The 56905-nt window shown below is 45.6% G+C and carries 61 protein-coding genes, 4 tRNA genes, 1 other RNA gene, 2 pseudogenes and 2 riboswitches (1 of these 70 cut by a window edge); of the genes and pseudogenes, 48 read left to right on the top strand and 20 right to left on the bottom strand.

Annotated features, from left to right (window positions below):
• Window positions 1-74: pseudogene (locus H525_RS26770) on the bottom strand (IS200/IS605 family transposase); the annotation flags it as partial.
• Between the two features lie 678 nt (window positions 75-752).
• Between H525_RS26770 and H525_RS0120930 the strand changes: the two are divergent.
• From H525_RS0120930 to H525_RS0120945, 5 genes and pseudogenes are all read left to right on the top strand, one after another.
• A tRNA-Val gene (locus H525_RS0120930) sits at window positions 753-828 on the top strand.
• A gap of 17 nt (window positions 829-845) precedes the next feature.
• A tRNA-Met gene (locus H525_RS0120935) sits at window positions 846-921 on the top strand.
• 91 nt (window positions 922-1012) lie between these two features.
• Window positions 1013-1089: transfer RNA gene (locus tag H525_RS0120940), tRNA-Asp, on the top strand.
• Window positions 1090-1102: 13 nt separating this feature from the next.
• Window positions 1103-1286: non-coding RNA, 6S RNA (gene ssrS / locus H525_RS26775), on the top strand.
• Window positions 1287-1533: 247 nt separating this feature from the next.
• A pseudogene (locus H525_RS0120945) lies at window positions 1534-1716 on the top strand (SDR family NAD(P)-dependent oxidoreductase); the annotation flags it as partial.
• A gap of 96 nt (window positions 1717-1812) precedes the next feature.
• Here H525_RS0120945 and H525_RS27690 read toward each other — a convergent pair.
• From H525_RS27690 to H525_RS25050, 3 genes are all read right to left on the bottom strand, one after another.
• Complete coding sequence (locus H525_RS27690) at window positions 1813-1947, bottom strand: YqzM family protein (RefSeq protein WP_162142523.1); 135 nt, start codon at window positions 1945-1947, stop codon at window positions 1813-1815.
• A gap of 85 nt (window positions 1948-2032) precedes the next feature.
• Entirely contained in the window at window positions 2033-2587 is a 555-nt protein-coding gene (locus H525_RS0120955; protein WP_027417798.1) for a TlpA family protein disulfide reductase, read from the bottom strand.
• 93 nt (window positions 2588-2680) lie between these two features.
• The gene (locus tag H525_RS25050) at window positions 2681-3442 is read right to left on the bottom strand and encodes a glycerophosphodiester phosphodiesterase family protein (protein ID WP_051331210.1); all 762 of its coding nucleotides are present in this window, start codon (window positions 3440-3442) and stop codon (window positions 2681-2683) included.
• 74 nt (window positions 3443-3516) lie between these two features.
• Between H525_RS25050 and H525_RS0120965 the strand changes: the two genes are divergently transcribed.
• The 10 genes from H525_RS0120965 (at window position 3517) to H525_RS25060 (ending at window position 13228) form a co-directional block, all read left to right on the top strand.
• A tRNA-Gln gene (locus H525_RS0120965) sits at window positions 3517-3591 on the top strand.
• Window positions 3592-3800: 209 nt separating this feature from the next.
• Window positions 3801-4532 carry a class I SAM-dependent methyltransferase gene (locus H525_RS0120970; protein ID WP_027417799.1) on the top strand — a complete coding sequence of 244 codons (732 nt, stop codon included), beginning with the start codon at window positions 3801-3803 and terminating at the stop codon, window positions 4530-4532.
• A 119-nt stretch (window positions 4533-4651) separates the two neighbouring features.
• Window positions 4652-5065: a hypothetical protein gene (locus H525_RS25865; RefSeq protein WP_051331211.1), complete on the top strand. Its 414-nt coding sequence runs from the start codon at window positions 4652-4654 to the stop codon at window positions 5063-5065.
• Window positions 5058-6287 (top strand): ammonium transporter, encoded by a 1230-nt coding sequence (locus tag H525_RS0120980; protein ID WP_027417800.1) that lies wholly within the window; start codon window positions 5058-5060, stop codon window positions 6285-6287. Before H525_RS25865 ends, H525_RS0120980 begins: the two co-directional genes overlap by 8 nt.
• A 491-nt stretch (window positions 6288-6778) precedes the next feature.
• Window positions 6779-7087 carry a winged helix-turn-helix transcriptional regulator gene (locus H525_RS0120990; RefSeq protein WP_027417801.1) on the top strand — a complete coding sequence of 103 codons (309 nt, stop codon included), beginning with the start codon at window positions 6779-6781 and terminating at the stop codon, window positions 7085-7087.
• A 58-nt stretch (window positions 7088-7145) separates the two neighbouring features.
• The gene (locus tag H525_RS0120995; RefSeq protein ID WP_027417802.1) at window positions 7146-7400 is read left to right on the top strand and encodes a hypothetical protein; all 255 of its coding nucleotides are present in this window, start codon (window positions 7146-7148) and stop codon (window positions 7398-7400) included.
• Window positions 7401-7454: 54 nt separating this feature from the next.
• A complete protein-coding gene (locus H525_RS0121000; protein ID WP_027417803.1) occupies window positions 7455-7898 on the top strand; it encodes a hypothetical protein in 444 nt (147 codons plus the stop codon).
• Window positions 7899-8117: 219 nt separating this feature from the next.
• A complete protein-coding gene (locus tag H525_RS0121005) occupies window positions 8118-8843 on the top strand; it encodes a polyphosphate kinase 2 family protein (RefSeq protein ID WP_027417804.1) in 726 nt (241 codons plus the stop codon).
• Window positions 8844-8926: 83 nt separating this feature from the next.
• Window positions 8927-12718: a dynamin family protein gene (locus H525_RS0121010; RefSeq protein ID WP_051331212.1), complete on the top strand. Its 3792-nt coding sequence runs from the start codon at window positions 8927-8929 to the stop codon at window positions 12716-12718.
• Between the two features lie 87 nt (window positions 12719-12805).
• Window positions 12806-13228: a YugN family protein gene (locus tag H525_RS25060; protein ID WP_035102244.1), complete on the top strand. Its 423-nt coding sequence runs from the start codon at window positions 12806-12808 to the stop codon at window positions 13226-13228.
• A gap of 204 nt (window positions 13229-13432) precedes the next feature.
• Here H525_RS25060 and H525_RS29110 read toward each other — a convergent pair whose 3' ends face one another.
• Window positions 13433-13561: a hypothetical protein gene (locus H525_RS29110; protein WP_281172656.1), complete on the bottom strand. Its 129-nt coding sequence runs from the start codon at window positions 13559-13561 to the stop codon at window positions 13433-13435.
• Between the two features lie 165 nt (window positions 13562-13726).
• Here H525_RS29110 and H525_RS0121025 point away from each other — a divergent pair, with 165 nt between their 5' ends.
• A complete protein-coding gene (locus H525_RS0121025) occupies window positions 13727-14194 on the top strand; it encodes a FixH family protein (RefSeq protein ID WP_027417806.1) in 468 nt (155 codons plus the stop codon).
• A 23-nt stretch (window positions 14195-14217) separates the two neighbouring features.
• On the opposite strand, the gene H525_RS0121030 is transcribed toward H525_RS0121025, so the two are convergent.
• A complete protein-coding gene (locus tag H525_RS0121030; protein ID WP_027417807.1) occupies window positions 14218-14613 on the bottom strand; it encodes a hypothetical protein in 396 nt (131 codons plus the stop codon).
• A 204-nt stretch (window positions 14614-14817) separates the two neighbouring features.
• Here H525_RS0121030 and H525_RS0121035 point away from each other — a divergent pair, with 204 nt between their 5' ends.
• On the top strand, window positions 14818-15321 hold the full coding sequence (locus H525_RS0121035) for a DUF3907 family protein (protein WP_027417808.1): 504 nt from the start codon (window positions 14818-14820) through the stop codon (window positions 15319-15321).
• Window positions 15322-15630: 309 nt separating this feature from the next.
• On the opposite strand, the gene H525_RS25065 is transcribed toward H525_RS0121035, so the two are convergent.
• Window positions 15631-17064 carry a S8 family peptidase gene (locus tag H525_RS25065; protein ID WP_081413544.1) on the bottom strand — a complete coding sequence of 478 codons (1434 nt, stop codon included), beginning with the start codon at window positions 17062-17064 and terminating at the stop codon, window positions 15631-15633.
• A gap of 262 nt (window positions 17065-17326) precedes the next feature.
• On the opposite strand from H525_RS25065, the gene acsA reads away from it, so the two are divergent.
• Window positions 17327-19048: an acetate--CoA ligase gene (gene acsA, locus H525_RS0121050; RefSeq protein ID WP_027417809.1), complete on the top strand. Its 1722-nt coding sequence runs from the start codon at window positions 17327-17329 to the stop codon at window positions 19046-19048.
• Window positions 19049-19183: 135 nt separating this feature from the next.
• Complete coding sequence (gene thiD, locus H525_RS0121055; protein WP_027417810.1) at window positions 19184-20005, top strand: bifunctional hydroxymethylpyrimidine kinase/phosphomethylpyrimidine kinase; 822 nt, start codon at window positions 19184-19186, stop codon at window positions 20003-20005.
• A gap of 127 nt (window positions 20006-20132) precedes the next feature.
• Here thiD and H525_RS0121060 read toward each other — a convergent pair whose 3' ends face one another.
• Window positions 20133-20510 (bottom strand): DUF4349 domain-containing protein, encoded by a 378-nt coding sequence (locus H525_RS0121060; RefSeq protein ID WP_027417811.1) that lies wholly within the window; start codon window positions 20508-20510, stop codon window positions 20133-20135.
• Window positions 20511-20763: 253 nt separating this feature from the next.
• On the opposite strand from H525_RS0121060, the gene H525_RS0121065 reads away from it, so the two are divergent.
• The 4 genes from H525_RS0121065 to H525_RS0121080 all read left to right on the top strand — a co-directional run bounded on the left by H525_RS0121065 (window position 20764) and on the right by H525_RS0121080 (window position 24359).
• Complete coding sequence (locus H525_RS0121065; RefSeq protein WP_035102246.1) at window positions 20764-22434, top strand: methyl-accepting chemotaxis protein; 1671 nt, start codon at window positions 20764-20766, stop codon at window positions 22432-22434.
• A gap of 59 nt (window positions 22435-22493) precedes the next feature.
• Window positions 22494-23078 (top strand): class I SAM-dependent methyltransferase, encoded by a 585-nt coding sequence (locus H525_RS0121070; protein WP_027417813.1) that lies wholly within the window; start codon window positions 22494-22496, stop codon window positions 23076-23078.
• A gap of 221 nt (window positions 23079-23299) precedes the next feature.
• A complete protein-coding gene (locus H525_RS0121075) occupies window positions 23300-23809 on the top strand; it encodes an acyl-CoA thioesterase (protein ID WP_027417814.1) in 510 nt (169 codons plus the stop codon).
• Window positions 23810-23999: 190 nt separating this feature from the next.
• Window positions 24000-24359, top strand: coding sequence for a hypothetical protein (locus H525_RS0121080; protein WP_027417815.1), 360 nt, complete (start codon window positions 24000-24002; stop codon window positions 24357-24359).
• A 30-nt stretch (window positions 24360-24389) separates the two neighbouring features.
• Here H525_RS0121080 and H525_RS0121085 read toward each other — a convergent pair whose 3' ends face one another.
• The gene (locus H525_RS0121085) at window positions 24390-25148 is read right to left on the bottom strand and encodes an ABC transporter permease (protein ID WP_027417816.1); all 759 of its coding nucleotides are present in this window, start codon (window positions 25146-25148) and stop codon (window positions 24390-24392) included.
• Window positions 25145-25843: an ABC transporter ATP-binding protein gene (locus H525_RS0121090; RefSeq protein WP_081413546.1), complete on the bottom strand. Its 699-nt coding sequence runs from the start codon at window positions 25841-25843 to the stop codon at window positions 25145-25147. The genes H525_RS0121085 and H525_RS0121090 overlap by 4 nt, the downstream gene beginning before the upstream one ends.
• 189 nt (window positions 25844-26032) lie before the next feature.
• Between H525_RS0121090 and H525_RS0121095 the strand changes: the two genes are divergently transcribed.
• The 4 genes from H525_RS0121095 (at window position 26033) to H525_RS0121110 (ending at window position 30309) form a co-directional block, all read left to right on the top strand.
• The gene (locus H525_RS0121095; protein WP_027417818.1) at window positions 26033-27565 is read left to right on the top strand and encodes a fumarate hydratase; all 1533 of its coding nucleotides are present in this window, start codon (window positions 26033-26035) and stop codon (window positions 27563-27565) included.
• A gap of 174 nt (window positions 27566-27739) precedes the next feature.
• Window positions 27740-28636: an EamA family transporter gene (locus tag H525_RS0121100; RefSeq protein WP_027417819.1), complete on the top strand. Its 897-nt coding sequence runs from the start codon at window positions 27740-27742 to the stop codon at window positions 28634-28636.
• A 60-nt stretch (window positions 28637-28696) separates the two neighbouring features.
• On the top strand, window positions 28697-29764 hold the full coding sequence (locus H525_RS0121105) for a M42 family metallopeptidase (RefSeq protein WP_027417820.1): 1068 nt from the start codon (window positions 28697-28699) through the stop codon (window positions 29762-29764).
• 44 nt (window positions 29765-29808) lie between these two features.
• Window positions 29809-30309: a hypothetical protein gene (locus tag H525_RS0121110; RefSeq protein WP_027417821.1), complete on the top strand. Its 501-nt coding sequence runs from the start codon at window positions 29809-29811 to the stop codon at window positions 30307-30309.
• 517 nt (window positions 30310-30826) lie between these two features.
• On the opposite strand, the gene H525_RS0121120 is transcribed toward H525_RS0121110, so the two are convergent.
• The 4 genes from H525_RS0121120 to sleB form a co-directional block, all read right to left on the bottom strand.
• On the bottom strand, window positions 30827-32419 hold the full coding sequence (locus H525_RS0121120; protein ID WP_027417822.1) for a long-chain-fatty-acid--CoA ligase: 1593 nt from the start codon (window positions 32417-32419) through the stop codon (window positions 30827-30829).
• Between the two features lie 193 nt (window positions 32420-32612).
• Window positions 32613-33110, bottom strand: coding sequence for a molybdopterin-binding protein (locus H525_RS0121125; protein ID WP_027417823.1), 498 nt, complete (start codon window positions 33108-33110; stop codon window positions 32613-32615).
• A gap of 21 nt (window positions 33111-33131) precedes the next feature.
• On the bottom strand, window positions 33132-34190 hold the full coding sequence (gene cax / locus H525_RS0121130; RefSeq protein WP_035102248.1) for a calcium/proton exchanger: 1059 nt from the start codon (window positions 34188-34190) through the stop codon (window positions 33132-33134).
• Between the two features lie 155 nt (window positions 34191-34345).
• Window positions 34346-35152: a spore cortex-lytic enzyme gene (sleB, locus tag H525_RS0121135; protein ID WP_027417825.1), complete on the bottom strand. Its 807-nt coding sequence runs from the start codon at window positions 35150-35152 to the stop codon at window positions 34346-34348.
• Between the two features lie 64 nt (window positions 35153-35216).
• On the opposite strand from sleB, the gene H525_RS0121140 reads away from it, so the two are divergent.
• The 9 genes from H525_RS0121140 to H525_RS0121180 all read left to right on the top strand — a co-directional run bounded on the left by H525_RS0121140 (window position 35217) and on the right by H525_RS0121180 (window position 41889).
• Complete coding sequence (locus H525_RS0121140) at window positions 35217-35540, top strand: ArsR/SmtB family transcription factor (protein WP_211237054.1); 324 nt, start codon at window positions 35217-35219, stop codon at window positions 35538-35540.
• Between the two features lie 95 nt (window positions 35541-35635).
• Window positions 35636-36022, top strand: a complete 387-nt coding sequence (locus H525_RS0121145) for an Asp23/Gls24 family envelope stress response protein (protein ID WP_027417827.1) — start codon at window positions 35636-35638, stop codon at window positions 36020-36022.
• A 203-nt stretch (window positions 36023-36225) separates the two neighbouring features.
• On the top strand, window positions 36226-36429 hold the full coding sequence (locus tag H525_RS0121150; protein WP_027417828.1) for a hypothetical protein: 204 nt from the start codon (window positions 36226-36228) through the stop codon (window positions 36427-36429).
• A gap of 84 nt (window positions 36430-36513) precedes the next feature.
• Window positions 36514-36969, top strand: coding sequence for a CBS domain-containing protein (locus H525_RS25070; RefSeq protein WP_035102252.1), 456 nt, complete (start codon window positions 36514-36516; stop codon window positions 36967-36969).
• Between the two features lie 131 nt (window positions 36970-37100).
• Window positions 37101-39080, top strand: a complete 1980-nt coding sequence (locus H525_RS0121160) for a hypothetical protein (protein ID WP_027417829.1) — start codon at window positions 37101-37103, stop codon at window positions 39078-39080.
• A 52-nt stretch (window positions 39081-39132) separates the two neighbouring features.
• Window positions 39133-39606: a YlbF/YmcA family competence regulator gene (locus H525_RS0121165; RefSeq protein WP_081413548.1), complete on the top strand. Its 474-nt coding sequence runs from the start codon at window positions 39133-39135 to the stop codon at window positions 39604-39606.
• Window positions 39591-39992, top strand: a complete 402-nt coding sequence (locus H525_RS0121170) for a YlbG family protein (RefSeq protein WP_245590541.1) — start codon at window positions 39591-39593, stop codon at window positions 39990-39992. The genes H525_RS0121165 and H525_RS0121170 overlap by 16 nt, the downstream gene beginning before the upstream one ends.
• A gap of 206 nt (window positions 39993-40198) precedes the next feature.
• The gene (locus H525_RS25870) at window positions 40199-41338 is read left to right on the top strand and encodes an HD-GYP domain-containing protein (protein WP_051331214.1); all 1140 of its coding nucleotides are present in this window, start codon (window positions 40199-40201) and stop codon (window positions 41336-41338) included.
• 104 nt (window positions 41339-41442) lie between these two features.
• Window positions 41443-41889: a universal stress protein gene (locus H525_RS0121180; RefSeq protein WP_027417832.1), complete on the top strand. Its 447-nt coding sequence runs from the start codon at window positions 41443-41445 to the stop codon at window positions 41887-41889.
• 83 nt (window positions 41890-41972) lie between these two features.
• Here the strand turns inward: H525_RS0121180 and H525_RS0121185 are convergent, their stop codons facing one another.
• The 3 genes from H525_RS0121185 to H525_RS0121195 are packed head-to-tail and all read right to left on the bottom strand — an operon-like array spanning window position 41973 to window position 45166.
• On the bottom strand, window positions 41973-42728 hold the full coding sequence (locus H525_RS0121185) for an exonuclease domain-containing protein (RefSeq protein ID WP_051331215.1): 756 nt from the start codon (window positions 42726-42728) through the stop codon (window positions 41973-41975).
• Window positions 42729-42748: 20 nt separating this feature from the next.
• Window positions 42749-43831, bottom strand: coding sequence for a DUF294 nucleotidyltransferase-like domain-containing protein (locus H525_RS0121190; protein ID WP_027417834.1), 1083 nt, complete (start codon window positions 43829-43831; stop codon window positions 42749-42751).
• Between the two features lie 21 nt (window positions 43832-43852).
• Window positions 43853-45166 carry an ammonium transporter gene (locus H525_RS0121195; protein ID WP_155837505.1) on the bottom strand — a complete coding sequence of 438 codons (1314 nt, stop codon included), beginning with the start codon at window positions 45164-45166 and terminating at the stop codon, window positions 43853-43855.
• Window positions 45167-45451: 285 nt separating this feature from the next.
• On the opposite strand from H525_RS0121195, the gene H525_RS25080 reads away from it, so the two are divergent.
• From H525_RS25080 to H525_RS26785, 8 genes are all read left to right on the top strand, one after another.
• Entirely contained in the window at window positions 45452-46570 is a 1119-nt protein-coding gene (locus H525_RS25080) for a GspE/PulE family protein (protein WP_051331216.1), read from the top strand.
• Entirely contained in the window at window positions 46545-47588 is a 1044-nt protein-coding gene (locus tag H525_RS0121205) for a type II secretion system F family protein (RefSeq protein WP_081413549.1), read from the top strand. The genes H525_RS25080 and H525_RS0121205 overlap by 26 nt, the downstream gene beginning before the upstream one ends.
• A gap of 16 nt (window positions 47589-47604) precedes the next feature.
• Window positions 47605-47961, top strand: coding sequence for a competence type IV pilus major pilin ComGC (locus tag H525_RS25085; protein WP_051331217.1), 357 nt, complete (start codon window positions 47605-47607; stop codon window positions 47959-47961).
• Entirely contained in the window at window positions 47943-48410 is a 468-nt protein-coding gene (locus H525_RS0121215; protein ID WP_081413550.1) for a prepilin-type N-terminal cleavage/methylation domain-containing protein, read from the top strand. Before H525_RS25085 ends, H525_RS0121215 begins: the two co-directional genes overlap by 19 nt.
• Complete coding sequence (locus H525_RS0121220) at window positions 48379-48825, top strand: hypothetical protein (RefSeq protein WP_211237055.1); 447 nt, start codon at window positions 48379-48381, stop codon at window positions 48823-48825. The genes H525_RS0121215 and H525_RS0121220 overlap by 32 nt, the downstream gene beginning before the upstream one ends.
• Window positions 48822-49244, top strand: a complete 423-nt coding sequence (locus H525_RS0121225) for a ComGF family competence protein (protein ID WP_027417839.1) — start codon at window positions 48822-48824, stop codon at window positions 49242-49244. The genes H525_RS0121220 and H525_RS0121225 overlap by 4 nt, the downstream gene beginning before the upstream one ends.
• Window positions 49241-49636 (top strand): hypothetical protein, encoded by a 396-nt coding sequence (locus H525_RS0121230; RefSeq protein ID WP_027417840.1) that lies wholly within the window; start codon window positions 49241-49243, stop codon window positions 49634-49636. The genes H525_RS0121225 and H525_RS0121230 overlap by 4 nt, the downstream gene beginning before the upstream one ends.
• 136 nt (window positions 49637-49772) lie before the next feature.
• Entirely contained in the window at window positions 49773-49940 is a 168-nt protein-coding gene (locus tag H525_RS26785; RefSeq protein ID WP_081413551.1) for a YqzE family protein, read from the top strand.
• A 68-nt stretch (window positions 49941-50008) separates the two neighbouring features.
• Here H525_RS26785 and H525_RS0121240 read toward each other — a convergent pair whose 3' ends face one another.
• From H525_RS0121240 to H525_RS27695, 3 genes are all read right to left on the bottom strand, one after another.
• Window positions 50009-50833 (bottom strand): YqhG family protein, encoded by an 825-nt coding sequence (locus H525_RS0121240; RefSeq protein ID WP_027417841.1) that lies wholly within the window; start codon window positions 50831-50833, stop codon window positions 50009-50011.
• Window positions 50830-52545 (bottom strand): DEAD/DEAH box helicase, encoded by a 1716-nt coding sequence (locus H525_RS0121245; RefSeq protein ID WP_027417842.1) that lies wholly within the window; start codon window positions 52543-52545, stop codon window positions 50830-50832. The genes H525_RS0121240 and H525_RS0121245 overlap by 4 nt, the downstream gene beginning before the upstream one ends.
• 464 nt (window positions 52546-53009) lie before the next feature.
• A riboswitch (glycine riboswitch) is annotated at window positions 53010-53108 on the top strand.
• A 3-nt stretch (window positions 53109-53111) separates the two neighbouring features.
• A riboswitch (glycine riboswitch) is annotated at window positions 53112-53193 on the top strand.
• Between the two features lie 57 nt (window positions 53194-53250).
• A complete protein-coding gene (locus H525_RS27695) occupies window positions 53251-53490 on the bottom strand; it encodes a hypothetical protein (RefSeq protein ID WP_155837497.1) in 240 nt (79 codons plus the stop codon).
• A 51-nt stretch (window positions 53491-53541) separates the two neighbouring features.
• On the opposite strand from H525_RS27695, the gene gcvT reads away from it, so the two are divergent.
• The 4 genes in view from gcvT to gcvPB are tightly spaced (at most 16 nt apart) and all read left to right on the top strand, a layout consistent with a single transcriptional unit that may run on beyond the window.
• On the top strand, window positions 53542-54642 hold the full coding sequence (gene gcvT / locus H525_RS0121255) for a glycine cleavage system aminomethyltransferase GcvT (protein WP_027417844.1): 1101 nt from the start codon (window positions 53542-53544) through the stop codon (window positions 54640-54642).
• A 16-nt stretch (window positions 54643-54658) separates the two neighbouring features.
• Entirely contained in the window at window positions 54659-55051 is a 393-nt protein-coding gene (gene gcvH / locus H525_RS0121260) for a glycine cleavage system protein GcvH (RefSeq protein ID WP_027417845.1), read from the top strand.
• A 2-nt stretch (window positions 55052-55053) separates the two neighbouring features.
• Window positions 55054-56406: an aminomethyl-transferring glycine dehydrogenase subunit GcvPA gene (gene gcvPA / locus H525_RS0121265; protein ID WP_027417846.1), complete on the top strand. Its 1353-nt coding sequence runs from the start codon at window positions 55054-55056 to the stop codon at window positions 56404-56406.
• Window positions 56399-56905 carry the 5' end (the start) of an aminomethyl-transferring glycine dehydrogenase subunit GcvPB gene (gene gcvPB / locus H525_RS0121270; RefSeq protein WP_027417847.1) on the top strand. 954 nt of this gene lie beyond the right edge of the window, so the window shows 507 of its 1461 coding nt (coding positions 1-507); its start codon is at window positions 56399-56401; its stop codon lies beyond the right edge, outside the window. The genes gcvPA and gcvPB overlap by 8 nt, the downstream gene beginning before the upstream one ends.

The following is a 56905-nucleotide window of genomic DNA, read 5'->3' on the forward strand; positions in this document are numbered from 1 at the left end:
CGATATTTCACACACCATACAATATGGTATTGGATAGAGTACACATATCCTCTACCATGTTTGACTTCTGCCATGTTATCCACCTCAATCACAGGATAACATATGTCAAATATTTTTTAAATCATTATCGCTAAATATCAGTGTTTTTTTGTTAATAGATAAGTCAACATATGTCGAACAATTGACGTGTCAAAAGACACGCCTTGTCCGAAGCTGATTCATCTCATGACGGAAGTCACGAGTGTTCTCGGCTAATTCATAAACTCGGCGCCTATTGGGCATAAAAGGTTAAAAAAATCCACATACTCCGCCCTGCTGTGATCTGAAAGTAAACCCTCTTTAACATTTCCATTAGCTCTCCCAAATATATTTATTTTGAACGGTCAACAGTAACTGAGCCGTCAACAACAAGTTTCCATTCGCCTTGGTCTTCCTGAAGTGGAAGAGCTATATTGAATGTTTTTCCATCCTCTGAAATTTGATTTGCTTTCAACGTTGAATGGTACTCTACGGCTTTATAATAATGGCGTAGATATTACAAACCAATGCATTCATCTCTTCCCGATGATTTATTAACCGGATCAAATCGTCTCGTATATGGATGAATGTTTTCGGCAATTTTTGGAATGTATGAAGAGCAACGAGGTCGTCGTCAAAAGTTCTGTACCAGATCAGTTTCATTGACAAATCAATGAAAATCCTATAGTATAAGTATTGTTCTTAATGGACAGTGCGTTTAGTTTTTAATGACTGGAGGATTAGCTCAGCTGGGAGAGCATCTGCCTTACAAGCAGAGGGTCGGCGGTTCGAGCCCGTCATCCTCCACCAGATCTACACCCAATGATCGCGGGGTGGAGCAGTTGGCAGCTCGTCGGGCTCATAACCCGAAGGCCGCAGGTTCAAGTCCTGCCCCCGCAACCAAAACCATTTGTATTGCGTCGAATAATCACCATTGTTGGAATGAAATCAGTAGTACCCGATAGGGTGCAACCAAAATATTCATTGCAATTATGGAGCTGTGGTGAAGTTGGAGTTCACGCTGGACTGTCACTCCGGAGGTCGCGGGTTCGAGTCCCGTCAGCTCCGCCATCTATTCAAAAAACATCGCCTGCGATGTGCGATTCATTTTTTTGTTTCGAACCTTACTATTTATTCGGGAGTTCCATATTAAACAGTGGACACTATGCTCACCCTTTCGCGTGAGACAGGGGAAATTGTTTTGCGAACACCCATCTGCGAGAGCGGGTTATGAAACAATCTGATGAGTCGGCATAGGCGGGGGTATACATAACACGCCAGTCCTTTTCCATAGGAAAAGGACTTTTTTGCCGTTAAAGAAAGTATATGTTGCTTTACAGTGTTAAAGCAACATATACTTTCCTCCATGGGTCACCTGAGAAAAACTTGCGGGAGTGTGCCGAACGTTGTTATTCCGCCTATTCGTACATGAGTTTCCCTCACTTGCAGGAATACTAATGGCTGTCCACGAATTGTTTATTCATAAAGAAAAATACATACATAAGGAGGGTCCGGATGTTTCTGCCATCTTTTCAATTGACAAACAAAATTGCTTTCGTCACAGGCGCAGGCCGGGGAATTGGACGGGCGCTGGCGATTGGGTTAGCCGAGGCCGGAGCGGATGTGATGATTGTATCACGCACAGCTTCCAATTTAGAGGAAGTAGCTGGTGGAATCAACAAAACGGGAAGAAAAGCGTGAATGTTTCCGGGTAACATCGGCCAGGTTGACGAAATTTACGGATCTAGTTGGAAAAACAAAAACTCTCATCCCCCGATGAGAGTTTTGTACCTCTTACTTAAAGTACTGAATGATCGTAAACACGATAAAAATTAACATTAAAATTCCGAAAGAATAGTTAAAGCCGCGTGATGAATCCACGACATCATGCTGGTTCTTATCTAATTCAGGATTTGTCACAGTCCTCACCTCCGTCCCCCATCTTATTATAGTATAGCTTTTCGCCCATGAATAGAAGGGTACAGTAGAAGCCATGCGCGAATTTAATAAAAATTTACTGAATTATTTGCTTGACTGCATCCTCCATTTCAGCAGGGGGAAGTAATCCAGAGGTGATTTTGACAATTTCTCTAGTTTTGCTGATGAAAATATTGGTTGGATAGTACTGCAGCTGGTACAGGTTGCCCACATCTCCTTTCTTATCAAGCAGAACCGGAAATGTGAAACCAAACTTCCGGGCAAACTGTCGCGCATTTGTCTCTTTATCTTCAATCGTTGAGTTAACGGATACGATTTCAAACTTTCCGTTATATTTTTTGTACAGTTCTTCAAGGCGAGGCGACTCCATGCGGCACGGTCTGCACCATGATGCCCAGAAATTAAGCAGAATTGGCTTATGGATGTCAGACAGTTTGTATGTCTTTCCATCCATGCCTGGAAGTGAAAAATCAGGGGCAAGATATCCAACGGCCATTTTTTCTTCTTTTTTAGCTGCTCCGGCTGTGGACGCCTTAGCAGACTGGACGGTTGGAGTGCCATCCGTGTTATGGTAAATGGTATAGGCGACAAGTCCGACGGCAAGCAGCAGGATGACAATTCCTTTCTTCATATAAACAGGCCTCCTCTACTATGTGAAACGGTATGTATTTACTACAAGTATATATAATTTACAGTCATCCAAAAAATAAAAATAAGTAAAAAATTATGGACGTGGACGCTTTCTTTTTTTTATCCCGGCATTTAGCAGGCGGTGAACTAAGCGGGGATGTGGGGTAATGACACCATCTACCCCCAGATCAATCATACGTTTAATTTCTGTAAGAGAGTCAACCTGGTATGGTACAATTTTTAGCCCTTTTTCACGGGACGTAGTGACAAACGCCTCATTAACTTCATGAACCGGCGGATGGATATAGGCGCATCTATATTCCAATGCGTATTCCCACGGGTCACTCAGCAAGCCTAAGTATAAAAAAGCCCGCTGGATGTGGTCTGCCTGATTTTGCAGAATGCGAAGACTTAGCGGATTGAAGGTGGAGATGACGACCCTATCCGACATATTGTGTTCCTTTATTAATTCAATGACACGCTGTTCAAGCCCGTTTTTCATAGCTAACAGATTTTTCAATTCAATGTTTATCATAATTTTTTGTTTAGCGGCTAGGCGCAGTACTTCATGTAAGGTAGGTATTTTCGCTCCCTTGAAGCGAGCATGCTTCCATACTCCGGCATCGAATTGTTGGATCTCTTTAAGCGTATAATTGCTGATTTGTCCTGTTCTCCGGATGATTCGTTTGAGAGACAAATCATGAAAAACAACTACTTGGTTATCTTTTGTTAATTGAACGTCAAGCTCGATGCCGTTGGCTCCTTCTTTAATTGCCCTTGAGAAAGCAAGTAGCGTATTCTCAGGATATTTGATGGAAGATCCCCGGTGAGCATATGTGATAAAAACATCCTTCATGGAGTTATCCTCACTTTTTTAATATTACTTGTTGTATAAAAATATGCGGGCTCAACCATACTAATGAATGTAGTTGGGCAGTAGCCAAGAGGTAAGGCGCTGGACTTTGACTCCATTATGCGTAGGTTCGATCCCTTCCTGCCCAGCCACCTCTTTTTCTTTTCGCAGGTGCTTGTTTATCAATATATCCATAAAAAATCCAGGCTCTTGGCCTGGATTTCGTTTTTAGGGTATAAAAAGATATAGCTTTCTTTAGGATTTTATTTCTGCATTCACTGGACTGGAAACAGCATATTTAAAATGTACGCGGCCCGGAATTATCTTTATACTAGATCTAGAGAGAAACGGGGGTATAGTGATGGATGCAAACTGGTATGAAAAATCGTTTCAGGAAGATTATACAACCCTTTACCAGCATAGAGATGAACTTTCCGCTCAGCGGGAAATTTCCAGCCTTCTGCAGCATTTGCCTCTGCCGCGAAGCGGAAAAGTTCTAGACCTGTGCTGTGGGGACGGTCGGCATTCCCGTGCGCTGGCCAGTCACGGATACGATGTGACTGGAGTAGACTTATCCTCTTATTTGCTGGAACGGGCAAAACAGAAAAGCAAGGAATATCACATATCATTTTATCAATATGACATGCGGGAAATCCCGTTTGTTAATGAGTTTGATATTCTTTTTAATCTATTCACCAGCTTTGGTTATTTTATAGAAGATGAAGAACATCAGAAAGTGGCGCAGCGCATGGCGCGGGCGTTAAAACCAAGCGGATACCTTGTCATGGATTTTTTAAATCCGATTTTTGTGAAAGAAAATCTCATTCCTTATTCGGAAAGAGAGGTTGAAGGAATGAAAATTGAAGAAAGGAGAAAAATCGAAAACGAATTTGTAATTAAAGAGATTCGCATAATCGAAAATGGTGAGGAACGCAAACAATGGGAGCGGGTTCGTCTCTATTCAGAAGACCAAATGAGGCAAATCCTCAACAGTGCGGGGTTTATCATCCACAATGTGTATGGAGATTACGATTTTACACCGTATTCTTCGGAAAGCAAGCGAATGATTCTGTATGGACAACGCCAGAAATAACTCAAATTGTGTGTATGCTTTCGGACTTTGTTTCTTGCAAGGAGAAACAAAGTCTTTTTTATTTCTAAAACTATGATATAATGTTAGAAAATTTAACATATCAGGTAAGGTGATTTAACATGAGGGTGGAGGTTGAAGCAACGGACCGCGTTCTTTTCGAAGAAGGGGAGGAAGAGAAAATACTTACTTGCCTGACCAAAATGCAGAATACAAGAAAAGAAATGGTCAGAAGCTTACGGGAGAGAATCGAGCATTATGAAAAAAAACGCGCAAAGGAGCAGGCGGCATACCAAAAAATGTCCGCGCTGCGGAGATGGATTGCCGGTAAAACACCGGATCATCATCTGGCCGTTGAAAATCTAGTATATATAAAGCAGCCTATGCAGGAAATTGAACGGATCAATGCTGAATTGCAGCGCCTGCAGCGCCTGGCGGAAGCCGCCGCCAAGCGTTTCGATGAAATATCCATCCCCTTGGTATTTATTGACGAATTTCTCGAATTCTATATGGAAGGAACACAACTTTATGAATAAGATCGCTACATTAAGCGCGGGCATGGATACCGTATGGGTCGTCTTGACGGCTGCCATGATTTTGTTGATGGAAGGCGGCTTTGCTCTGCTTGAAGCGGGATTTGTCCGGCGAAAAAATGCTGTGAGTATTATTATGAAGGTTTTCGTTGACATTACGTTTGGTACGCTCTGCTATTATATAATCGGTTTTGCCCTTATGTATGGGAAAGATGCTTTTTCATTTATCGGAACGAGCGGGTTTATGTTAAAAGGCGATTTAAGCCATCTGGCTTATCCATTCAGCTACGATACTTTTTTTGTGTTTCAGGCTGCTTTTGTTATCGCAGTAATTTCGATTGTTTCCGGGGCGGTAGCGGAGCGTTTTCAATTTCGTGCGTATATTCTATATGCGATTTTTATGACTGCGTTTCTGTATCCATTATCCGGCCACTGGGTCTGGGGCGGGGGGTGGCTTGGCAAAATGGGAATGCTGGATTTTGCAGGTTCAGCTACGATCCATGCGCTCGGTGGTTTCGGTGCGTTAGCTGCTGCGATTCTGGTAGGTCCGCGTCATGACAAGTACCGGGAAAATGGCGGGATTATTATTCCAAGCAATATTCCCCTCGCGTCCGTTGGAGCGTTCCTGCTCTGGTTTGGCTGGTTCGGGTTTAACGCCGGTTCCACGTTAAGTGCATCCGATACGCGAATTGGCCATATCGCATTAACGACAATGCTTGCGGCTTCTTCAGGGGGAGCGGTAACCCTGCTGTATACGTTGTTTCGTTATAAAAAAGCCGATGCACCGTCCGTCATCAACGGATCTCTTGCCGGTCTGGTTGGTATTACTGCGGGCTGTGCGTTCGTGAGTGATAACGCGGCTATCATTATCGGTATTGTCTGTGGGATGGCGATGATGGGGGCAACGTCACTTCTTGATGTTTTTAAAGTGGATGATCCGGTTGGGGCTTTTCCTGTTCATGGGGTTTCAGGGATGATCGGTACGCTCGCCGTTGGTTTATTTGCCAGCAACGGAGGGTTATTTTCCGGCGGGGGCTGGCATTTACTTGCCGTGCAGATGCTCGGACTTGTGACCCTTTGTACATGGGGATTTGTCGGAACCTGGGTATTTTTAAAGGTGACATCGTTTTTTATGCCGCTGCGCGTGTCAACGATGGAAGAAAAAGTAGGGTTGGATATCGCTGCCCACGGCATCATGGCCGTCAGCGATGCGGACACCATCTAATGCAACACATGCATCATTTTTAAAACGTTTCTCTGCAGCAAAAAAACGGGCACAAAGGCGTGCTCGTTTTTTTATCACCTTTCAAACGTGCTAAAGTTTCTTTCTTTATGATTTTTGTCACAGAAGATTATTGAAATTAGTGGTACGTTGTTTAAAAATAGTAGGTAGGTAGGAATATGGGCTGGTTTACAAAAAATATGCCAAGCGAAACACGTGAAAATAAATGTGATTCCACCGGAGAAACCGCTAGTGAAACGAATGAACTTTCAAATAAAAGGAATGAATCACCGCTCAGTGGGCTGCAGAATTACACGAACACATGCAGGTAATTATTGCGAAGCATGAGATTGTTAACAAGCAGCATGGTGAGCTGGCCACGTGCATAATGCCAGCATTGTTGATCAAAAATTAGAGGAGAGTATCCGTAATATTTCTGATTATATACAGGTTGCCTCAAAAATTTGATACAATAGGGGTTGGAGGTGATGGGGTTGGATTACAGTAAAATGTGTCCCAAGTATGAAGCTGCGATTGAGTTGTTAGGAAAGAAATGGTCCGGCCTGATCATTCGCGTATTGCTTGGCGGCCCTCGCCGTTTTAAAGATATTAAAGCGCAAATCCCGGATATGAGTGACCGAATGTTAACCGAAAGAATCCGCGAATTTGAGGAAGCAGATATTATTGAGCGGAAGGTGTACCCGGAGACACCTGTACGCATTGAATATGAGTTAACGGAAAAAGGCAGAAACTTAGAAAACGTGATTCTTTCGATACAAAACTGGGGAGAACGGTGGATGTAAACAGCCTGCCGGATTTCTTTTGCGCACATATGAAAACGTATAAAATGGGGGAGACATTGTGGTACTTCAGCTTGCTGTATATTTCGGGGGACTTGTTACATTTGCTGTTTCTTTTGTCGCTTTTTTTGCGACAAAGCGCGCCTGGACGGTGCCTATTGTTTTAATGCCGATGTTTATTTTCGTCTCGGTTTTTGCTGCGGACGAACAGAATTCCATTCTATGGGTTGGTGCCGGGTTTTCTCTGATAGGGTATTTAATTGCACTAACTATTAAAATTCTGGTAAATAGAGAAAAAAAATTCGGGCAGCAATGACCCGCTGTTTGGCGGGGAACGTTGCCTGCATGTAAGCGGGAAAAGGAGATTTACATGAAGACCATTAACTGTCCACATTGTGGAAAAGAGCTTACCGGAAATCACAACTATGAGGTCAGATGCTACCACTGTGGCCGCTACAGCTACCTGTTAGACGGACTGCCGTTTGCCGCAGAAAAAGCCAGGCTGCATGATATGGCAGCGCAATATGCGTATGCGTACGTCCCAAAAAATGTTCGGGAATATGTCGATAAATACGGTCTGGCACAATCTGGACCCACTATATTGAAGTGGTTTAAAGATAACGAAGCCGAAGCAAAGACTAAATTAGAGCAGTTTGTCAAAGAACATGTGACAACGGAGTCTCTTCGGGAGCTTCATCGTGAGTATACAGGGAAGGAGCCCTTTCTCCTGTTTGTACTCGACCATCTTAACTTTCCGATTGAACGTGCTTCGTTAGAGTGGGACCTCGATAGTTCTGATTCGAGTGATTTTTGAACATGAATACAAATAAAAACAATGAAAGTCCTTACTTTTCTTATGAAAGATAAGGACTTTTTTGTTTAGCGTATAGGAAAGTGTAACTAAGGTTATCGCCTGCGCCTGTGGCTTGGCGCTAGTTTTCTTTAGGAAAACGTAAGAAGCATAGAGGTAGATGGAGCCTGTTTGTTTAACCTATATAAGTGGAAAAAGTTTGGAAGAGAGGAGAGACTTAGTATGGGAATTTTAAGTAACGTGGATGTAACAAAAAAATTCGAGACAAAAAAAGAGTACAAAGAGGAATTAAAGCGTTACCAGCTTCAGCTTCTATATCTGCAGCGTAAGCTTGCCCAATTAAAAATCCCGGTTATTCTTGTTTTTGAAGGCTGGGATGCCGGAGGCAAAGGTGGTGCCATCCGTCGTTTAACGGAAAAATTAGACCCGCGCGGGTTTCGGGTGCATGCCATTAGCGCTCCGAACGAAGTCGAAAAACAGTACCACTATCTCTGGCGTTTCTGGAGGGATATTCCTCCCAGAGGAACATTCGCTATCTTTGACCGTTCATGGTATGGACGCGTACTTGTTGAACGAGTGGAACAATTCGCCACAAAGGAAGAATGGCAGCGAGCCTATGAAGAAATTAATCAGTTCGAAAAACTGCATACGAATGACGGGGCTATTGTGCTTAAATTCTGGCTGCACATCAGTAAAGATGAACAGCTTCGCCGCTTTGAAGAGCGAGTAACGAATCCGTTTAAAAACTGGAAAATTACAGACGAAGACTGGCGCAACCGGGAAAAGTGGGAGGAGTATTATGAAGCGGCGGAAGAAATGCTTGCAAAAACAGATACAGATATTGCCCCGTGGGTTGTGGTAGGAGGCAATTATAAATGGTATGCGCGGGTCAAAATTCTTAAGTCAGTCGTAAAAACACTGGAGAATAAACTGAAAGAGTACGAGTAGGGGTCTTGCGCCACCCTGGCTGTGATGATAGATTAAGAAAATAAAACAAACGCACCAAAGAGTACGGTAGTGGAGTGTGAGACATGATTCATACAGAAGAACGACCGGGGCGGACAAGTGAGACAAAGCCGGAAGTACTGTGTTTTCGGCTGGAGGAGCTGATGCACCGGTTTGAAAAAGCAGGGGATCGGAGCGTTGTGAAGAAAGCCGTTCAACTGTTAGAGAAGCTTAGAAATAAAGAGATTACGGTCACATTTTGCGGGCATTTCTCAGCCGGAAAATCAAGCATGATTAACGCCCTGTTGGGAAGTGAAGTATTGCCTTCCAGCCCGATTCCGACGAGTGCCAATGTGGTACAAATTAAAACCGGAAAAAAGGGTGCGAAAATTTATTTAAAGAGCGGGAAAGAAATCCTGTTTGGCCCCGATTATGATTTGAGTGAGCTGAAAAAATATGCGGTAAACGGTGAAGAGGTAGAATCCATCGAATTGTTTCACCCTTCGAATCTGTTAAATGTACCGTTAACGATTATGGATACGCCGGGTATTGATTCAACGGATGATGCCCATAAAGTAGCGACGGAATCTTCTCTGCATCTTGCCGATATTGTGCTTTATGTCATGGATTATAACCACGTCCAATCAGAGGTTAATTTTCAGTTTACAAAAACGCTAAAGGACAGAGAAAAAACCGTTTTTCTCGTCATTAACCAGATCGATAAGCATGTCGATTTTGAATTGAGTTTTGCGGACTACCGCAAGAGCGTTATCGAAGCGTTTAAACATTGGGACATTCATCCTGACGGTATCTATTTCACATCGTTAAAAGATGCGGCACACATAGAAAATCAATGGCCGAATTTGCTGCGTAAACTTACAGACATCGCTGCCGAAAAAGATGAATGGTTGACGAAAAGCATTCTATCCTCGTCGTTATACCTTATCGAACAGCACCATAAATTTTTACAGAGTAAACATGAGCAAGAGCGTGAGAATTGCGAACAGGCCCTCGCGGGGTATCCGCCGGCAGACATTCTTTCGCGATATAATGACCTAAGCAGGCAACTGGAAGAGATCATGGGGCCTGTTACCCGCATGGAAGCAGCAGCGAAGGCCGAACTGCAAACCATCCTTGACAATGCTCCGCTAATTCCTTTTGCAACACGGGAGCTGGCCCGTCTGTTTCTCGAAAGCAGGCAGTCAGGCTTTAAGGTAGGTTTTCTTTTCTCTTCCGGAAAAACGAAAGAGGAGCAGCAGCGGCGCCTGCAGGCTCTCTTTTCGGATATTCAAGAGAAAGCCTTCGCTCATCTGGAATGGCATATTAAAGAAATGCTGCGCCAGGTACCTGAGAAATACGGGTATGATAGCCCCGCCTATCAACAACAGGTGATGGATTTTCAGGTGTCGTTTCTGCCGGAGCTGTTGATTGATGCGGTTAAACCAGGTGCGATGAATAATGGGGAATATGTCCTTAACTATTCAAAAGACGTTGCGGAAAAAATCAAGGGGCTGTATCGCCGTGCTGCGCTTGATTTGCTGAAACAAGCCGTTCTTTCCCTGCGGTCAAAGCTTTCGGATCAGTCGCGGGCGATTGAGCAGCAAATGAAAGAGATGAAGGAACTCAGGCAGGCAAGCGAACGTTTAATGAAGCTGGAGGAAAGCGAAACTCAGGCGATTGCTTCTCTGGAAAGAGTAATGATGAAAGGGGTTCCCGGGGAAGAAAATGCCCGGCCGCTTGCTCCGCAGGATCAACCGGTAGTAAAACCCGTTGAATGGAACGAAACGGCCATACCGATCACGCCAGGTCCGAATCGACCGGTTGAACTGACGAGAAGGGAAGACGGTGAAGGAAAAAGTCGACAGGCCAATGGACAATTTTCCTCGGCCATGCAAAAGGATTATAAAGGCCAATTGCTGCATACAGCCAACATTCTCCGCGAGAGTGCCGCACGAATTGACGGCATACCAGGGTTGAGCGCGGCGGGCCGGTCTATGGTCCAACGGGCTGAACGCCTTGAACAAAACCGCTTTACTGTAGCGCTATTTGGCGCATTTAGTGCAGGCAAGTCATCTTTCGCGAATGCCCTGCTGGGAGATTATATTCTTCCGGTATCACCGAATCCGACGACCGCTGCGATCAATAAAATTGTCCCGCCGGATGAGGAGAATCCTCACGGAACCGTTCGCGTCCGTTTGAAAACCCGCGAAGATATTTCATCGGATGTGGTTGCGTCTCTGGAGATTTTCGATTTGACAGCCCAAACGGTTGAAGAGGGAATGGAATTTGTTAACGACCTTGACCCGGCTGATATCCATCCGGCGGCCAAACCCCATTACAGTTTTTTACGGGCTGTAAAAAAGGGGTATGCCGACATTCAAGACCGGCTTGGCACGGATATATTGATTGGCCTCAAGGAATTTCAGGAGTTTGTCGCGCACGAGGAAAAAGCCTGTTTTGTCGAGTGGATTGAGCTCTATTATGATTGTCCGCTTACGAGGCAGGGGATTATTCTGGTTGATACACCGGGGGCTGACTCGATCAACGCGAGACATACCGGCGTTGCCTTTGAATATATCAAAAATGCGGACGCGATTCTGTTTGTGACGTATTATAATCATGCTTTTTCCCATGCCGATCGGGAATTTTTAATTCAATTAGGCCGCGTTAAAGATACGTTTGCGATGGACAAAATGTTTTTTATTGTAAATGCGGCCGATCTTGCCAGAAGCGAGGAAGAATTAGACGGGGTTGTCCGGCATGTTAAGGAGAATTTGGAATCGTGCCGTATCGTTAACCCGCGCATTTATTCGGTATCCTCTCAGACGGCGCTGCTCGCCCGCATGGCAGAGGCAGGTACCCTATCAGCGTCCTCTGAACAAATTTACCGCAAAAGGTTAGGTCTTACACCGGACCAGCCTCTGCCGGATATTGAGCAGGCACTGCGTGTTGCAGGGCTGCGGATTTTTGAAGAAGAGTTTATTGCTTTTACCCTGGAGGAACTGACACAAATTGCAATTACGTCTTCTTTAGAGGAACTTTCCCGCACCACCGATACGCTGCAGGATTTAATAATACGGGCACGGCAGGATGAAAATACGCGCAAAAGCGAATACGTTCGGGCCAAACAGGAAAGAGCGCGCTGTCTTGAAGTGATTGACCGACTTGATACACGGGTTGAGGTCGAATTATTGCAAAAGGAGATCATGGAGCTTACGTATTATGTAAAACAGCGTGTGATGCTCAGGTTTAGCGAAGCGTTCCGTTATTCATTTAACCCGGCGACCTTAAAAAGTGACAGTCAAAATTTACAAAAGCTGCTGCTTGGCAGTCTGGATGAATTATCCCGGTTTCTTTCCTTTGATTTATCCCAGGAAATGAGAGCCACCGCGCTTCGAATTGAGAACTTTATGCACAAAGCAGGAAACCATGTGCTTGAAAAACTCAACAAAAAATTAGCAGTTGAAGATTTCAAACTGCGCCAGTGGGAGAAATCAACGTACGATACACCTGAATTTCCTGGCCGCTTCCCGGAACAAACAACGAGGGAATTGGCCGGCCCGCTGCGTCTGTTTAAAAATCCGAAACAGTTTTTTGAACAGGGCGGGCAAGAAAAAATGAAAGAGCAGCTCGAACAATTGTACCAGCTTCCTGTCGACGAGTATGTTGAGCAGGGACAAACGGTGTTGTTAGCTTATTATGTTCAGGCGTTCGAACAGCAGATGTTCGGGCAAAAGGAACGTGCCGGAAAAGAAGTCGCCGAACATTTTGCCGGACAGCTTGCTGCTTTATCTGAAGATATCGACGTGGAACAATTAATGGAAGTTCGGAAAACGCTGGATAACTTGTTACAAAATGCTCAAAAAATAGATTGCTGATTCTCTTGGGAACGTTTTTTTACTATACTTTAAATGAGTAAAAAATAGAGGGAACAAATAAACTAATTTTTGGGTGGGTGAAAAACAATGAAAATCATCGAAACAAATTTGATTGGAAAAGAATTTTCCTTTGATTTGGTGGATACACTGCTCCATGATATCGGATTTAACAGAGGCGGCATGTTCGATTATGATTGGGCAGCCTATGATTACACTCTTGCCGGGTCTAAAATTGGGGAATACGTTTATCTGCGTATTTTCACTACAGCGACTTCCGGCGTTATTGAGCGCAGCCATTGCACTGTAAAAATCGAGGATGTGTGCATCACAGGTGCAAGGTACCATGAAGGATTGGATTTCAGAAAAAAAATTGAGACCCCCCTTGTAAATGAGGCGAAAGCCATTTTAAACAAAGTAGCGGAAGGACTGGACGTTCCGCTTGAGTTGAACGTTCGCGACGCGGATGAAACTGATTTTGAAAACCGCAGCGGGTTGCGCCCTGCTTTTTAGAGGGTTACCATGGAAGGTGACCAGTGAAATCGTCATTACGAAAGAACAAGCTGCGAAGATTAAAGCCGGTATAATTTATTGAAAAAGGCGGTCAAAGAGGCCGCTTAAGTAAAAAGAAATTTTCCTAATGCAGAAATGAAATAAGAACAAAAAAAAGGATGACCCAATTGTCTATTTAGACTTTTGGGTCATCCCCTTTTCACGTTAGCAAGGTGTTGCCGGCCCTACTACATGACAAGAACAAGCAATAACCACCAGAAGGATAAACAGTACCAGAATTACCCCAATCTCATTTCCAGGACCAAAAAAACTACCTAAACCGCTGTATGCCATATGAAATGCCTCCTTTCGTAACGTCTAAGGTAAAATATGCAAAAGTACGTCATTGGGTATGTGCAATCGCCTTTTTTTTTCAAAATTAGACATCCGTCCAGAGATGGACTTTTGTGTATCGTTTGTTTACTATAGGGATGAGATTGAAAGACGGGAGATAATGGGATGGGAAAAAGGATGGTTCGATTTGCTGTTTTATTATGTATTTTCTTATTCGGGTTATCCGCTTGCAGCTCGCCTGATACAAAAGAAGCGAATGTCAGCGACGGCGGGTTCCGGATAGAGTTAAGTAAGCCGGATACGATTAAAGCGGGGGAAAAAATCGAGTATACGGTTACAGTATCCAAAGACGGGGTACCGGTTACGAATGCGGAGGTCATTGTCAATTTGGAAATGGCTGATATGGACCATGGAAAGAATGGATTTCGCGCGAAAATGATCAATCATGTGTATAAAGGACAGGCTTCCCTGCCCATGGGAGGAAACTGGATTGCGTATGTCCATGTTAAATCGGGCGGCGTAAATAGCACGAAAGCGTTCCCTTTTAAGGTGACGGGAGATATGCTTTCTCCTGAAGAATTGAAAAGGGCCGGGTTGAATGAAAATGGAGCCCTGCCGCATCCTGATTTTTAATCAGAAATGTAAAGGAGAAAAAGTTACAGAAGGAAGCTGAGGAGCATGCGGTGTTTTCGGGAAAAAATCTCCAGAAAACCAAGCTTTTCTTCATTCTCAATAAGAACCGGCTGTTTGCGCCTGAAAAAAATCTCTTCGTCCGAAAATGTGTGAAACAATTCTTCGTTTTCATCATAAAAAAAGATGGAATGACTTTGCATGCAGGTGCAAAATCCGTGAAAATTTTTTTGTTCTCCCTGATGAATGGAAGACCAATTTAGGCCTTCTTTTTCCGAGATGCCTTTATGGCGATACTCTGAAAGAGACACAACCGACATGCGAATAAGGTGAGAATACTTTTTCTCTGATAACAGGATGGAGACATGGATTAATTCTTTGAGATCGCGCGTAAGATTAAAGAAACGGATGGAAGGGGGCACGTTCATTCTCCTCACAAGACATTTTCCACCATTATTCCCCAGAGAAAGACATTGTAAACCGTGTCAAACGTCAGCAGGGAGCAGCCAAAAGTAAGAATTTTAGAACATTAAGTAATCGTATAAATAATTCTAGGTTCCGTGTGACAAATTTGTTACAATTAATGAAAAGATAAATCGAAATATTAAACGGTTGGAGGTTACCTTATGCCTGAAATTCAACTGAAGGAAATTTGCGAGGAGTCCTACCACGGCTTAAAGAAAGTTTGCAGGGAAGTAGAGAAATTCCTGAATTCCAACACGCTGGCCCAACTTGTCCAATCATCTCCGGAACCGGAAGAGTATGACGAATATTACAGTAATTATTTATCTGATCTCCGCCACTTGCTTGTCAATTGCGAAAATGCTTATGAACGGCTTGGTATTTGCCTGCGTCGGGCGCAATTTAACAAGGAATTTGCAGAAGAGGCCTTGTACCATGTTTATCATTCATGTGTAAACTTATTCTTCTATCCAAAAGGCGAAGTATACGAAGAAGATGGACGCAATTCCTACACGGGACGGGATGCTATCATCTTCCGTAAAGAAGTTACGCCTCCTCTGAAAGAGTTAACGCTCGGGTTATCGAAAATATTCGAATATTTGCGCGATGAGCTCCAGTATTACGAAACGGATTATATAACCATGAAGCGAATGTCAGCTGCCCGCTAATCAGATAGGATTGATGCTTAAATAGCTCGTGTCACGTTTACGTGATCACGGGCTATTTTTTGTTCCTTCTTTCGCTTCTTCCGGTAACGTTAAGTGTGATCGAAACGTAAATTTGTCAAAGGGGATGGGTAATGAAATGGAGCATTTTTATTTTTGCAGGGTCTTCCCTTGCAGGGAAGCGTTACCATGATGTTTCGGACCGGTCCCCAAACGGAAGAGATGCACGGACATTAATCGCTTCACTGCAAGGGAAAACTTCGCAAAAATACAACGGATCTCGATGCATCTCGTACCGTTCCTTTTATTTGGCTATCTGCTTAATCGGCTTCTCAATTCCGTATACAGGATGAGAATCGGGCCGCTGTCGGCCTGGTTTATTATCTGTACCGGTGTTTGGTTCTGGTTGGCGCCGGCAAGTTGAAGAGCGTGGGAAACGTTAATAAGCCCGTATCCATAATAAGGATCCCAACCGGTGGAACCGAGTTCATCCGCTGAATTCTGAATGATGTTCATCACGTCCCGGTTGGATAATCCCGGGTTAACGGAGCGGATGAGAGCAGCGACACCGGTGACGTGCGGGCAGGCCATGGAAGTACCGGATAAAGCCGCATAGTCACTGTGGATGTAGGTGCTCGGAATGTTGACGCCGGGTGCCATAATGTCGAGATAGGAACCGTAGTTGGAAAAATCGGCCCGTTTGCCGCCGACATCCACGGCTCCGACGCTGAGAACTTCCGGATAAGCAGCCGGATAGCTTGGCTGTGACGTATTATCATTGCCCGAAGCAGCTACAAGAACCACATTTTTGCTGTAGGCATAACGGATGGCATCGTGCAGAGCCTGGGAAGGATGATAATTTCCAATGCTCATGTTAATGACGCTGGCCCCGTGGTCAGTCGCCCATACGATTCCTTTTGCAATATCAAGCGAGGAACCGCTGCCGTCCGCGCCAATTCCTTTTACAGGCATAATGTTACTGTTCCAGCTAACTCCTGCGACGCCTTCTCTGTTGTTTGTTTTTGCCCCGATAATTCCGGCTACATGCGTTCCATGCCCGTTATCATCCTGCGGCTGCGAGCTGCCATTCAATACATTGTATCCCTGAGTGATTTTTCCGTTGAATTCGGGATGGTCATAATCAATACCTGTATCAACGGTTGCAACCACAACATTGGAACTTCCTTTGCTAATGTCCCACGCGCGTTCCATATCCATCATTGGCATATTCCATTGGTACTGGTAATAAAGTGTGTCATCGGGCACGGTCGTATGAGATAGCAATAAAAAATTGGGTTCTGCATAGTCTACATCTTTGCGTTTCTTGAAATAGGTAATTAACTGCCGTGTGGAAAGAGTTTTCGATTGGAATGTGTACGTCGATTGGTGAACGTTTTTTATCTGCGCGCTTATCTCCCGGCAAATCACACGTACTTCCCGGGAGGAAAGTGACTTTTTAAATTTTACAGTCACCTCACGCTTCATGTAATGGCTTTTGCTTTTGTTGTTATGGTGAATCGTCACCACATGGGTGCTATTGTCGAGCTTCATTTTCGCTTCGTTGATTCGGTTCATATTATTGATTTTTACAAAGTTTGCTTTTACTTTTTGGGGGGGAGCAGACTGTTGTTTAACAGTTGATGGCCCATTATCCGACGGGGCATGACCCCGATCAGGGACAAACACGAGATAGGCTAATACCATAATTAACAAAGTGGCGGCACCGTACGTGATACGTTTCTTCATCTCACTTTACCTCCGTGGGCTATAAAAGGCTTTTTTATAGCATGGGGTAAGGGGGCGAGAAGTATGAAAGGTGAATTTTAACAGGGTATCCATCTCACAAATCCGCAAAATGAAAAAAGAAAAAAATAAAAAAGTCGCAATTTTTAAAAGGAATTTTTGATATCCTGTCGAAAGAAATAGATAAGTGTTGTATAACAAGAATAGACAGAGTAATACACGTTGATAAAACGGAGAGAAAAAACTTCAGATGGGGGTTGGTACCATGGCTACACAGGAAAGACTTCAGGAAGTTATGATGTTGGATGATTCAGCTAACTTAAAGAATTATGATGAAGCCGCAAATACAGCAAACTGGAAAGATGCTGAAGTTAATTTTTCGTGGCACGAAACAGGAAATGTTAACATCGTGTATGAAGCGATTGACAGGCACGTGGATAGCGGACAGGGAGATAAACTGGCCCTGCTGTATACGGACGGTGTGCGGGAAGAACAGTATACGTACCGGCAACTGAGCGAGCTTTCCTGCCGTTTTGCAAACGGGCTTCGTTCGAAAGGAATAAAGAAGGGTGACCGCGTATTTATTTTTATGCCAAGAAGCCCGGAACTGTATATTGCGCTACTGGGGATCGTCCGAATTGGCGCGATCGCCGGGCCGCTGTTTGAAGCGTTTATGGAAGATGCCGTGAAAGACCGCTTGCTTGATAGCGGTTCTCTTGCAGTTGTTACAACCCCTGCTTTATTGTATCGCATCCCGGTAAACAGCCTGCCGGATTTAAAGTATGTTATTCTGGCAGATGCTGAGGAGAAGACGGCCGACAATGAAGTGTTGTTTGAAGAACTCATGGAGGTATCCGATGAGTATGTCATAGAGTGGGTAGACAGGGAAGATGGAATGCTGCTTCATTACACCTCCGGTTCAACCGGAAAGCCAAAAGGAGTATACCAGGTACATGATGCAATGATTCATCAGTATATGTCGGGAAAATGGACATATGATTTGCGGGAAGGGGATATTTACTGGTGTACCGCCGATCCCGGATGGGTAACAGGCACGTCTGCCGGAATGTGGTCCCCATGGTTAAACGGTGTGACCGTCGTACTGCGCGGCGGACGATTTAAGCCGGCCGACTGGTATGCCACACTGGATAAGTATAAAGTAAATGTTTGGTTTAGCGCGCCAACGGCGCTTCGTATGCTGATGGGTGAAGGGGATCAACTTCCCCGGCAGTTTGATTTATCGAACCTGCGCCATATGCTGTCCGCCGGTGAGCCGCTCAATCCTGAGGTTATCCGTTGGGGGCTTGAAGTCCTTGGGCATCGCATTCATGATAACTGGTGGATGACTGAAACGGGCTCGTCTATTTGCGGCAACTACCGCTGTATGCCAATTCGCCCGGGCTCTATGGGAAAACCGCTTCCCGGCATAAAGATGGCCATCGTTGATGACGAAGGAAAAGAACTTCCTCCTAATACGATGGGGAATCTGGCTATTATGCCTCCATGGCCTGCAATGATGCGTAAAATCTGGAACAATCCTGCTAAATACGAAGAATATTTTAAAACAGGATGGTATATGTCCGGTGATTCGGCGTATATGGATCAAGACGGTTATTTCTGGTTTGAAGGACGGGTGGATGACGTCATTAATACGTCCGGCGAGCGGGTAGGGCCGTTCGAAGTTGAGAGTAAGCTTGTTGAACATCCCGCTGTTGCCGAGGCCGGTGTCATCGGCGTACCTGACCCGGTTCGCGGAGAAATAATTAAAGCATTTATCACCCTCCGCAGTGGATTTGAAGAAACAGATGAATTGAAAGATGAAATACGCCTTTTTGTAAAAGAACGTCTGGCCGCGCATGCTGCGCCGCGGCAGATTGAGTTTAGAGATAAACTGCCGAAAACCCGTTCGGGTAAAATTATGCGCCGGGTATTAAAGGCGTGGGAACTGGGACTTCCGACAGGCGATATTTCTACAATGGAAGACTAAAGGAGTAAAACCTTCTATAGTCAGAATGGTTGACGTCCGATGGAATTGCCTGTACGATAAAAATATTGAATTATGTATCTCGCCACCTCCATCAGAGGTGGCTTTCGTCATTTGGATAAATAGGAGTGAAGCTATATGGGAACGTATCGGGCACTGACTATTGCAGGATCAGACAGCGGTGGAGGAGCGGGTATTCAAGCCGATCTTAAAACGTTTCAGGAACTTGACGTGTATGGCATGTCGGTTCTGACGGCTTTAACCGCACAGAATACGCTGGGTGTACAGGATGTACTGCCAATTCCCCCGGAGTTTGTAGCCAAACAAATTGATTCCGTCCTTTCTGATATCGGGGTGGATGCAATCAAAACAGGCATGCTGTTTAATCGGCCGATCATTGAAACGGTAGTGGAAAAAATAAAACAGTATGAAATCAAAAATCTTGTTGTCGATCCGGTGATGATTGCGAAGGGGGGAGCTCCACTTCTATTGGAGGAAGCCATCGCGGCAGTCCGCGTTCATTTGCTGCCTATTGCAGAAGTCGTTACGCCCAACATTCCGGAAGCGGAAGTGTTGACCGGGCTGACGATTACAAATGTCGAACAAATGAAGGAAGCAGCCCGTATATTACACGGATGGGGAGCACAGCATGTGGTGGTAAAAGGGGGGCATGGCGGCGGAGCAGAAGTGACAGATATTCTATTTGACGGGTCGGCGTTTGTGGAATTCACAGGCACGCGGATTGAAACGCAACATACACACGGGACAGGGTGTACCTTTGCCGCTGCCATTGCCGCGGGTCTCGCGGCACGGAAAACCGTCCGGGAAGCAGTGGAGCAGGCAAAAGCTTTTATCACGGCCGCAATATCCGATACGCTGGGCATCGGTTCCGGCCACGGGCCGACTAATCATTGGGCTTACAAGCGTAGACGAAATTTGCAGGACATGGAGTCCAGATAAGCAGGTGAGTATAAATCTTAATGTGGAGTCCACATAAAACAGTAAATGCAGATGGAAGAAGACGGCTTATGATAGCCGTCTTCCGGTTTTTATTTTGTCAGCGTATTTTTCAAGTCTTCCGCGGTGTCTAGGATTTGGTTTTCGCCAGATTTTCTCCTGCTGTCGTTAATTTGTCGACCGCTGCGTGGATCGCATGCAGCTTGGGAAATAATTCGTCGTCGAGCCGGTCATCTAATTTTTCTACTTTATCTTCCAGTTGAATCACAAGTTGGGCGAGGCGCGCAATTTCATCTTTGCTGGGGAGATTGTTTTCAGCCAGGATTTGATCAACCGTTTTTTTATAGTGATCCTGAGAATAGAAAAACCATTTCTGCAATTGGCCGACCCAGGCTGCGTACTCGTCGGTCTTCACCCAGTCATCAATCGTCTTCCCCCATGTTTTTTCCACCATATCATACCAGCTCTTCCATACTTGAATCGGATCGAATGTTTGATTCACTATCATTCAAATCTCCTCCTGTTCCTCATTTTTCCTAACTCCTACTCTTATAGCAATAAGTACTCGCTAATGATACAAATATTGCTTATCTGTTGATTTCGAGTTATCTGTTAAATGATATCGTCACGAAATTTTCCATAAAATCAACAAAATATTTTTATATATTTATATTCAATCAGGAGGTGTTTATTCGTCTGCGCCGAAATTAACTAGGAAGAATGTATTACGTGCTTGCTTTATGATTGGGGGAGGACAGCTGATGTTTACAAAAATAAACGATTTATCTATTAAAGTGAAATTAACGGTTACTATCCTGCTGATAACGATTATCCCGTTAATGGTATCCGGTTTTTTAAGTTATCGGGAGGCTAATACGGCGGTATACAATATGACGGTAGAGGATTTAAAGTATATTACTTCAATTAAATCCCAGCAGTTGGAACCGCTGACACAAAGCAGTCAGGTTGATCAGGCAGTCAAGGATAAAATAGATAAAATCGTAAAAGACGTGCAGGACCATTATTATAAGCCAAACGGCCTCGGTGGATATGCCTACATCCTTAATGATAAAGGACAAATCGTTTTTCATCCTGATTCATCGATGATTGGGCAAAGTCTGGCACAGGAATCTTTTGTAAAAGATATAATGAGCCAAAAAAGCGGTTATATTACCTATCCATGGAAAGGTGAAGAAAAAGTGGCTTCCTTTGTCCAACTGCCGAATGGCTGGGAATTTGTCATCGGCAGCTATTATAAGGATATGACCCATTCTATTGCAGCGATTCAAACACAAATGTTTATCATCAGCCTGATTGCTGCTGTCCTGTCTGTTGTTGTGGGTTATTTCATTGTCTATGCGATTACAAGGCCGATTAAAGAGCTGGTGGCCGCGATGCATAAGGCGGAGGCAGGGGATGTAACGGTTTCCGTCAAGCAGGGTTCAAACGACGAAATCGGCCAATTAACGCATATATTTAACGCGATGATTTCGGAATTCCGGCGTTTGCTTACGACGGTGCACCAGGTGTCGGAGCAGGTTGCGGCTTCTTCTGAAGAACTTACAGCCAGCGCTCATGAAAGCACGCGTGCTTCTGAACAAATCGCGCAGGCTTCCCAGGAAATTGCCAGCGGAACAGAAGCCCAGATGGAAAGCGTTCGCAATACAAGCACATCTTTGCATGAAATGAGCGGTAAGATTAAAGAAATCGCCGATAAGATTCATGCGGTTAAACACGATTCCCATGTAGCGATTCAATATGCCCACGACGGGGAAAAGTCTCTAGAGAAAGTGGGCTGGGAAATGAACGATATCTCAGAGAAGGTAAGTCAGACGGAACATCAGATTCGGGACCTCGGTAACCGTTCGGAATCCATCATAGGGATTATCAGCACCATCCGGGAAATAAGCGACCAGACCAATCTTCTTGCCTTGAATGCGGCTATTGAAGCAGCCCGCGCTGGCGATCAGGGTAAAAGCTTTGCGGTTGTTGCCCAGGAGATTCGTAAACTGGCAGAACAGTCCGGCCGTTCCGCGAGTGAGATTGCGGATCTGATCTCGGATATCCACAGCAAAATCAATACGTCTGTCACTTCTATGTCAGAAAGCAGTGCGGCTGTTTCGGAAGGTCGGGAAGTCGTGGAAAAGGCGGGAGGCGCATTCACAAGTATATTAAAAGCGATTGAGGACTTAAATCTTCAGATTGAGCAGGTTACTATGTCTGCGGAAATTATTGCGGGAGGAACGGCGCGCATCGTGCAGCAGGGAGATGAGATTTCCCGGCTTGCCGCAGTCGCTTCGGCTGATACACAGGAGGTCGCAGCTGCGTCCCAGGAGCAGACCGCAACGATGCAGGAGATTAATGCCGCATCTGAAATGCTTGCCAAGATGGCCGAAGAGCTTCAGCAGCATGTGAGCCGTTTTAAAATTTAGGATGTAGAATTCCCCCTGTTTCTCCGGTAAAATGAAGGAACAGGGCGGAGGTGAAACAATTGGATTATGTAGATCGCAACCGCGCATCCTTTAATAAATTAGCAAATCAATCCTTAGCCAAATGGCGGCACAGGGATTTAACCATGCAGTTTATTTCCGCTTTCCAAATGCTGCTCGGGGGAAACAGGGTGCTCGATTTAGGATGCGGGGCAGGACACGATGCATTACGATTAAAGCGGTATGACTTACAGGTGCAGGGTTTGGATATTAGTGAAGTAATGCTCGAACAGGCGAAGCAGCAGGTCAGCGGGGTGGAATTCATTCAAGGAGACTTTCGCAGCATTCCTACAGAGGAGGGCCTGTATGACGGCGTCTGGGCCAACGCCTCCCTTATTTATTTAACAAAGGATGACCTGCAAAAGGCGCTCGATGAAGTATATCGCGTTCTTAAGACGGGTGGTGTTTTCTTTTCATCTTATCGCATAGGTCAGGGCAGCCTCGTTGTCGATAACATTTTTCATCAGTTTTATGAGCAGGAAGAAATTGAGAATATTCTCCGGCGGCATGGGTTTCGCATTTTTGACAGGACGAACACCGGACAGCAGGACGAATTATTTTTAAGTCTTTCTGCCATTAAACAATAAACGTACATAATGGGCCATGGGTTCTTTCTCCATGGCCCTTCGTTTCGTACGAGCCAGGTTTTCTTTTACATAAAAAGCATGAAAATTATTTCCAAACTGAAAATAATAACATTTTGTGTTTCATGCTACAGGCCTTGGATGACAGGAAAGATCATGATAGGATAAAAATAGCAATACGTTACATATAATTAAAATAATCTATATTATAGAGGTGTAAAACAATGGAAGCAAAAACTGTCAAACAATCCCGTACGATTAACGCCTCACTTGTTCTTCCATCGGACACCAATAACCGTGGAACGATTTTTGGAGGAAATGTGATGAGCTACATAGATGAGGTAGCAGCGATTACCGCTATGCGGCACTCACGCAGATCAGTGGTTACAGCCTCCACAGATTCCGTCGATTTCATCACACCGGCAAACGTCGGAAACTCTGTTTGCCTGGAAGCGAGTGTCGCCTCGGTGGGGAGAACCTCGATGGAGATTTTTGTTAAAGTAATTTCGGAAGATTTATTTACCGGAAAGCGCGAGCTTACTACCACCGCTTTTACAACGTTTGTTGCTCTGGATGAAAAAGGAAACCCCACGGAAGTTCCGGGAATTATCCCTGAAACGGAAGAAGAAAAGCTCCTGTTTGAGACAGCGCCCCAGCGCAAGAAAATGCGTGATGAAAGAAGAAAGCATAACAATGACTTCGTAAAAAACTTGCGGATTGACAAGATGATTTAATTGAACTTAAAAAAACCCGTGTAACGATGCTCCTGGTAAACAGGAAGAAACCTTACCGGGTTTTTTGTTTTTCTTTTGCCTTTATGGGCGAATCCCTAATTTATCGCCGCATAGGCAAACGTCGTGCCTACGGGCGTTTGACCTGAATAAGGTGTAAAAAGATTTATTTTCAATAACTGGAGGGTTGAGCATGGATCATTATTATGGACCCGATATGGGCTATATGGGCAATGAATACATCATGAAATACTATTACCATATGGAAAAAACAAAGTATTACCAACTTCAATGCCGAAAATATTGGTATCACAAAGGGTACTACAGGAAGTTCTATAGCATGTATGTCTATCATAAGAGAATGTATGAACGATTTTATAAAAAAATAATTGAAATACCGTCTTTCCAATCGTATGGGATGATGCCAACCTGGCAAATGGAAGCGGCAATGCCGATGGCAGAGTATGTCTACCCGTTGTCGGGAAATCCGAGTGAGCCGACCCATCCCGTTCCGCTCCCGGGCTATATGTGGGGCGAATCCAGCAGCAGCTAGCAATTAAACCCCGTACAGAAAACATAATGTTTACTCTTTCGGCCACCCCAAGAATTGGTGGGCCCGGGTGAACAGAGCAGGATAAATGAGAAAGCCAAGCAGGATACTGGTTAACGCGGCGGCCGCGGTGAAAGAGAACATGATAAGGAGCTGGTAGCGGACCGCCGTAACCGGGCTTGTTCCACCGATGATTAAGCCGGTCATCATGCCCGGAAGTTGGACAAGTCCCACCGTTTTCAGCGAGTCGATAGTGGGAATCATCCCCGCTTTAATGGACTCTACATTCATTCGTTCGCTTGCCTGATGTGATGTTGCACCCAGGGAAAGGGCAACCAGGATTTCCTGCTGCATCGATTCAGCCCGCTGTTTCATCTGGTTGAGCAGCAAAGAGGAAACAACCATAGCATTGCCGATAATCATGCCGCTAATCGGAATAATCGATTGAGGTTGAGGCTTCACCAGGTGCAGAACTAGCATCAATCCCATGGTAACAGCTGTCACAAAACCGATCACAAAAAAAATCCGCCAAAAAATATACGGTATCCCTTTTCCACGGGTTGCGGAATTCCTTGCCGCAACGAGTACCATGACGAGCAGCATTAGCAGGATAAACAACGCATTATGGGCGGAAAACACGAAGGACAATACATAGCCTACAGCCACTAACTGAATAGCGGCGCGCACCGTACCTATCAGTAAATCCCGCTCAAGTTGTAGATGGAGCCGGAGAGAAATAGCCATCGCAATAAAAACAAAGCCTACGGTGATAAACGTGTCTGTTACGCTCATTGGGCAACCGCCTTCCGCACGAAATCCCCGTCTTTCAGGCGCCAGACTATTTCCCCCAGCCGTTCCGCTTGTTCCGGGTGGTGTGTAATCCATAAAACCGTATGTCCTTGCGCATGGTAGGATTTGATTGTTTTTTCGATTTGAACGGTACTGTCCGGATCGAGTGAAGCTGTCGGTTCATCAAGCAGGAGAACGTTAGGGGTGAGTGAAAGGGAACGCGCGAGATTAACCCGCTGTCTTTCACCACCGGATAATTGGTCAATGGGACGTTTTAAATAAACAGGAGATAATGCACACTGTGTGAGCAGGTCCGTCATTTCCTTCTCTGTCGGCATCTCTCCTTTTAGTTTGTACGGATATGTAAGGTTGTCTTCTACCGTATGCGGAAATAAAACCGGCGTCTGAAATACATAATGGACTTCCCTGCGTAAAAGGGTGGGGGCGTAAAAAGACAGCGGGTTACCTTTATAATAGATACGTCCTTTATCCGGTTCTTCCAGACGTGTAAGCAAACGAAAAAGAGTGCTCTTTCCAGCCCCAGAGTGCCCCATAAGGATAACGAAAGCACCCGCGGGAATACTGGCGCTTATTCCTTTTAAAGGCGTAAGGGTGCCGTCGGTTGTGTCGTACGATTTATATACATTTTCCAGATATAGTACGTCTTCTTTGAAGGACAAATCATTCACCTCTCCCATGTTCTAATCCAATTATATGGATTTATTCCCTGATAGAAAAGGAAGTATCCAGGATTTACAAGTAGTTAATTGTATATGGTTCTAAATGGTACTCCCTTCAAAAGCCGATAAATTCCTTTTCCCTACGTTAAATGTTCTATATAATAAAGAGGAATAGTAGTGATTTTCCACAAAAAGGGGTAGGGGAGAATGAAACAATTTAAAGATAGTGTATATCAGTTGATTGTGGAGACATCAACGAATTTGCCTCCCGATGTTCGCCGTGCGATCGTAAGCGCTCGCCAGAAGGAAAACGCGGGGACAAGATCCGCTCTCTCGCTGGCGACGATCAGCCAGAACATAAAGATGGCGGAAGAGAACGTATCGCCAATTTGCCAGGATACAGGCATGCCAACTTTTGAAATTCACACACCTGTCGGCGCCAATCAAATCGAAATGAAGAAGGCGATTTACGAGGCGCTTGTAGAAGCGACGAAAAACGGAAAGCTTCGCCCGAACTCGGTTGATTCCTTAACCGGAGAAAACAGCGGGACAAACTTAGGGCCGGGAACTCCTGTTATTCATTTTAGCCAGTGGGAACGCGATGATATAGAAGTTAAGCTTATTTTAAAAGGCGGCGGCTGTGAGAATAAAAATATTCAGTACAGTCTGCCGGCCGAACTTGAAGGACTGGGCAAAGCAGGGCGTGACCTTGATGGCATTCGCAAATGTATTCTGCACAGCGTCTACCAGGCGCAAGGACAGGGATGCAGCGCAGGCTTTATCGGCGTAGGTATCGGGGGAGACCGCACAACCGGATACGCGCTTGCCAAAGAACAGCTGTTCCGCAAGGCGGACGATGTCAATTCCATCCCTGAATTAGCTGAACTGGAATCGTATATTATGGACAAAGCCAATGAACTTGGAATTGGCACGATGGGTTTCGGTGGGGAAACAACGCTGCTTGGCTGTAAGATCGGGGTCATGAACCGCCTGCCGGCCAGCTTTTTCGTATCTGTCGCCTATAATTGCTGGGCGTTCCGCCGTCAGGGAGTGATGATCGATGCAGCCACAGGCGCTATCCAGGAGTGGTTGTATAAAGAGGGCGAAGTCGACCTCAACGAAGGCGTGGCCGCTGCGCAGGAGCAAGCGGAAGAACGTCGTCCGGCTGTCCTGCAGTATCCGATTAGCGAGGAACAAGTACGCAGCCTGAAAGTAGGCGACGTTGTCATGATTAACGGTCTCATGCATACGGGACGCGACGCCTTCCATAAATACATGATGGAACACGATTGCCCGATCGATTTAAATGGCGGTGTCCTTTATCACTGTGGACCCGTTATGTTAAAAGACGGCACAGGTGAATGGCATGTGAAAGCGGCAGGACCGACCACAAGTATCCGTGAGGAGCCTTATCAGGCCGATATCATGAAAAAATTCGGCATCCGCGTTGTCATCGGAAAAGGCGGGATGGGTCCGAAGACGCTCAAAGGCTTACAGGAGCATGGCGGTGTATATCTGAACGCGATCGGCGGCGCGGCGCAATATTATGCGGACTGTGTGAAAAAGGTAGAAGGTGTCGACTATATGGAATTCGGAATTCCGGAAGCAATGTGGCACCTGCAGGTTGAAGGGTTTGCTGCTATTGTGACCATGGATTCGCACGGCAACAGTCTTCACGCCGATGTTGACAAAAGTTCGTTTGAGAAGCTTGCCAGGTTTGCCGAACCTGTTTTTAAATAAGGTTCAACAAACGGCAGCGAAAAAAAGAAGCCAGCACATGCCGGCTTCTTTTTTGATCACAATCTTTACTGTGAATGGTTTAGGTACTGTGGTATGTCTGGGAGTAGTTTACAGACAAAATATTCTACTTTGTAGTAGAATAAAAAGGGACGAATGAAAAGAAAGGGGGTTGCCATGGTTTATTGGCGTTCGGTTCTGCTTGTATTTTTAGGTTCATGCAGTTATGGAATTCTTTCCACGTTTGTAAAATTCGCGTACAGGGAAGGGTTTACAGCTGGTGAAATCAACGGAAGCCAGATGTTTCTTGGAGCTTGCATGATGTGGCTTCTCACGTTTTTTATGTCGCGGGGCAAAGCAGGTGCAAGACAGTGGCTGCTGTTAGTCGGAATCGGAGTTTGTGTTGGACTTACAGGGATTTTTTATTATCGCTCATTAAAATATATACCCGCATCGGTCGGGATCGTTCTTTTGTTCCAGTTTACCTGGATTGGCGTGTTGGCAGAAGCGTTGATTGAACGAAAGTGGCCTGGCGTTGAAAAGATAGCCGCACTTGTTTTTTTATTTGTAGGAACAATACTTGCGGGTGACATCTTTCATGGCGGTCTGCAGCAGTTTACTTTGGCCGGGGTGGTGTTAGGGCTGTTATCTGCTGTCACGTATGCCTTTTTTATTTTGTGCAGCGGAAGAGTTTCCACCACAATGAACCCATGGCTTCGCAGTTCCATTATGCTTACCGGCTCCGCTCTTATTACGTTTATCATTTATCCACCCGTTTTTCTAACGAATGGTTCGTTGAGCCATGGGCTGTTGAAGTGGGGGCTTTTGCTGGCATTCTTTGGTGCATTCATTCCTACTTTATTCTTTGTGTATGGGGCCCCCTACATTGGGAGCGGCCTTGCCACCATTCTCGGAGCGTCGGAACTGCCGATGGCTGTTTTTATGTCGAAATTTGTGTTAAAAGAATCCGTAAGCGTTTTGCAGTGGATCGGTGTTATTATTATTTTAGCAGGAGTAGGAATGCCGGAGTTGTTGAATCGGAAACGGAAAAAGATCCGAGAACAATCACCGTAACTATTATTTCTCGTTTGTTTTATGGAGAGAATAGGATAAAGATAGAGAAGGAGTGAAAAAATGGATTCTCAAATGGAATTGTTTAAACGCTTAACAGAGGCAAACGCAGCGCCTGGTTCTGAAAATGAAGTGCGGGAAATTATGCGGGAATACATAAGCAAGACAACAGATGAAATCGTAACTGATAATCTTGGATCATTATTCGGCGTATTGCGCGGCAATGAACCGGGGCCGACGATTATGGTGGCGGGCCATATGGACGAGGTGGCTTTTATGCTAACGCGCATTTCAGATGAAGGATTTCTTCAGTTCCAGCCGCTTGGGGGCTGGTGGAGTCAGGTACTGCTGGCTCAACGTGTACAGGTGATCACAGAGAGAGGGCCGGTTATCGGAGTAATCAGCTCGATCCCGCCGCATGTGCTGCCGGAAGGTACAAAGAATAAGCCGATGGACATCAAAAACATGTTTATCGACGTTGGGGCGGATAATAAAGAAGACGCCGAGAAAATGGGTCTTCACCCCGGGCAGCCTATTCTGCCGATTTGCCCGTTTACTGTCATGGGCAATCCGGATAAACTCATGGCTAAAGCGTGGGATAACCGGTATGGGTGTGCTCTGGCGGTTGAAATGATGAACGAAATGAAGAATGAGCAGCACCCTAACATTATATATGGAGGCGCAAATGTCCAGGAAGAAGTAGGGTTGCGTGGAGCCGGGACAGCGGCTGCGATGATTGAGCCTGATCTATTCTTCGCGCTTGATGCAAGCCCGGCCGGAGACATTCCAGGGATCAAAGAAGGAATGGGCAAGCTTGGAGACGGGGTTCTGATGCGCATCATGGACCGTACGATGGTGACAATGCCGGGGCTGCGGGATTTTATGATTGATACGGCAGAAGAGCTGCATATCCCTTACCAGTTCTTTGTCTCTCCAGGTGGAACGGACGCCGGGAAAGTCCACGTAACAGGAAAAGGGGTTCCTTCCGCAGTTGTCGGAATTCCTGCCCGCTATATTCACAGCCATGCAGCCATCATCCATAAAGCCGATTATGAGGCCGCAAAACGCCTGCTGCTGGCTCTGCTGAAAAAAATCGACCAACCAACACTGGAACGCATCAAAGCCCGCTAACGCCAGTTTTCTTTCCAGTTTTCTTTAATGACAGGAGACGACTTATGCAATATATATTTTTACAACGTGTGCACGATTCAGCCGGCACCGTGAAATATGTTTACCACTATGATGATCATACTCTGTCACCCGGGAACCTTGTTTTACGCAATCTGTTTTTTTGCATGCTCGATACCGTTGAAGATGAGGTAGATGAAATTGAGGTGGAATACAACGATGTCGAAATGGTAAAGGTGATGGGGCTGGAACGGGCGGTTGCCTGGTTAAAAAAAATGGGCGCGGATACGGTTAAGCAGACCGAGAAGTGGGAGAAGGGAATTCTCTTAAGCCGGACATTTATTGTACCGGCGACACAGGAGCGTTTGGAATATCTTCATACGGTAAAAGACCTGGATGAGGTATATTGCCTCCGGCTGCTTGGAAAGGGTCGGGAAAAAATTTGCAACTACTTTTCTACGACTCTATCATTGTCGATACCGGGTGAAAAAGAAGCGGGTTTCCTCTCTTTGCTGCAAAAAAGGAACGTTCCACACAAAATTTTATAGCGAAATGAGTAAAAAACGTCGAATTTTGGACAAAAATCGCCTTCTTTCCTTAATTTCCTATTGTACAAAGCCCGGTTTTATATTATTCTTTTAATGACAACTTAATCAAATAGGTTGAGAGTTGTCTTTCATTGCCTCGATAGAATCTATCGGGGTTTTTTTATTTTATTCACTGATTTGGTTTGAGGGGTTGGAATTATGAGTAACGATTATTGGTTGAAACCGGTCACACTCATGATACGTATAGTATACTGAGAAGAGGAATAGGAATAGGAATAGGAATAGGAATAGGAATAGGAATAGGAATAGGAAGAGGAAGATGTAGCGAATAGGAGGAAACAGGATGGAACAACGAGCACGTCGCGTGCTGGGCCTGATCATGTCAGCCTGTTGTGTAGTCGCTACATTTGTAGTGATAACAGGTATCGTTAAGATGGCTCTGTAAAGAACAAACAGGAAAATAAAAATCCACCCCTGCCCGTCGCCCGGGTGAGGGTGGATTTTTTGGCTTGTTGCATTAATTCACGCGGCGGCCGGCTTCTTTCCAGAAAGGTTCACGAAGAACCACCTTTTGGATTTTGCCGGAAGCGGTTTTTGGCAGCTCTTTTACAAACTGTACAGATTTCGGGCATTTGAAGTGAGCGATTTTTCCCCGGCAGAATGCCATTACCTCTTCTTCTGTCACCGTATGCTCTGGATGAACGACACAGACCGCATGCGGAACCTCTCCCCATTTTTCATGGGGGATCGCAACCACGGCGGCTTCGAGAATTGCGGGGTGCTCGTACAAAGCGCCTTCAATTTCAATGGACGAAATGTTCTCTCCGCCGCTGATAATGATGTCCTTTTTTCTGTCAACGACATCGATATAACCGTTCTCATCGATTGTTCCCATATCCCCTGTATAGTACCAGCCGTTTACGATCGATTTGGCTGTCTCTTCCGGTTGCTGCCAGTAGCCTTCCATTACCGAGTTAGAGCGGCAAATGATTTCCCCTGTTTCCTGTCCGTTTGGTGTTACATCTTCGCCTTCTTCGTTGACTACCCGGACTTCCATGTTGATCATGCTGATACCGGCCTTTGCTTTCAGCATGTGGATGCGTTCTTCCTCCGCTTCCTTTTGAATATGATGCTTAATATGTGACACGGTAAGGAACGGGGAAACTTCGGTCATGCCGTATACCTGAACAAACGTCCAGCCGAGTTCTTTTTCAACGGCTCTAACGAACGACGGAGGCGGGGCAGACCCTGCGATAACGACCCGGACGTCCTGTTCAATCTGTGCGGTTTTCGCTCCCGGTTCATGTAAAATCATATTCAGCACAGTAGGGGCCATACAAGCAACGGTAACGCCTTCTTGTTCGATTAACTCCAGAATGTGTGCCGGGATGATTTTGCGAATCATCACGTGCGCCGCACCCATGCCGGTAAAGGAAAAGGGTGTGCCCCAGCCGTTTACGTGAAACATCGGCAGTGTATGAAGCAGCACGTCACTGTCGTCGGCTTTTACATGAATAATCGTGTTGATTGCGTTCGTATAGAGGCTGCGATGCGTCTGGATGACACCTTTAGGGCGCCCGGTTGTTCCGCTTGTATAGAGGATGGTGGCCATATCGCTTTCATCCATCGTGGTATAAACAGGAGAGTCTGAAGCGCTTTCAAAGAATTCATCATAAGACGTCCAGCTTTCCGGGACAGGATAACCGGCGACTGGCAAAGAAATATAAGTCTCTACGTTTTTTAAGTTAGCGAGCACGGGCTTCACAAGGGCAATAAGTTCGGCGTCGACCATAAATAGCTTTGCCCCTGAATGGTTGACAATGTAGTCATAATCCCCGGGGACGAGGCGGGTATTAAGCGGTACAACAACCGCCCCTAGCTGGAAGGCCGCGTAGAACGTTTCAAACATTTCCACCCGGTTCGGTGATAGAACCGCAATGCGATCCCCTTTTTCGATTCCTCTTTCCTTTAGGGCGTTGGACAGACGATTCACGCGTTTTTCTATCTCCTTGTACGTAAAGCGGCGGTCGCCGTCAACGATAGCCGTCTTGTCCGGATAGTGATACACGGCGCGTTTTAAAAAATCCTGCAGCAAAAAAGGTACATGCATGTTTTCCTCTCCCTTTCTAATCTACCTGGATGTAACGAATGCTGCCGCATACTTGCGGTTGGCGGCTGCCTCGCTTTTATTATCTTCCTATAATCAAAATACCATAAAAATTCAAAATAGAAATACGTTTGCGTAGCCGTATTATGAAATTTATTGAAACAAAAAACGCGGGCACGTGAGTCCCGCGTTTTTATTAAGCAACAGTAAAAGATATAATTCCTGTAATCGGATGGCCCATGTTTCGTCCGTTTCCGAAAAACAGCTGAATCGGACCGCCTTCCTTGATGGGCTTGCCGTCGATCGCAAAGCAGAGAATTGCTTCCTGTGCGTCTTTAAGAGAAATGGTTGTTTCGGTACCGTTTTGCTGCTTGCAAATGACGCTCTGTGCATCTGTATGAACCTCGGCATTTTTCAGAAAAGGGGAGAAGGGGATACCGTAGTCGCCGGCGATTTTTTTCTTTTCGACAAACAATGTTTCGCTTTGTTTTGTCGGAGTAGAACCTTCTGCCAATGCTTTGTCCCACCGGCGCGCCGCGGAGATAAGCGTTTCATCCTGATTCGCTTCGACTTCCTCACCGATTCGGGCAAAAAAATCTTCCATTTTACATTTGCGGTCGTCAAAAATCCATACGCTCGGATCAAGTGTAATCGAATAATTCACTTTGCCGTTTATCGTTACAATCGCATCCATCTTATTTTCTCTCCCTTTATATTAAATAAAGTAAAAGGCAGCCCCAAGTATCGTGTAGACAACGAGGAGGAGAACCCCTTCATACCAGTTAGTGCTTCCGTCGCGGGAAATCGAGGAGGCGATAAATGCCGCTACCGCGATCGCCGCTATTTCATAGGAAGTGAATACCAAATCCATTGTTTTGCCGAAAAACAGGCTGATAAAAACAAGCGTGGGGGCCACAAATAAGGCAATCTGCAGACTGCTTCCCACCGCGATTTCAACCGAGGCGCCGATTTTATTTTTCATCGCGAGAAAAACAGCCGCGCTGTGTTCTGCAGCGTTGCCGACAATCGCGATGACAAAAGCTCCGACAAAGGCTTCAGACCAGCCGAGATTTCGTGCTACCTGCTCAATGCTATGTACAAGCCATTCGCTTGCAACGGCGACCAGCACCGTGGCGCCGAGCAGAACGAGAAACGACGTTACTTTCCCCCATGCTTCTTTTTCCTCTTCATTATCGAGTGAAGGGTCAGATAGTTCGTCTTTGTGAGTAATCATGGAGAAAATCAGCCAGAGAATATAAGCGACAATTAACAGACCGGAAATAATTAAGCTTAAGTTTGCAATTTGTGAGCGGTCAAACTGTTTTAAGAAAACGGCCGGAATAAAGAGGGCGATGACCGCCAGCATCATAAGGGATGAATTGTGTCCTGCCAGCATGGCGTTAAATTTCTGGGTTTTAAATTTCAGGCCCCCCGCGACCACGCTTAAGCCAAGCACAAACAGCAAATTGCCAATGATGGACCCGGTAATGCTCGCTTTTACCATATCAAACAATCCGGCTTTGATCAAAAAAACAGCAATAATTAGTTCCGCAGCGTTTCCAAATGTGGCGTTGAGAAATCCTCCGACGCGCTCCCCGGCGTAATAGGCCACATTTTCAGTCGCTCTTCCAAGCAGGGCGGCAAGGCCGATAATAGCCAGTGAAGTCGTCACGAACTGCAGGGTTGAAGAATGGGTAAAATAATGCGCCCAGGCACTCATTGCACTAAATCCGACAATGGCGGAAATAAACAGCTTTTGTCTTATTTTTCTCATCACCCTTCACCTCTAGTCAGAATCTACTCCCACTTCATAGTGTAATTCAAGCAGGAAGAAAAAAGCAAAAAAAGATGCGCCCGAATTCGGTGCAAGTTTTTTTCTGCCAAGTAAAAAAGGCGCTGTTCTTATTAAGAAAGACAGCGCCTGAATGTTTATTTGCAGAATATGTGTTTGCCGATTTTCTTAATTTGGGGACGGGACCAGATCCATCCGGATGTTGCCGTATCAGGGTTGAAATAGTAGAGGGCTCCGCCCGTCGGGTCCCAGCCGTTGAGAGCGTCCAGTACGGCTTTCTTGGCGCGCGCGTTGGGTTTAAGATAAATTTGCCCGTCAGAGACAGCCGTGAAAGCGCCCGGTTCAAAGATAACAGACGTCGGAGATTTTGGAAAAGAAGGGCTGTGGGTGCGGTTGAGGATAACGGCTGCCACTGCTACCTGACCGATGAACGGTTCCCCACGGGCTTCCCCGTAAACCGCGTTGGCCATCATGTTGATCTCGTTTTCTGAAAGGCCGTGGTTCGAACGGGGGAGAGAAGCCGTCCTGTCCGAATTGTTAGCCGTACTGTTAGCAGCAGAACTACCCTTGGCAGAACCATTGGTGCCATTCGCAGCTGTGCCTGTGCCATTAATTCCCGCATCGGGACGCCAGTTTTTTGTGGCATTCCAAAGGGCTACTTTGCTCCGGGGTCCGAGAACCCCGTCTGTTCGCAAGCCAAACTCGTATTGAAAGTTTCTCAGCGCCCAGTATGTACGCCAGTTAAATGTTCCGTCAACCGGACCGGTATAGAAACCAAGATGCTTTAAGCGCCCCTGAAGTTCAGATACATCACCGCCTGACTGTCCGACGGTCACGATGCGTTTGCTAAACGCTTCCGCCGGTATAAGAGAGGGGATGATAAAGAAACTAGGGATAAGGAATGTAAGAACAATGATTGTCGCTATCCATTTTTTTTTGTTCATGGTGGCCTCCTTCGCGAAATTTTACAAGTGGTTATCCATATTTTGAACGATAAATAGTAAAATCATGTGTATAATGGTAATCGAAAAGAAGGTAATGATTGGAGACAAGATCACGATGGACAAGACCCTTGAAAGTATGGCAAAAGTGTGCAAAGCTTTGGGACATCCTGTTAGGCTTACCATTCTTCAACTGCTTGCCCGTCAGGATAGCTATTACTGCGGAGACATTGTTGCCCTGGTCGGGATGGCCCAGTCCACAGTCTCCCACCATCTCAAAATTTTAAAGGAAGCCGGACTTGTGGTAACGGAGGAAGAAGGAACCTTTGTCTGTTATAAAGTCGAACGGGAAAAAATGAAGGAAGTTGCCGGGTTGCTTTTGAAATTTTGACTTTAAAAAGTTTGAGTTTTCCTTCGAAACAAGTTGCGATTGCCTATTCGAACGAATAAAATGGAAATTAAACAGATATAGAAGGAGGAGTTCCGATGGCCGATGCAAAAGAAAATGGGGTAGTTAGAATCGCCGATGATGTAGTAGCCGTTATCGCAGGAATCGCAGCCAGTGAAACAGAAGGAATCGCAGGAATGTCAGGTGGTATTACGGAAGGATTGGCCCGCCGGGTTAGCGGAAAGAATGTACAAAAGGGTGTGCAGGTTGAAGTAGGTGAATTCGAAGCAGCCATTGACCTTCGCGTCATCGTTACATACGGAACACGAATTGATGAAACATGCCGCATCCTGCAGCAGAAGGTGAAAGAAGCGGTAGAATCTATGACAGGGCTGCGGGTTGTGGAAGTGAATATAAAAGTCGAGGGTGTTGAATTCCCGAAAGAGGAGAAAGAAGCGATTGTAGAAGCGAATCGCGTCCGATAACGTATAGTGTGGGCTGTCGGCTGCTGCTGGCAGCTTTTTTTTCCATAGATAAGAAAGCATAACTTTCTTATCTATAAGTGCAACTAAGACGATCGCCAGCGCCTTTGGCTTGGTGCTAGCCAAGTTTTCTTTAGCGTGTAGAAAAGCATACAAGTCTACATACATAAGCAGATCGGTGAAAGGAGAGAGGGGACGGAGAAATAATGAATCGTACAAAGGCAACCTGGATTTTTTTAGCTGGAGTCGTTTTGCTCACTGTACTGGTGTGGAAGGAATTAGGGTTATCGGAGATGTTTGGACTTCAGGTGAAGGATTTGTTACAGGCAAAGTACCTTTATACGTTCTTGTTTAGCTCATTTCTTGCCATTGGGGTTGGTGTGGTTTTTTATATTATTCGTAAAATGTAGCCTCTATATAAAGCTTGGCTCTTTGTATGATACATTTTCCAACAGGGCATGCTATACGTGATTTCAACAAGGAGGTCTTTATTCATGGCAAAAAAACTGCGTGATATTATGACGGCGTCCGTTGAGTGCGTAACCCTTAAAGATAATATTTATGAAGTGGCTGTAAAAATGAAGGAAAACGATGTAGGGGTCATTCCTGTTGTGGACGAGCAACAGCGCTGTATTGGGCTTATTACGGATCGGGACATTGTGATAAGAAGTGTCGCGGAAAAAAAACCGAATTCCATATCCGTTGACGATATTATGAGCAAAAAGCTTATTACGGCTCATCCGGATATGACGGCGGAAGATGCGAGCCATTTAATGGCCAGAGAGCAAATCCGCCGGTTGCCGGTAGTAGAGAATGATAAGCTGGTTGGTATGGTAGCGATGAGAGACCTTGCCACCCACCGCACAACGCATGATGAAGCTGGCTACGCCATTCAGGAAATTTCTGAAACAGAGGGCGAACACAGCCAGGGTTCTCAATTTGTTCAGTAATGCTGTTTCACTCTACCTCCTTTACAGGTAGAGCTTTTTTGTGTCCACCTCTTTCTTGATTCCTATTGCTTTACGTGTATATACTGTAGCAAGGAAACTTGAGCATTTCTATCATTAAATGGAGTGTAAACATGAACGTGCAATCATTGCTTGAACAAATAAACGGCCGTGTCCTCCGGCAAATCCTTAGTGAAAACGGGTTGGAACTGCCGGGCGAACTAGGGGAAACGGAATGTGAAGAGGAAGCAATTCGTTTCCTGCTCAGCGAAAACACGATTGCCGCACAATGGCGGACGATGAACCGCAGCGAAAAAGGAATACTGAACCTTTTTCTTTTTGGGATCGGACAGGATATGATCACCTATCGTCAGTTGGAAGGATTGGCAAAATCGGCGGCTTTTCCTGTATACGCCGGATTTACCGGCCTGCGCCGAAAAGGAATCATTTATACGCTGCGGCGTTTATGGGGAGAAGTGGGATATGTCATGCCGTACGACTTACAGCAGGCATGGCGGGCTTATCTCTGGTCCCTTATGGCTGAACCTGAACGGTTATACCCTGCCGGGGAAGGGCCGGCGGCGGGAGGTGCGCAATCGCCCATGCTTTGCGAGGTCGTTTTTGAACTGCTGCAGCATTCGCGTTTCCAGGGTCTGCCTTTGACCAAGCGGGGCCAATTAAGTGCGAAAGTACATAGAATATGGGGAACTATTATTCCTTACAACGAAAATTTATTTACTTCATTTTATCCGGCGGTGCAGGCGGGAGATGCGAGAGATTCATTTTTTCTTGAACTGTTGTTGGAAATAGGGCTGTTAGTCCATCGGAAAGCTGAGGCCGCCGGGCAATTGATCACACACGAAGAAAACGCAGCCGCTTTATTTACAGGAAGACAAGATGAGGTTCAATTTCGCTTATACGATTCGGTTAAAAAACGGATCGTTAGACTGAATCCGTTATATGCGGTGTTATTTGACTGGCTTGAAGTGGCTTCCAAACGAGCTTCTCAGCATTGTTGTGTTTCTATCAGGCAGATACAGGCGGAGTGGAACCGTCAGCTGGTGGGGTACGCGTCCGGTCTGTTAGATGATAAGGTAATGGGCGAATACAGGCAAGCTACCAATCAAGCCATTGAAGAATTTGCAGTCAAAATGGCACCGGTTCTTGCTGCATTCGGATTTGTTTCCATTGGGCAGACACACAGCCAAGAGATAGATCAATTGAGGTGGAACTTTCCACCGTTATCTTCTTCATCTGCAGCGGATGCAGATATAAAATCATTGCCCGGGAGATTCGGATATGTTCAACCAACATTTGAAGTGCTCCTGCTTCCTGACAGTCCGTACGAAGTGCGCTGGAAGACGGGGGAAGCAGCGGAATTAAAAAGCCGCCAGGAGGTTTGGAATTTCCAGATTACTAAACAATCGGTGAAGCGAGCTTCCCGTGAAGGGGCGCAATCAACAATTGATTTGCTTATGAGTATACAGGGCGGCTCAATTCCAGATAACGTTGCAATTCAGATAAAAGAATGGTGCCGCTCACTTACAACCGTTATGATACAGACGGTAACACTCATTCGCTGTCCAAATCAGGAGGCAGCGCAATGGATTGCTCAGGAAAGCAGCTTCGCCCGGTATATACAGGAACGTATTGGAGATTGCGATTTTATCATTCATAAGAATGCAGAGGAATTGGTTAAAGAGGCGCTTGAAAAGTTAAATATTAATGTTGCCCGGCCCCCCTTTGTCGCCGAAGTCGATACAGAGGAAGAAATTAATCATAAAGAAGAAGCCGTGGCAGGGGATGGATACAGAGTCGAATCTGTTTTTCCTGTGCTGGAAGATATACTTCCCGAACTAAAGGAAATCCCGGTTATCTGGTATAAGAACTGGCAGCGGTATCATGGTTCCACTCTTCGCAACTTATTGAAACAGGCTTATTCTCTGGCTATTCCTATTTGTATGGAATATGAGGGACAAGAGCGCCACGTACAGGTTATCGGTTTTGAAACAAGAAATGTACAGCAGCATGTGATAGTTCACGAAGGACAGGTGGAATTTTCCTGTGCTTTAAGCGGAATTGGAAGAATAAAAATGCTCTTCCCCCACGAGTAGGATACTATGAAGAAGGCCGGGTCCATGATACAATAAGATAAGAGGTGAGATTATGTCAAGTAGTATGACCGCTCCCACTCCTGTTAATTATAGTGAAGTGATTGAGCGAGCTTATAAAATAGGTGAAGAATTACTTTTGTCGAAAGAAATTCAGCAATACGTAGCCGCACGCCAGCAGATGGAAAACGATTCGGAAGCTGTCGCTCAAATTGCTTCTTTTACTAAAATGAAGCAAGTATACGAAGAAGTCCGGCGTTTTGGCAAATACCATCCCGATTATAAGCGGGTGACCGCGGACATTCGCCAGAAGAAGCGGGAAATGGATAAAACGGCGTCGATTGCTTCCTTTAAGAAAGCAGAAGACAATTTGGATGAATTATTATATCGTGTTAGCCGTACAATTGCGGATGCCATTTCAGATAAAATAAAAGTGCCAAGCAATAATCCCCTCTATGAAATAGGAGGCGGATGCGGCACAGGAGGCGGCTGTAGTACAGGGGGAAGCTGCGGGTGCAGCACAAAATAACTCCGACACCCCTCTCGGAAACAACAGGGGGCGATACCATCCAAGAAAATGTGGAGGAGAAGTCTATCATGAGAGAACGCAGAATTGGGCTGGCTGTCTTTGTTAAAAATATAAAATCGGCCCGAAATCTCAGGAAATTTGGCAATGTGCATTTTATATCACGCCGCTTAAATTATGTCACCATGTACGTTTCCGCTGACACCATTGACCAAACGATCGACCGTATTTCCCGTCTCGATTTTGTTACCCGGGTAGAGCGTTCCCACCGTCATGAAATCTCGACGACGTATAATAATGCAAAACCGGACAAAGCAAAAGAATTCGATTATAAAATGGAAGAACATCATCTCCTGTCCATTATCAAAGGGGAACAGCCGGTAGAATAGTAGGAGATACGATGGAGGCAGTCCCACCACTTACTCAGACAAAAATAGGACTATTAAAGCGACCAAAGAGCGGTTGCTTTTTTTATTTTTCGTCACATTTTGTTACATTTTGTTACATTTGACGGATAATTTCTCATACTAATGTAATTCTTCGCATGCTATAATTACTTTAAATTTAGCGAGATGCTTTGAAAGAAGGCTATAGGATGCAGAATCACATCAAAAGCAGGCTCCGTTTTACCTCCTTGACAGCTATCACACTGACCTATTTTATCATTCGTGACAATCCAACCTTTTCTGCACTTACTTTCTGGGGTTTAACGGTTATCGGATGGGGCATTGCCCTGATTGTCTATACTTGGAAAAAGAAGGAAACAAGAGAGTTTTTAGCTTCCAATGAAAAGGTATTGCGGGTGTTTGATTTTTTATTCGTATTGGGATATATGTTTATTTCCGGGGGAGTAGGAGACAGCCCTTATCTAATGTTAATTTACCTTGGGATCGCTTCCATCGGAATCTATGACGAGAAAAGAGACGGCCTTATTTACTCGATTCTGGCGGTCATTGTTCTTGTTTTATATAGCGTGTGTTATCACAAGTACTGGGATGGGATATGGACAACGACATCACACGAGATGGCCCGTTTAATTCTTCTCCCGTTGTTTGGCGTACTGGCTGATTTACTCATTGCACACTTTCAACAGAAAAAAAGGGAAGAAGAAGAGGTGCTGGATGAACTGGTTACCAGCCTTGCTAAAGCAATTGGCAGCAAGGATTCCTATACACTGGGGCATTCAACGCGGGTTCAACATTATGCGCTGGCGATTGGAAAAGAACTTGGTTTGGGAAAGGAAGAGATGTTTACCCTTAAGTATGGGGCTTTGCTTCATGATATTGGGAAAATTCACATTCCGACAAGCCTGTTAAACAAACCCGGACGGCTCAATGAGCAGGAATGGGTGGAAATACGCAACCATACGACAGAAGGAGCCAAAATTATCGGCAGCCTGAAGAAGCTTGAAGGAGTAAGGGACATTATTTTACACCATCATGAGCATTTTAATGGAAAAGGCTATCCTGAAGGGTTAAAAGGGAACGAAATTCCATTTCTCGCTGCCATTGTACACGTAGCGGACGCGTTTGATGCGATGACCACCACCCGCTCATATAATCAGCCTGAGACGTTTGAAGAAGCGATGGACGAAATTGAACGATGCAGCGGTACGGATTTCCACCCTATGGCCGCTGAGGCCGCTTTATCAGCTTATCGGAAAGGGAAGTGGCCTGATTTTAAGCTGGTCCATTGTTCTCATTCAAATCAAGTTCTTGTCTCCATTGTTGAATGACAATTTTGCCACAATAATGACAATCGTCATTCTATACAAAATGTACATAACTGCGGTACAATAAAAACGGAAACATTACACAGTAGCGGGAGGAATTGAGAATTATGTTTGAAAAAATTGTGGTAGCCGTTGATGGTTCGGAATTAGGTAATAAAGCACTGGAAGCTGCGATTGCGATTGGAAAACAGCAGCAGGCAATGCTTCAAGTTTTACATATTATTAAACAGGTAGTAGTTGCCCCGTATGTGGTCGGGGAGATGGCCTACGTTTCAAGAGAGTATGATGAAGAAATTATGGCCGCGATGAAAAAAGAAGGGCAGGAATTGGTGGACAATGCAAAAGCTAAAGCGGAGGCGGAAGGCCTTACTGTTTCCACTCATGTGATTACAGGTGATCCGGCCCGCCAAATTCTGGACTTCTCAAAGGAAAACCATGCCAAGCTTATCGTAATGGGCAGCCGCGGACTCGGCCCCTTTAAAGAAATGATGCTGGGCAGCGTAAGCCACAGGGTGTCTCAACTGTCCGAATGCCCGGTTTTAATTGTGAAGTAGCTCCAACGAAATTAAACAGCGGAAAACGAAAGAGAACCTTTTCTGAAATCGGGAGAGGTTCTCTTTCCTTTTAGTGGTGTACGTCAGGACATGAGGATATACAAATCCTGCAGCGTTCGAATGCCGCGGTTTCCACATTCTTTTAATAACGTCAGCCATAACTGGGATGTCATTTTTACATCTCCCATTGCCGTATGGCGTTGTTCAGGGCGGATAGAGAAAAACTGGAGTGCATCATCCAGCGTAGTAAACCCTCCGTTAAACCTCATCCCTTCCATCACCTTTTGGATTTCGATAATGCGCTGCGTCATTCTCATGCGATGGTTTTTCCAGAGAAACGCATTGAGAAACGCGATATCATGGGCTATATGATACCCGACAATTGTTCCGTGGTTTATGAATGCTAATAACTCAGGGACAACCTCTGACAGACGGGGGGCGGATTCCACCTCTTTATCCGATAAGCCGGTTAAAACCGCAACCGCTTCCGGGATAGGAACGGTTGGATTAATATGCGTCGAAAATATAGGTTCAACCGTTTCGAATTGGACCACTTTTGCCGCGGCAATCGAGATAATCTCATCACCGTGTTCAGGGTGGAATCCCGTCGTTTCGGTATCTAGAACGATAAATTCGATATCCCCCAGAGGTGTATTCATCTCCTGGTGGTTCTTTCCCGCTTCTTTTAATAAATTTCGTATGAAAGCCTGGTGCTCCAAACCGGCGGTAGGTCCTCCTTTGCTTACCATAGTAAGCTCATTCCGGTTAAAACCAAGAGAAAGCAAACGGGAAATAGCCATTCTCCAATTGCCGCCCGGACTGGGTCCATTTCGGTTCATGTCTATACCTCTTGAATGAATTAAAATTTTCGGATAAACTGACGTTGTATTTCATGCTGAACTTTTTTAATTTGCTTCATCGCTTGACGTAAATGCTTGAAATCGTCTGCAGGGATTTTCTTAAGATTAATATGATGGTCAAGTAAATCTGTCTTCTGTTCCTGATAGAGGTGGCTCTGCAACCGGAGATGAAGAATATGCGAGAAAGCGGTTCGAATAGAATCCGCAAATGCATGATCCCATACGCCTTTTTCCTCGAGAAGCCCGATTCTTTCTATGGTGGATGTTTCGGCAATGCCGTAAGTTAATGCGAAAAGCCGTATACAATTAACAAACTGCATATACACTCCGCGCTTCAGGTTAAACTTGCCCGCATTCTCCCCCCAGCGTTCTACAAGAACTTGCCCGAAGATACTGAGAGGAACCGTGTGACCCGCAGCGTGCTGCGCAAGCCGCTTCAGTAAAGGGCGGTTGTTTTTAGCCAGCGAGCACAAATACTTTCGCAAAGATTCCCCGGGTTTTTTGCTTCCATAAAGAATGCGGAAGTCAGCAGCAATCAACAGAAAACGCACATCATCGGGTGAGAGGTTTTCCTCCCACCCTTTGAGCATGTTTTTCCATTCGTCTTCTGACTTACACCATTTTTTATTGGTGGCCATTACATTTCCCTGGCACAGAGGGTAACCGACTTGTTGTAAATTGTTTACGCCGTATTCAGCCATTCGCCGGACATACGCTTCTGCCTGCTTAGGGTCCTGGGAAGGGGAAAGCCGGTAAACAATGCCGTTGTCCTGATCGGTCCAAACGGTATGCTCCCTTCTTCCTCCGCTTCCCATAATGACCCAGCTCCACTCCTCCGGTGGTGAACCGGTTCCTTCCCGAATGACTAATTGTTCCGCGTGCTGCAGGGCTTTTTGCATAATTACATCATGGATATGGCTTAAAAACAAATAGATTTGACAGGTTTCAGTTGAATTGCATTGCATGGATTGCAAAACAGGAGACAAGGACAGCTGGACTTTTTTCAGTTCTTCTATTGTCCTTGTGTTTGCCACTTGAGACGTTAATGCCTCCCATTCTTTCCGGTCATCGATACTACGCACAATGCCTCCTTTGTGGCACAATTACAGGGAACTCACTTTATTTTCCACTTTATTTTCTTTTGTGTTCAAATGCTCAGGATATCCGTAAGCACCGTGTTCGCTAAGATCCAGGCCGATAATTTCTTCCTCCGCAGTTACCCGAAGCCCCATGACCAACTTCAAAACGTAGAGGATAACAAAGCTGACAACTGCAACATACAGGGTAGCGCCCAGTACACCTGTTATTTGCACGAGTAACTGGTGCCATCCGCCACCGTAGAACAGTCCCGCGTTCCCTACGCCTGTCGCTTTCACGAGGCGCGGAGAAGCGAAGAATCCTGTAGAAATTGTGCCCCAAATTCCGGCAATTCCATGAACGGAAAACGCGCAGATTGGGTCGTCGATTCCTTTGCGTTCAAAGTACAGGGAAGTAAAGAAAGTAATAATTCCTGCCAATGCTCCAATCACGACGGAAGCCCACGGTTCAACAAAGGCACAGGAGGCTGTAATGGCAACAAGTGCTGCTAATACGCCGTTAATCATGCTCGTTATATCGGCTTTGCCGAGAACTGCCCATGCAATTAACATAGCAGCAACAGCGCCGGCAGCGGTCGCAAGATTGGTTGTTAACGCGATGTACCCGAAGAAACCGTCTTTCACCGACAATGTTGACCCGGGGTTAAAACCGAACCAGCCAACCCACAATACGATGGCACCCAGTACGGAATAAACCTGATTATGGCCTGGGAGTAAATTTGGTTTCCCTTTACTGGTAAATTTCCCAATGCGAGGTCCGAGCAGAAGAGTAGCAACGAGCGCCGCAATTCCACCTTGCAGGTGAACGACGGTTGACCCGGCAAAATCTTGCATACCCATCTGACCGAGCCATCCGCCGCCCCATACCCAGTGGCCGATGACAGGGTAGATAACAATGGTAAAAAGAGTACCGAAGACAAAATATACGGAGAGTTTAGCCCGTTCAGCAAAACCTCCCCAGGCAATGGCCAGGGAAACCGCAGCGAAAGACAATTGGAATAAGAATTTTAAAGAAAGCGGGACGTGCGCCCATGAGAGGGAAGAAAACACTTTATCAACCTGGCTGTCGGGGACATTTAACATCCAGCCGCTTAATCCTATAAAACTATTTCCATCCCCGAATGTAATCGCAAACCCGAATAACCAGAAACAAATACTGGCTATCGCAAAACTAAGTACTTGCTTTCCTGCAACGTGTCCGGCATTCTTCATCCGGGTGGAACCTGCCTCAAGTAAAGCAAATCCGGCTTGCATAGAAATAACTAAAATTGCGGCAACAAACGTATAAAACGGATCGATAAGCCCCAAAATTTGGTCCATTTTCATTACTACTCCTCCCTTGTGTTATGTTTTATGACATTATAATGTTGATTTAGTAGGGAGTGCAAATGATGTTACATTAGTTAACATGTGTTTTCTTTCTGTTTTCACCTTTTTAAATCGTTTTTCATGCTTTTTCGCTCTTTTTTAATGTAACCATACCTGACATGACAGCTGTCTCCATACCTGTCATAACAGTTATTCTCATTCTAGCGGCTAAATATATGTAAATTATTTACATATATAAAAATATATGGTAAATTATAGGAAAGGAGTTGATGTCACATGACGGATATAAGCGAATATGTACACGATCTCATTGAAAAAGGAATTCAGGCCGGAGCAAGCGATATTCACATTGATCCGATTTCCGATGGAGTATTGGTTCGTTTCAGAATGGATGGTTTTCTTAAGGAAATAGAATGGAAAGAAGAAATGTGGGGACCGCCTGTTGTGTCGAGAATTAAGTTGATGAGCGGTATGGATATCGGCGATAGAAGGATGCCGCAGGACGGAGGTTTTTCCTTTGAGCTTCAGAGAGATGGGGAGAAGGAGACGATTGATATACGGGTAGCGACCCTGCCCACCATTTATGGCGAAAAAATCGTTCTTCGCTTACTGCCGCACAATACCTGCTACCACTCTCTTTCCTCGCTCGGAATGAAGCCGGAGCATGTACAAGCTGTCCGGGAGATGCTGGTGCAGTCGCAGGGCATGATTCTAATTGCCGGACCAACGGGGAGCGGAAAGACGACAACGATGTACGCGATGCTGCATGAGTTGCAGCGTGAAGGTCGCAACGTCGTTTCGCTTGAACAGCCCGTTGAATATAGAATTGCCGGTGTGAATCAGGTGCAAATTCATCCTCGTTCCGGGTTGTCTTTTCATGAAGGGTTACGGGCGGTTCTAAGGCAGGATCCGGATGTGATTTTAGTAGGAGAAATACGGGACAAGCAGACGGCGGAAGTGGCCATTCGCGCCGCGCTGACAGGACATCTAATCATTACAACCGTCCATACGTTTGATTCCGTCAGCACGATTATCCGCTTGCTGGATATGGGGATTGAACCGTATTTAGTAAGTTCTGCTATTACAGGAATAATTGCTCAGCGACTAATTCGAAAAGTTTGCATCCATTGCTTCGGAAAAGATGCTTCGTGCAGCCGGTGCAAGGGAGCGGGCTTTTTTGGGAGAACGGGAATCTATGAGGTGCTTGCAGTGGACGAGAGCCTGCACCCGTATATTTTGAATTGCAGTTCTGCCGAAGTGATGCGTAAATATATGGTTTCCAATGGCTTTGTGACTCTATCCTCTATTCTGGAGGAAAAGGTTGCTCAGGGAGTAGCTGAACCGACCGAGTGTCAGCGATATATGACTTATGGTCATAAAAGCACGGTGGTCTGACCGTAAGCTGGCGCAATTGAGTTATCGACTGTCCTATTTACTTGAATCCGGTATTCCTCTTTTGGACAGCATTGATCTCGTCATGCGCCACTTCGCCGGCAGAGAAAAAGAACAGCTTCAAATGGTGCGTAAAAATCTGGAACAGGGACAGTCACTTTCAAAAGCGATTTGCCATTTGTCTGTTCCGCCGCTTTTTGTATCGTTAATTGTTGCTGGCGAGCAGCATGGTCATTATGCCTCTAGTTTTTCGTTTGCCGAACGATATTATCATGTACGGGCCAGGTGGAAGCATCAGATATATCAGTTGGTAAGCTATCCGGCGCTGTTATTTTTACTGTCACTTGCCAGCTTATGGTTTTTATTTTCGTTTATTTTCCCCCAGATAAGCGCAATGTACAGGACGTTGAATGTTTCTCTGCCGTTAGTGACACGTATCATGGTTTATATGTATGCTATTTGTTCTTCTTATGGATGGCCAATCGCAAGTTTGATCTTTCTTCTCGTATGCTTTTTCTTTATTGTCCGGAACCAAGCAGGGATCGTCTCCCGACTAACGCGGCTGTTATTTGCCATGCCTGTCACTAACACATGGATGAAACTGCGATACAGCCACTACTTTTCGATGCAGGCAGGATTATTGCTCGAATCAGGAATTTCTATTCTGGAAGTAGGTGAATTATTTTATGAAAAAGCGCCATGGCCAGTTTTTCGGCAGATTATGAGTCAGATGGTGGATAAACTTCAGGAGGGAAGGCCGTTAAGCAAGATTCTTGCGGGTTTTACCTTATATTTTACAGCTGAGATGGTGAAATATATTGAACTTGGCGAAGAAGGCGGGCAGGTGGGGCAGTGCTTGTTTTTTTACGCCGGTCAGGCTGAAGAAGAAATAAAGCAAATGGTTCAAAGGATGACGCGCTGGCTGGAGCCGCTGATTCTATTGTTAATCGGAATGATTGTTCTTGTTGTTGTCCTGTCTTTTTTCCTTCCTGTACTGCATATGGTCAGTTCATTAAAGTAAGAAAAGAGGGTGAAAAATGAAAATGTTTCCTCCAAAAGTAAAGTCCGAACGCGGATTTACGTTGATTGAAATGTTAATTGTGATTGCCATTATTGGTATTTTTCTTTCGTTGGCACTGCCTGATTATAAGGGAACGGTTGTAAAAGCCCAAGAGCGCAGCTGCAAACTTACCCAGCAGATGATTCTTACAGCCTTGGATTCGTATTATATTGACCATAATAATCAGTATCCTCCCGGCGCAACGGCGTTTCAGGTTTTGGTGGATAATCACTACCTTCAATCGGTGCCCAAATGCCCCGGCAATGGAACGATTAGCGTGAAAATTGCCGCAGACGGTTTATCTGCCGCCGTTACATGCAGCGAGCATCCTTAGTGATGAAGCTGCAAAAGGATAAAGGTTTCAGCTTGCTGGAAGTCATTGTCGCTGTGCTCATTGCCGGGAGTGTAATGCTGGTGGCATTGCCTGACATGAGCAGCGAATTTCAAAGAATATACAGAAAGCAATACATCGAAGAGTTGACGGCAGATTTATATGTGGCGTCCAACTATGCCTTATCCCGCAAAGAACGTATCACGGTGTATTTAAATTCTTATACCGGGATCATTAAAATTCTTCCCTGGCGGCCGCATACAGTAAAAGTTATTTCACCTCCTCCCGGCTTTTGGCTAGATTACAGCTTTTCTGCGGATGAATTCGAATTTACACCGCAGGGGCACATTACAAAGGCAGGAACGGTCTGGATTGTCTCTCCAAACAAGGAAGAATGCCATATTACCATTTATATGGCAGGTGGACGCTTTACCGTTCAGCAATCTCCGTAAAGAAGGAATCGATTTGAATAAGAAATTGAACCAAAAAGGTTTTATGTATCTCGAGTCGGTGTTTACTCTTTTTCTTTTGCTGCTTTTGTTAGGAGTCGTGAACCAAACGATAGAGACTATCGATCAAAAAAGGATGGACAGCCAGGACAATACGGCAAGTTATCTGCTAGCCCGGTCCCTTATCGAACAATGGAAAGCGAAGGGCAGTCTGGTGGATGCAGAGGATCACTTTATCCATGGAAAATGTTATGCTGTTCGTGCGAGACTGATGGTTGTTTCGGAAATGGTAGAGAAATGTGAGGTCGAAGTAAGTTGGCAGAGTTCAGGATCGGAAGAAAAGAAGGTAACGATGGAAGGATACCGGTTTGCCCCCGTCAATCCCCCGCCTTCTACTGGAGCGGCCAGCGTGGAATGACGCTTATAGAAGTTCTTGTTTCCTCTATGGTTGTGATGATGATCACGGTTTGTCTGCTCGCATTTTATATGCAGAGCAGCAGGCATATTCAGAATGTAAAAGATACATCGATTCTGGATGCGGAAGCACGTGCTTTCTTTGCTTATATCGAAGGTGAAATGCATGGTGGACATGGTTTTTTGCCTCTTAGCGACCGGCTGCAATTTTACGATAAATACAATAACCTGATTTTTTATGAGGTGAGGGACAAAAAGATTCGTCGAAGGGTAAATTTCACAGGCTATGTTGTGTTATTGACATACGTCCGTTCCGCAGCATTTGAATCCGCTGGGAACGGATGCTGGTTTCACCTTGTTTTAGAGCGCAATCATGTGTATTGGCGGGGGAGTTTTTTTATCGCAGGGAGAGTGATCCGGTGAGTAAGCCTCATGCTATAATAAATGAGCGAGGTTCGTCGCTTATCGTTTCTTTATTGTATACTCATATTATTCTGCTGCTCCTTTTGCATGCGGTTTCTCTCCTTTCCACCATGCATGAAATTGCCCATAATGATTTGGAAAGAAGCAAGGTTTACTATGCGGCTGAAGCGGGGCTGTACATGGCAGGTGAGCAGTTATTGAAACAAAGCAAATGCACGGCTTTTCATTTTGACATGAACGGTAACGCGGTTGAAGTTAAAGTCACGCAGCGTCAGCCGACTGAAGTCATTCTTACCGCAACAGCGGCACGGCCTCCTGATTATGCGGCAGGAATTGTCATGACATTGAATCCCGTGACCGGAGACATAACGAATTGGGAGGATACGAAATAGGGGTCACCGTTGAGGAGATTATGGACGATTTATGGACAAATCCTATTTTCCAACGGTATATCCTGGAAAAGAATGATTGAAAAAAGTATGAAACGGATAGCCTATAAGTAAAATCATCTGCAGAGGGCGATTAAGAATGTCTTCTTCCCAGGAATATGTCCGTTATTTAACGGAACGTATCGTGAAATATATGGAAACTCCAAAGGACCAGCGGGTAAAAAAGCCCAAAGAGCCTTGGACATATCGTTGGTTTGGGATTTTGCCGTTGGCGCTCCGCATGATGTTCCGGTGGAAAGTGAAGTAGAATTCAGTGGTCGTTTAGGTTATTGCCAGCGCCTATCTCTTGGTGCTGGCCAAGCTTTTCTATAGAAACTATAAAAGGTAAAACAGTCCTCCGTTAATAATATCCACTTCAATCCGAGGTTCATACTGCCAGCGGAGTTCTTGTATGCGTTTTGTTTTATAATCCAGTGAATTGGCTTTCTTTTCTTCTTTTTCGCTTTCGTTCGCGTCCGTCTCGCTTTTTTTATGCGCATAGAAATTTTCCACAATGGCCAACTCCTCGTTTAACCGGCGTTCTGCTTCTACCGCCCATACAGGGTTTTCTTTTGCGATTTCGTTTTGAACGTAATCTTCCAGTTTTTTTATAGCCGAGTCGATGGTGAAAATCGACTGGACGGTATAAGTATAATTTGGTAGCACGGGGTCAAGGGGGCGCTCTTGCATCCGGGAGAAGAAATCTTCCTGAATGGTTCCGTGGAGTAGATTGATGCCAAGCGATAAAAGAACGTCCTTTTTGCGGTCACATATATACGATATTTTATAATTAACGCCAAGCCATGGGATCAATGCCGCTCTTTTGATATCTTTTCCCGGGCATTCAAATAGCCGGATATAACGCCCACGCCTGCGGGTAGAGGCGAAAAACTGGTGCAGCCGCGGAGAACCGAACGTCATTTCTTCACCCCGCACATCGTCCGGCGCGTTTTCTTTATCAAAAATGAATGTCATGTGCATGGGCTGAGGCTCTATGTTTAACCGCTCTACATACGTCCAGTAGAAGGGACGGTTGCCCAGGTCTTTATCGACTTCAACAGGGAGCCGGACTTGAAAATAAGAAGGGTGTACCTGTGTATAGTGGCTCTGATGCGCATCGAAATAGCGCTCAAGGTAGCGGCGAATTTCCATTTTATTCATGGCAGCACCACATTCTGCAAGGATTTCTGGACCGGTTCCGCTTGAAGATGCTGCCGGGAGTGATGTATGACCTGGCTTAGATTATCCATTTTAATTCGTATTTCCCCTTCGCTTTCCGATTCCAGCATAATTTGAATCAGGTTCTGTTCGATCGATCGTTCAAATTGCAGACGGTCAATAATCGTGTCCAGCTCACCAATTACCATTTCAAAAAGATGGATCTTTTCATACAGCAGCCGCAGAATTTGTTCCTCAATCGTATTTATCGTAGATAGATTATAGATATAAACATCCCGTTTTTGACCGAGCCGGTGCACACGTCCGATGCGCTGTTCCACGCGCATGGGATTCCATGGCATGTCGTAATTGATTAGTCGATTGCAAAACTGCAGGTTAATCCCTTCACCGCCGGCTTCTGTGGCAATCAGAGCCTGAGCCCGTTGTTCAAACAGTTGACTCATCCAATCTTTTTTGCCCCGCTTGAAACCGCCTCGAAATAAAACAGATGTTACACCGTGCCGAGCGAGCATATGCTGCAGGTACACCTGGGTGGCGCGGTATTCGGTGAAAATGATAACCTTATCATCCGATTCCTTGATAATTTCAATCATTTTTTCTGCTTTTGAATGGGATTTAATTCGTTTTATTATCTCGACCAGTCCGCGAATTTTCTCCCGCACCGGTGAATTCTCCGGTGCGCGATCGTGCATGTTGGCGAGTGTGATGTACGTGGCTTCACGGCTTGAACATACTTCGCGCTGCAGCGTGATTAACGACAGCGGATTTTTATAGTACCCTGTTTCACTGTGGTATTCTTCCCGAACAAAGTTTGTAATTTCGTTATAAAGCGTTCGCTCCTCGGGCGACAGTTCGACAGATACGGTTATGACGTGCCGCTCCGTAAACTCGACGGAACCGTCCGCCCGCCGGTTACGCACCATTACTTTTTTTAATTCATTTTTTAATAAATCTTCGTTTTTTACCTGCCGTTTCCCCTGCGAATACGACTGCTGGAAGGAATCGGAGTGGCCTAAATGTCCGGGCTTCAACAGGGTAATGAGATTATACAATTCGTCTAGCTCATTCTGGATGGGGGTAGCGGTTAATAGTAAACAATATTTTTTTTTGATTTCCTGGATAAATTGATAATTCCGCGTCTTTTTATTTTTGAGTTTATGCGCCTCATCGATGATGACTAAATCATAGTCCTGTTCCAAAATAATGTCACGGTGAGGAGGGCGCTTCGCCGTATCCATGGAAGCGACAACACAGTCATACTGTGTCCACATATAGGCTTTTTTCTGTGCGACCGCAGGAATGGCGAACTTGCTTGTTAACTCCCGCACCCATTGGACCACAAGGGAGGCGGGAACGAGAATCAATACTTTTTTAATCAGTCCGCGGATCATATATTCTTTCATAATAAGCCCGGCTTCAATCGTTTTTCCCAAACCAACTTCATCCGCTAACAAAGCCCGGCCGTGCATTTCCTGAATCACACGGCGGGCGGTTTCAATCTGATGCGGAAGGGGGCTTAATCCCGGAAGGTGACGGAGACACTGGAGATCGTTAAAGTTGCCAATCGACGTTGCCTGCTCCGCTTCCCACGCAAGCTTATACAGTTCAGGATGATGCCACGGTCCGTCCGTTTGGATTCGCTGCTTCAACTCATCAAACCACTCGCGGTTGAAGGATACAGGAGCGTTTGTCACCTATACTCACCTCCAGATAAAGGTAGTCAAAGTTTGTGTCAAGCTGTTCATATTTATGTATATGGTAAAGAAAAAAGCTGAGGATCATACGAAGTACAAATGGTAAACCCAGATGATTGAATGGAAACTACTTAGAACATAACAAAACCCCGGATTCGGCGAATTTACAATAAATCCTTCTCCACAAGATTAGCTTGTCGGGCTTGTCTTATCAAATCTCTATTGGATTCACTCGATACGTTTCTGATTAAGCTTTTATATGGAAACGTTCGTTATTTCAGGGAAAAATACGGTTTATATCTTGATTTGTGCGGTTGATATACGTATAATCATAACAATCAATCCTAATTCAGTGAATTCATTCACTTTTTATTTTTAAAAAAAGGATTGAAATTTTTCTGAATCATGTTAGGATTAAAGAGGTCAGAGGTTATACCATTTTAAATGAACGTACATAATGGCGGATGATAACAGAGGGAGAGAACGCGAACACTCGAATCGCGTCGCCGAAGGAGCAAGTGATACCTTTCTAATCTCTCAGGCAAAAGAACTTCTGTTGGACGCAACTCTGGAGAGAGCCGGTAGGAAGCCGGTCACCAAAGGGGAAACCGGACCGTTCCGGGTAGCTCTCAGGTATAAAGGACAGAGATAGGGATGACACCCTATTTCTGTCCTTTTTTATCGTTAAGGAAAGTATATGTTGCTTTACAGTGTTAAAGCAACATATACTTTCTTCCATTGGTCACCTGAGAAAAACTCGCGGGAGTGTGCCGAACGTTGCTTTTTCGATGTGGAGCGTGTGGCCGGAAGGTCGATCAGACCGACAATTGTCTCCATCATTGAGGTACCCGGATGTTTTGTCGGTCCGACCTTCCGGTCACTAAGCGGCCGTTTCGCTACCCTGCAGAAAAAGGACGAGCGGCAACGCCCGCGAGTTTTTCTCAATGCAGATAGGAAAGCATAATAACAGCATCATTAATGGAGGTGAGCCTATACATGTCAGATCTAAAGAAGACACCGCTTCACGCTTTATATAAAGAAGGCGGAGCGAAAACGATTGATTTCGGCGGTTGGGATTTGCCGGTTCAATTTACGAGTATTATCGAAGAACATGAAGCGGTTCGTAATAAAGCGGGATTGTTTGATGTATCCCATATGGGTGAGGTTGAAGTAACCGGGCCGGATGCCCTTTCCTTTATTCAAAAAATTACAACCAATGATGCGGCAAAGCTTGGAATTGGGCAGGCACAGTATTCGATTATGTGCTATCCGGACGGCGGAACCGTGGATGACCTGCTTGTTTACAAACTGGCGGATGACCGGTATCTGCTTGTGATTAACGCGGCAAATATTGATAAAGATGTGGCATGGATGCAGGAGCATGCTGCCGGTGACATGCAGTTAAAAAATATTTCTGATTTGACTGCGCAACTGGCACTGCAGGGACCACTCGCCGTGCATGTGCTGCAGAAGCTAACCGGTGAAAACGTGGCGGGTCTGCGGCCGTTCCATTTTATCGAAAATGCTGAGGTTGGAGGCGTTAAGGCTCTTGTTTCGCGCAGCGGGTATACCGGAGAAGACGGATTTGAGTTGTATGTAAAGCCCGAAAACGCCCGGAGGTTGTGGTGTAAAATCCTGGAAGCTGGTGGGGGAGACGTACTGCCGTGCGGCCTTGGTGCGCGTGATACGCTTCGCTTTGAAGCAAGGCTCCCGTTGTACGGGCAGGAACTCAGCAAAGAAATAAGCCCGATTGAAGCTGGCGTTGGTTTTGCGGTAAAAGTTGACAAAGAAACACCGTTTATCGGCCAGGATGTGCTACGCAAGCAAAAAGCAGAAGGGGCGAAGAGAAAGCTGGTCGGCCTCGAAATGATCGAACGCGGAATACCGCGGTCCCATTATGCGGTGTACGCGGGTGAGGAGAAGATTGGGGAAGTTACAACAGGCACCCAGTCGCCTACCCTGAAGAAAAATGTCGGGCTGGCGCTCATTAAAGTGGAATACAGCGGGATCGATACCGAGGTAGAAGTAGAAATTCGCGGAAAGCGCGTCAAAGCAAAGGTAGTGCCTACACCTTTTTATAAACGTCCAAAACAATGATAGGGGAGAAAGAACAATGGGTCAAATTTGTGCAGCATTAAAATACAGTAAGGAACATGAATGGGTAGAAGTGCTGGAGGAAGGCAAAGTCCGCGTCGGGATTACCGATTTTGCCCAGCATCAATTAGGGGATATTGTATTTGTAGAACTTCCGCAGATCGGGGCGGAGGTTGAGGCGGATGAAAGCATGGGAACCGTTGAATCAGTCAAGGCAGTTTCCGACATCTACTCGCCCGTTTCAGGCCAAGTGTTGGAAGTGAACCAATTGCTCGAAGATTCGCCGGAAACGATTAACACCGACCCTTATAAAGCAGGATGGATGGCCGTGATTACGCTGAACGATCCGGCTCAACTGGATGGATTAATGACGGCTGAAGAATACGAAGTGTATGTAAAAGAGGAGGAATAAGGGTGAAGTATCGCTACCTTCCCACAACGATAGAAGACCGTAAAGACATGTTCGAGGTGCTTGGCATCTCTGATATTTCCGAGTTGTTCTCCGATATTCCGGCAGACGTCCGCTTTACGGGTGAACTCAATATCCCGGAAGCGCTGCCGGAGCCTGAATTAGCCAAGTACATGGCCCGGCTCGCCGGGAAGAATGCAAATGCGGCGGAATATGCGTACTTTCTTGGGGCCGGGACGTATGATCATTACATTCCGAGCATTGTAAACCATGTAATTTCACGCTCTGAATTTTATACAGCTTACACGCCGTATCAGCCTGAGATTAGCCAGGGTGAGCTGCAGGCGATTTTTGAATTTCAAACGATGATTTGTGAATTAACGGCCATGGATGTCGCCAACTCTTCGATGTATGACGGCCCGACAGCCCTCGCGGAGGCGGCTGCCATGGCGGCAGGCAAAACAAAGAGAAAGAAAATCGTCGTGTCCCGTGCTGTTCACCCAGAATCACGCTCGATTCTGCGGACAAATGCCAGGGGGCTGGGGCTTGAAATTGTCGAGGTTGGCTGTGCCAACGGCGTGACGGATATGGAGGCGCTCAGTGCCGCGGTTAATGAAGACACGGCGGCGGTTCTCGTACAATATCCAAACTTTTTTGGCGCTATTGAAGATCTTGCTGCGATGGAACAAATTGCGCATAAACATAAGGGGCTGTTTGTTGTCAGTTCAAACCCGCTGTCTCTTGGTGTTCTCCAACCGCCCGGTGCATTCGGCGCGGATGTTGTTGTTGGTGACGCGCAGCCGTTTGGCATCCCGATGTCTTTTGGCGGTCCGCACTGCGGCTATTTTGCAGTAAAAAAAGAATTGATGCGTCAGATTCCGGGACGGATTGTAGGCCAGACGAAGGATGAACAGGGTCGACGCGGATTTGTGCTGACGCTCCAGGCGCGGGAACAGCACATTCGCCGGGAAAAGGCGACGTCAAACATCTGCTCGAACCAGGCTTTAAATGCATTGGCCGCTTCGGTGGCTATGACGGCATTAGGCAAAAAAGGCGTACAGGAAATGGCCATGTTGAATGTACAAAAAACCCAGTACGCCAAACGTCAGATTGCCGCCCTCGAAGGCTATGAAATTGCGTTTGATTCACCGGTCTTTAATGAATTCGTGGTCAAAGCGCCTGTTTCTGTAGGTGAGATCAATAAAAAGCTGCTGCGAGACGGAATTATCGGTGGGTTCGATTTATCCCGTGATTATGAAGAACTCTCAAATCACATGCTGCTCGCGGTAACGGAGCTGCGAACGAAGGAAGAAATGGATCGTCTTGTAAAAGGATTGGAGGGAGCACGTCATGTCTAATACGAAAGAAAAAGCTCTCATATTTGAATTGAGCAAACCGGGTCGTATCGGCTACAGCCTCCCGGAGTGCGATGTGCCTGAAGTAGACGTAGCGGAAGCGGTTCCGTCTGCCTATCTGCGTGAAGTTCCAGCCGAATTGCCTGAGATTAGTGAACTGCAGATTATGCGTCATTATACCGAACTTTCCAAGCGGAATCATGGGGTAGACTCCGGTTTTTACCCACTTGGATCCTGCACAATGAAATATAATCCGAAGATCAACGAAGATGTGGCCCGCTATCCGGGATTTGCCCGCATTCACCCTTATCAGAGCGAGGAGACTGCACAGGGAGCCCTTCAATTAATGTACGAACTCCAGGAAGACCTGGCTGAAATTACAGGTATGGATCAGGTAACTCTTCAGCCTGCTGCCGGGGCGCAGGGCGAATGGACCGGGCTGATGATGATTCGCGCCTACCACGAAAGCCGGGGAGAAGCACGCAGCAAGGTGATCGTGCCG

The organism is Aneurinibacillus terranovensis DSM 18919, assembly GCF_000430625.1.
GTDB lineage: Bacteria > Bacillota > Bacilli > Aneurinibacillales > Aneurinibacillaceae > Aneurinibacillus_B > Aneurinibacillus_B terranovensis.

Coding starts and splice junctions, on each gene's coding strand:
- H525_RS0120955 (WP_027417798.1), bottom strand. CDS start 2,587: ATGAAGAAAGGAATTGTCATCCTGCTGCTTGCCGTCGGACTTGTCGCC.
- H525_RS25050 (WP_051331210.1), bottom strand. CDS start 3,442: ATGAAGGATGTTTTTATCACATATGCTCACCGGGGATCTTCCATCAAA.
- H525_RS0120970 (WP_027417799.1), top strand. CDS start 3,801: ATGGATGCAAACTGGTATGAAAAATCGTTTCAGGAAGATTATACAACC.
- H525_RS25865 (WP_051331211.1), top strand. CDS start 4,652: ATGAGGGTGGAGGTTGAAGCAACGGACCGCGTTCTTTTCGAAGAAGGG.
- H525_RS0120980 (WP_027417800.1), top strand. CDS start 5,058: ATGAATAAGATCGCTACATTAAGCGCGGGCATGGATACCGTATGGGTC.
- H525_RS0121000 (WP_027417803.1), top strand. CDS start 7,455: ATGAAGACCATTAACTGTCCACATTGTGGAAAAGAGCTTACCGGAAAT.
- H525_RS0121005 (WP_027417804.1), top strand. CDS start 8,118: ATGGGAATTTTAAGTAACGTGGATGTAACAAAAAAATTCGAGACAAAA.
- H525_RS0121010 (WP_051331212.1), top strand. CDS start 8,927: ATGATTCATACAGAAGAACGACCGGGGCGGACAAGTGAGACAAAGCCG.
- H525_RS25060 (WP_035102244.1), top strand. CDS start 12,806: ATGAAAATCATCGAAACAAATTTGATTGGAAAAGAATTTTCCTTTGAT.
- H525_RS29110 (WP_281172656.1), bottom strand. CDS start 13,561: ATGGCATACAGCGGTTTAGGTAGTTTTTTTGGTCCTGGAAATGAGATT.
- H525_RS0121025 (WP_027417806.1), top strand. CDS start 13,727: ATGGGAAAAAGGATGGTTCGATTTGCTGTTTTATTATGTATTTTCTTA.
- H525_RS0121035 (WP_027417808.1), top strand. CDS start 14,818: ATGCCTGAAATTCAACTGAAGGAAATTTGCGAGGAGTCCTACCACGGC.
- H525_RS25065 (WP_081413544.1), bottom strand. CDS start 17,064: ATGAAGAAACGTATCACGTACGGTGCCGCCACTTTGTTAATTATGGTA.
- acsA (WP_027417809.1), top strand. CDS start 17,327: ATGGCTACACAGGAAAGACTTCAGGAAGTTATGATGTTGGATGATTCA.
- thiD (WP_027417810.1), top strand. CDS start 19,184: ATGGGAACGTATCGGGCACTGACTATTGCAGGATCAGACAGCGGTGGA.
- H525_RS0121060 (WP_027417811.1), bottom strand. CDS start 20,510: ATGATAGTGAATCAAACATTCGATCCGATTCAAGTATGGAAGAGCTGG.
- H525_RS0121065 (WP_035102246.1), top strand. CDS start 20,764: ATGTTTACAAAAATAAACGATTTATCTATTAAAGTGAAATTAACGGTT.
- H525_RS0121075 (WP_027417814.1), top strand. CDS start 23,300: ATGGAAGCAAAAACTGTCAAACAATCCCGTACGATTAACGCCTCACTT.
- H525_RS0121080 (WP_027417815.1), top strand. CDS start 24,000: ATGGATCATTATTATGGACCCGATATGGGCTATATGGGCAATGAATAC.
- H525_RS0121085 (WP_027417816.1), bottom strand. CDS start 25,148: ATGAGCGTAACAGACACGTTTATCACCGTAGGCTTTGTTTTTATTGCG.
- H525_RS0121090 (WP_081413546.1), bottom strand. CDS start 25,843: ATGGGAGAGGTGAATGATTTGTCCTTCAAAGAAGACGTACTATATCTG.
- H525_RS0121095 (WP_027417818.1), top strand. CDS start 26,033: ATGAAACAATTTAAAGATAGTGTATATCAGTTGATTGTGGAGACATCA.
- H525_RS0121100 (WP_027417819.1), top strand. CDS start 27,740: ATGGTTTATTGGCGTTCGGTTCTGCTTGTATTTTTAGGTTCATGCAGT.
- H525_RS0121105 (WP_027417820.1), top strand. CDS start 28,697: ATGGATTCTCAAATGGAATTGTTTAAACGCTTAACAGAGGCAAACGCA.
- H525_RS0121110 (WP_027417821.1), top strand. CDS start 29,809: ATGCAATATATATTTTTACAACGTGTGCACGATTCAGCCGGCACCGTG.
- H525_RS0121120 (WP_027417822.1), bottom strand. CDS start 32,419: ATGCATGTACCTTTTTTGCTGCAGGATTTTTTAAAACGCGCCGTGTAT.
- H525_RS0121125 (WP_027417823.1), bottom strand. CDS start 33,110: ATGGATGCGATTGTAACGATAAACGGCAAAGTGAATTATTCGATTACA.
- cax (WP_035102248.1), bottom strand. CDS start 34,190: ATGAGAAAAATAAGACAAAAGCTGTTTATTTCCGCCATTGTCGGATTT.
- sleB (WP_027417825.1), bottom strand. CDS start 35,152: ATGAACAAAAAAAAATGGATAGCGACAATCATTGTTCTTACATTCCTT.
- H525_RS0121140 (WP_211237054.1), top strand. CDS start 35,217: ATGTGTATAATGGTAATCGAAAAGAAGGTAATGATTGGAGACAAGATC.
- H525_RS0121145 (WP_027417827.1), top strand. CDS start 35,636: ATGGCCGATGCAAAAGAAAATGGGGTAGTTAGAATCGCCGATGATGTA.
- H525_RS0121150 (WP_027417828.1), top strand. CDS start 36,226: ATGAATCGTACAAAGGCAACCTGGATTTTTTTAGCTGGAGTCGTTTTG.
- H525_RS25070 (WP_035102252.1), top strand. CDS start 36,514: ATGGCAAAAAAACTGCGTGATATTATGACGGCGTCCGTTGAGTGCGTA.
- H525_RS0121160 (WP_027417829.1), top strand. CDS start 37,101: ATGAACGTGCAATCATTGCTTGAACAAATAAACGGCCGTGTCCTCCGG.
- H525_RS0121165 (WP_081413548.1), top strand. CDS start 39,133: ATGTCAAGTAGTATGACCGCTCCCACTCCTGTTAATTATAGTGAAGTG.
- H525_RS25870 (WP_051331214.1), top strand. CDS start 40,199: ATGCAGAATCACATCAAAAGCAGGCTCCGTTTTACCTCCTTGACAGCT.
- H525_RS0121180 (WP_027417832.1), top strand. CDS start 41,443: ATGTTTGAAAAAATTGTGGTAGCCGTTGATGGTTCGGAATTAGGTAAT.
- H525_RS0121185 (WP_051331215.1), bottom strand. CDS start 42,728: ATGAACCGAAATGGACCCAGTCCGGGCGGCAATTGGAGAATGGCTATT.
- H525_RS0121195 (WP_155837505.1), bottom strand. CDS start 45,166: ATGGACCAAATTTTGGGGCTTATCGATCCGTTTTATACGTTTGTTGCC.
- H525_RS25080 (WP_051331216.1), top strand. CDS start 45,452: ATGACGGATATAAGCGAATATGTACACGATCTCATTGAAAAAGGAATT.
- H525_RS0121205 (WP_081413549.1), top strand. CDS start 46,545: ATGGTCATAAAAGCACGGTGGTCTGACCGTAAGCTGGCGCAATTGAGT.
- H525_RS25085 (WP_051331217.1), top strand. CDS start 47,605: ATGAAAATGTTTCCTCCAAAAGTAAAGTCCGAACGCGGATTTACGTTG.
- H525_RS0121215 (WP_081413550.1), top strand. CDS start 47,943: ATGCAGCGAGCATCCTTAGTGATGAAGCTGCAAAAGGATAAAGGTTTC.
- H525_RS0121225 (WP_027417839.1), top strand. CDS start 48,822: ATGACGCTTATAGAAGTTCTTGTTTCCTCTATGGTTGTGATGATGATC.
- H525_RS26785 (WP_081413551.1), top strand. CDS start 49,773: ATGTCTTCTTCCCAGGAATATGTCCGTTATTTAACGGAACGTATCGTG.
- H525_RS0121240 (WP_027417841.1), bottom strand. CDS start 50,833: ATGAATAAAATGGAAATTCGCCGCTACCTTGAGCGCTATTTCGATGCG.
- gcvT (WP_027417844.1), top strand. CDS start 53,542: ATGTCAGATCTAAAGAAGACACCGCTTCACGCTTTATATAAAGAAGGC.
- gcvH (WP_027417845.1), top strand. CDS start 54,659: ATGGGTCAAATTTGTGCAGCATTAAAATACAGTAAGGAACATGAATGG.